The 54,214-nt window shown below is 73.0% G+C and carries 57 protein-coding genes and 2 pseudogenes (2 of these 59 only partly in view); 17 read left to right on the top strand and 42 right to left on the bottom strand.

Annotation, left to right across the window (positions count from 1 at the left end):
* Both rph and ACL02R_RS11225 read right to left on the bottom strand, forming a co-directional pair.
* Positions 1 to 384 carry the 5' portion of a ribonuclease PH gene (gene rph, locus ACL02R_RS11230; protein WP_412796712.1) on the bottom strand. It extends 345 nt beyond the left edge of the window, so 384 of the gene's 729 nt are visible here — the first part of the coding sequence; the start codon lies at positions 382 to 384; its stop codon lies beyond the left edge, outside the window.
* A gap of 19 nt (positions 385 to 403) precedes the next feature.
* Positions 404 to 1,159 carry an MBL fold metallo-hydrolase gene (locus tag ACL02R_RS11225; RefSeq protein ID WP_412796711.1) on the bottom strand — a complete coding sequence of 252 codons (756 nt, stop codon included), beginning with the start codon at positions 1,157 to 1,159 and terminating at the stop codon, positions 404 to 406.
* Between the two features lie 116 nt (positions 1,160 to 1,275).
* Between ACL02R_RS11225 and ACL02R_RS11220 the strand changes: the two genes are divergently transcribed.
* Positions 1,276 to 1,437, top strand: a complete 162-nt coding sequence (locus ACL02R_RS11220; protein ID WP_412796710.1) for a hypothetical protein — start codon at positions 1,276 to 1,278, stop codon at positions 1,435 to 1,437.
* On the opposite strand, the gene rodA is transcribed toward ACL02R_RS11220, so the two are convergent.
* From rodA to clpS, 8 genes are all read right to left on the bottom strand, one after another.
* Positions 1,438 to 2,634, bottom strand: a complete 1,197-nt coding sequence (gene rodA, locus ACL02R_RS11215; RefSeq protein WP_412796709.1) for a rod shape-determining protein RodA — start codon at positions 2,632 to 2,634, stop codon at positions 1,438 to 1,440.
* Positions 2,635 to 2,673: 39 nt separating this feature from the next.
* Positions 2,674 to 3,624: a PLP-dependent cysteine synthase family protein gene (locus tag ACL02R_RS11210; protein WP_412796708.1), complete on the bottom strand. Its 951-nt coding sequence runs from the start codon at positions 3,622 to 3,624 to the stop codon at positions 2,674 to 2,676.
* Positions 3,624 to 3,902, bottom strand: coding sequence for a MoaD/ThiS family protein (locus ACL02R_RS11205; RefSeq protein WP_398847040.1), 279 nt, complete (start codon positions 3,900 to 3,902; stop codon positions 3,624 to 3,626). The genes ACL02R_RS11210 and ACL02R_RS11205 overlap by 1 nt, the downstream gene beginning before the upstream one ends.
* An 82-nt stretch (positions 3,903 to 3,984) precedes the next feature.
* Complete coding sequence (locus ACL02R_RS11200; protein ID WP_412796707.1) at positions 3,985 to 4,098, bottom strand: putative leader peptide; 114 nt, start codon at positions 4,096 to 4,098, stop codon at positions 3,985 to 3,987.
* A gap of 82 nt (positions 4,099 to 4,180) precedes the next feature.
* On the bottom strand, positions 4,181 to 4,597 hold the full coding sequence (locus ACL02R_RS11195) for a Mov34/MPN/PAD-1 family protein (RefSeq protein WP_398847042.1): 417 nt from the start codon (positions 4,595 to 4,597) through the stop codon (positions 4,181 to 4,183).
* A gap of 28 nt (positions 4,598 to 4,625) precedes the next feature.
* Positions 4,626 to 6,227, bottom strand: coding sequence for an alanine/glycine:cation symporter family protein (locus ACL02R_RS11190; RefSeq protein ID WP_412796706.1), 1,602 nt, complete (start codon positions 6,225 to 6,227; stop codon positions 4,626 to 4,628).
* Positions 6,228 to 6,272: 45 nt separating this feature from the next.
* Positions 6,273 to 6,878 carry a DUF2017 domain-containing protein gene (locus tag ACL02R_RS11185; protein WP_412796705.1) on the bottom strand — a complete coding sequence of 202 codons (606 nt, stop codon included), beginning with the start codon at positions 6,876 to 6,878 and terminating at the stop codon, positions 6,273 to 6,275.
* Positions 6,878 to 7,192 (bottom strand): ATP-dependent Clp protease adapter ClpS, encoded by a 315-nt coding sequence (gene clpS, locus ACL02R_RS11180; protein ID WP_412796704.1) that lies wholly within the window; start codon positions 7,190 to 7,192, stop codon positions 6,878 to 6,880. The genes ACL02R_RS11185 and clpS overlap by 1 nt, the downstream gene beginning before the upstream one ends.
* A gap of 88 nt (positions 7,193 to 7,280) precedes the next feature.
* Between clpS and ACL02R_RS11175 the strand changes: the two genes are divergently transcribed.
* Together ACL02R_RS11175 and ACL02R_RS11170 are read left to right on the top strand one after the other, a co-directional pair.
* Positions 7,281 to 8,627, top strand: a complete 1,347-nt coding sequence (locus ACL02R_RS11175) for a nicotinate phosphoribosyltransferase (protein ID WP_412796703.1) — start codon at positions 7,281 to 7,283, stop codon at positions 8,625 to 8,627.
* Between the two features lie 68 nt (positions 8,628 to 8,695).
* Entirely contained in the window at positions 8,696 to 9,286 is a 591-nt protein-coding gene (locus ACL02R_RS11170) for an isochorismatase family protein (protein ID WP_412796702.1), read from the top strand.
* 390 nt (positions 9,287 to 9,676) lie between these two features.
* Here ACL02R_RS11170 and ACL02R_RS11165 read toward each other — a convergent pair whose 3' ends face one another.
* Entirely contained in the window at positions 9,677 to 10,087 is a 411-nt protein-coding gene (locus ACL02R_RS11165) for a hypothetical protein (RefSeq protein WP_412796701.1), read from the bottom strand.
* 357 nt (positions 10,088 to 10,444) lie between these two features.
* Here ACL02R_RS11165 and ACL02R_RS11160 point away from each other — a divergent pair, with 357 nt between their 5' ends.
* Positions 10,445 to 10,660 (top strand): hypothetical protein, encoded by a 216-nt coding sequence (locus ACL02R_RS11160; RefSeq protein ID WP_412796700.1) that lies wholly within the window; start codon positions 10,445 to 10,447, stop codon positions 10,658 to 10,660.
* Positions 10,661 to 10,672: 12 nt separating this feature from the next.
* On the opposite strand, the gene ACL02R_RS11155 is transcribed toward ACL02R_RS11160, so the two are convergent.
* The 3 genes from ACL02R_RS11155 to ACL02R_RS11145 all read right to left on the bottom strand — a co-directional run bounded on the left by ACL02R_RS11155 (position 10,673) and on the right by ACL02R_RS11145 (position 14,154).
* The gene (locus ACL02R_RS11155; protein ID WP_412796699.1) at positions 10,673 to 11,296 is read right to left on the bottom strand and encodes an RDD family protein; all 624 of its coding nucleotides are present in this window, start codon (positions 11,294 to 11,296) and stop codon (positions 10,673 to 10,675) included.
* A gap of 79 nt (positions 11,297 to 11,375) precedes the next feature.
* Complete coding sequence (locus ACL02R_RS11150) at positions 11,376 to 12,887, bottom strand: RDD family protein (protein WP_412796698.1); 1,512 nt, start codon at positions 12,885 to 12,887, stop codon at positions 11,376 to 11,378.
* 172 nt (positions 12,888 to 13,059) lie between these two features.
* Positions 13,060 to 14,154: a DUF4037 domain-containing protein gene (locus ACL02R_RS11145; protein WP_412796697.1), complete on the bottom strand. Its 1,095-nt coding sequence runs from the start codon at positions 14,152 to 14,154 to the stop codon at positions 13,060 to 13,062.
* Between the two features lie 201 nt (positions 14,155 to 14,355).
* On the opposite strand from ACL02R_RS11145, the gene ACL02R_RS11140 reads away from it, so the two are divergent.
* The 3 genes from ACL02R_RS11140 (at position 14,356) to ACL02R_RS11130 (ending at position 16,886) form a co-directional block, all read left to right on the top strand.
* Positions 14,356 to 14,799, top strand: a complete 444-nt coding sequence (locus tag ACL02R_RS11140) for an SsgA family sporulation/cell division regulator (RefSeq protein WP_412796696.1) — start codon at positions 14,356 to 14,358, stop codon at positions 14,797 to 14,799.
* 211 nt (positions 14,800 to 15,010) lie between these two features.
* Positions 15,011 to 15,394 carry a hypothetical protein gene (locus ACL02R_RS11135; protein ID WP_412796695.1) on the top strand — a complete coding sequence of 128 codons (384 nt, stop codon included), beginning with the start codon at positions 15,011 to 15,013 and terminating at the stop codon, positions 15,392 to 15,394.
* A complete protein-coding gene (locus tag ACL02R_RS11130) occupies positions 15,363 to 16,886 on the top strand; it encodes a hypothetical protein (protein WP_412796694.1) in 1,524 nt (507 codons plus the stop codon). Before ACL02R_RS11135 ends, ACL02R_RS11130 begins: the two co-directional genes overlap by 32 nt.
* 5 nt (positions 16,887 to 16,891) lie before the next feature.
* Here ACL02R_RS11130 and ACL02R_RS11125 read toward each other — a convergent pair whose 3' ends face one another.
* The 9 genes and pseudogenes from ACL02R_RS11125 to ACL02R_RS11085 form a co-directional block, all read right to left on the bottom strand.
* Complete coding sequence (locus ACL02R_RS11125) at positions 16,892 to 17,728, bottom strand: S16 family serine protease (RefSeq protein ID WP_412796693.1); 837 nt, start codon at positions 17,726 to 17,728, stop codon at positions 16,892 to 16,894.
* Positions 17,729 to 17,738: 10 nt separating this feature from the next.
* Positions 17,739 to 18,383, bottom strand: a complete 645-nt coding sequence (locus ACL02R_RS11120; RefSeq protein ID WP_412796692.1) for an IclR family transcriptional regulator — start codon at positions 18,381 to 18,383, stop codon at positions 17,739 to 17,741.
* 515 nt (positions 18,384 to 18,898) lie between these two features.
* Positions 18,899 to 20,701: a DEAD/DEAH box helicase gene (locus tag ACL02R_RS11115; RefSeq protein WP_412796691.1), complete on the bottom strand. Its 1,803-nt coding sequence runs from the start codon at positions 20,699 to 20,701 to the stop codon at positions 18,899 to 18,901.
* Between the two features lie 651 nt (positions 20,702 to 21,352).
* Positions 21,353 to 22,909 (bottom strand): MFS transporter, encoded by a 1,557-nt coding sequence (locus ACL02R_RS11110; RefSeq protein WP_412796690.1) that lies wholly within the window; start codon positions 22,907 to 22,909, stop codon positions 21,353 to 21,355.
* A 152-nt stretch (positions 22,910 to 23,061) separates the two neighbouring features.
* A complete protein-coding gene (locus ACL02R_RS11105) occupies positions 23,062 to 25,395 on the bottom strand; it encodes a xanthine dehydrogenase family protein molybdopterin-binding subunit (RefSeq protein ID WP_412796689.1) in 2,334 nt (777 codons plus the stop codon).
* 81 nt (positions 25,396 to 25,476) lie between these two features.
* Positions 25,477 to 26,238 (bottom strand): annotated as a pseudogene (locus ACL02R_RS11100) ((2Fe-2S)-binding protein); the annotation flags it as partial.
* A 290-nt stretch (positions 26,239 to 26,528) separates the two neighbouring features.
* Positions 26,529 to 27,434 (bottom strand): FAD binding domain-containing protein, encoded by a 906-nt coding sequence (locus ACL02R_RS11095; RefSeq protein ID WP_362961875.1) that lies wholly within the window; start codon positions 27,432 to 27,434, stop codon positions 26,529 to 26,531.
* A gap of 396 nt (positions 27,435 to 27,830) precedes the next feature.
* Entirely contained in the window at positions 27,831 to 28,133 is a 303-nt protein-coding gene (locus tag ACL02R_RS11090; RefSeq protein WP_412796688.1) for a DUF3039 domain-containing protein, read from the bottom strand.
* Between the two features lie 11 nt (positions 28,134 to 28,144).
* The gene (locus tag ACL02R_RS11085; RefSeq protein ID WP_362961879.1) at positions 28,145 to 28,702 is read right to left on the bottom strand and encodes a YqgE/AlgH family protein; all 558 of its coding nucleotides are present in this window, start codon (positions 28,700 to 28,702) and stop codon (positions 28,145 to 28,147) included.
* Between the two features lie 171 nt (positions 28,703 to 28,873).
* Here ACL02R_RS11085 and murA point away from each other — a divergent pair, with 171 nt between their 5' ends.
* Complete coding sequence (gene murA, locus ACL02R_RS11080) at positions 28,874 to 30,193, top strand: UDP-N-acetylglucosamine 1-carboxyvinyltransferase (protein ID WP_412796687.1); 1,320 nt, start codon at positions 28,874 to 28,876, stop codon at positions 30,191 to 30,193.
* Positions 30,194 to 30,283: 90 nt separating this feature from the next.
* Here murA and ACL02R_RS11075 read toward each other — a convergent pair whose 3' ends face one another.
* From ACL02R_RS11075 to ACL02R_RS11065, 3 genes are all read right to left on the bottom strand, one after another.
* Positions 30,284 to 30,565 carry an HU family DNA-binding protein gene (locus tag ACL02R_RS11075; RefSeq protein WP_052848357.1) on the bottom strand — a complete coding sequence of 94 codons (282 nt, stop codon included), beginning with the start codon at positions 30,563 to 30,565 and terminating at the stop codon, positions 30,284 to 30,286.
* A gap of 337 nt (positions 30,566 to 30,902) precedes the next feature.
* A complete protein-coding gene (locus ACL02R_RS11070; RefSeq protein WP_412796686.1) occupies positions 30,903 to 32,354 on the bottom strand; it encodes an NAD-dependent malic enzyme in 1,452 nt (483 codons plus the stop codon).
* Between the two features lie 450 nt (positions 32,355 to 32,804).
* Positions 32,805 to 33,362 carry an ATP-binding protein gene (locus ACL02R_RS11065; protein ID WP_412796685.1) on the bottom strand — a complete coding sequence of 186 codons (558 nt, stop codon included), beginning with the start codon at positions 33,360 to 33,362 and terminating at the stop codon, positions 32,805 to 32,807.
* A 209-nt stretch (positions 33,363 to 33,571) separates the two neighbouring features.
* Between ACL02R_RS11065 and ACL02R_RS11060 the strand changes: the two genes are divergently transcribed.
* From ACL02R_RS11060 to ACL02R_RS11045, 4 genes are all read left to right on the top strand, one after another.
* The gene (locus ACL02R_RS11060) at positions 33,572 to 34,423 is read left to right on the top strand and encodes a helix-turn-helix domain-containing protein (protein ID WP_412796684.1); all 852 of its coding nucleotides are present in this window, start codon (positions 33,572 to 33,574) and stop codon (positions 34,421 to 34,423) included.
* A gap of 11 nt (positions 34,424 to 34,434) precedes the next feature.
* A complete protein-coding gene (locus ACL02R_RS11055) occupies positions 34,435 to 34,626 on the top strand; it encodes a hypothetical protein (RefSeq protein WP_412796683.1) in 192 nt (63 codons plus the stop codon).
* 167 nt (positions 34,627 to 34,793) lie between these two features.
* Positions 34,794 to 35,645, top strand: coding sequence for a helix-turn-helix domain-containing protein (locus ACL02R_RS11050; protein ID WP_412796682.1), 852 nt, complete (start codon positions 34,794 to 34,796; stop codon positions 35,643 to 35,645).
* A gap of 11 nt (positions 35,646 to 35,656) precedes the next feature.
* Entirely contained in the window at positions 35,657 to 35,848 is a 192-nt protein-coding gene (locus ACL02R_RS11045) for a hypothetical protein (protein WP_412796681.1), read from the top strand.
* 127 nt (positions 35,849 to 35,975) lie between these two features.
* Here the strand turns inward: ACL02R_RS11045 and ACL02R_RS11040 are convergent, their stop codons facing one another.
* The 9 genes from ACL02R_RS11040 to ACL02R_RS11000 all read right to left on the bottom strand — a co-directional run bounded on the left by ACL02R_RS11040 (position 35,976) and on the right by ACL02R_RS11000 (position 42,449).
* A complete protein-coding gene (locus ACL02R_RS11040) occupies positions 35,976 to 36,815 on the bottom strand; it encodes a helix-turn-helix domain-containing protein (protein ID WP_412796680.1) in 840 nt (279 codons plus the stop codon).
* Complete coding sequence (locus tag ACL02R_RS11035; RefSeq protein WP_412796679.1) at positions 36,812 to 37,351, bottom strand: DUF6879 family protein; 540 nt, start codon at positions 37,349 to 37,351, stop codon at positions 36,812 to 36,814. Before ACL02R_RS11035 ends, ACL02R_RS11040 begins: the two co-directional genes overlap by 4 nt.
* On the bottom strand, positions 37,314 to 37,526 hold the full coding sequence (locus ACL02R_RS11030) for a hypothetical protein (protein WP_412796678.1): 213 nt from the start codon (positions 37,524 to 37,526) through the stop codon (positions 37,314 to 37,316). Before ACL02R_RS11030 ends, ACL02R_RS11035 begins: the two co-directional genes overlap by 38 nt.
* 173 nt (positions 37,527 to 37,699) lie before the next feature.
* A complete protein-coding gene (gene tgmC, locus ACL02R_RS11025; RefSeq protein WP_412796677.1) occupies positions 37,700 to 38,839 on the bottom strand; it encodes an ATP-grasp peptide maturase system methyltransferase in 1,140 nt (379 codons plus the stop codon).
* Entirely contained in the window at positions 38,836 to 39,798 is a 963-nt protein-coding gene (gene tgmB / locus ACL02R_RS11020) for an ATP-grasp ribosomal peptide maturase (protein WP_412796676.1), read from the bottom strand. The genes tgmC and tgmB overlap by 4 nt, the downstream gene beginning before the upstream one ends.
* The gene (gene tgmA, locus ACL02R_RS11015) at positions 39,798 to 40,070 is read right to left on the bottom strand and encodes a putative ATP-grasp-modified RiPP (protein WP_412796675.1); all 273 of its coding nucleotides are present in this window, start codon (positions 40,068 to 40,070) and stop codon (positions 39,798 to 39,800) included. The genes tgmB and tgmA overlap by 1 nt, the downstream gene beginning before the upstream one ends.
* 130 nt (positions 40,071 to 40,200) lie before the next feature.
* Positions 40,201 to 41,043: a helix-turn-helix domain-containing protein gene (locus ACL02R_RS11010; protein ID WP_412796674.1), complete on the bottom strand. Its 843-nt coding sequence runs from the start codon at positions 41,041 to 41,043 to the stop codon at positions 40,201 to 40,203.
* Complete coding sequence (locus ACL02R_RS11005; RefSeq protein WP_412796673.1) at positions 41,027 to 41,167, bottom strand: hypothetical protein; 141 nt, start codon at positions 41,165 to 41,167, stop codon at positions 41,027 to 41,029. The genes ACL02R_RS11010 and ACL02R_RS11005 overlap by 17 nt, the downstream gene beginning before the upstream one ends.
* Before the next feature lie 307 nt (positions 41,168 to 41,474).
* Positions 41,475 to 42,449: a helix-turn-helix transcriptional regulator gene (locus tag ACL02R_RS11000; RefSeq protein WP_412796672.1), complete on the bottom strand. Its 975-nt coding sequence runs from the start codon at positions 42,447 to 42,449 to the stop codon at positions 41,475 to 41,477.
* Between the two features lie 101 nt (positions 42,450 to 42,550).
* Between ACL02R_RS11000 and ACL02R_RS10995 the strand changes: the two genes are divergently transcribed.
* From ACL02R_RS10995 to ACL02R_RS10985, 3 genes and pseudogenes are all read left to right on the top strand, one after another.
* Positions 42,551 to 42,952, top strand: coding sequence for a RidA family protein (locus tag ACL02R_RS10995; RefSeq protein ID WP_412796671.1), 402 nt, complete (start codon positions 42,551 to 42,553; stop codon positions 42,950 to 42,952).
* A 131-nt stretch (positions 42,953 to 43,083) separates the two neighbouring features.
* Positions 43,084 to 43,353 (top strand): cupin domain-containing protein, encoded by a 270-nt coding sequence (locus ACL02R_RS10990; RefSeq protein ID WP_412796670.1) that lies wholly within the window; start codon positions 43,084 to 43,086, stop codon positions 43,351 to 43,353.
* A 118-nt stretch (positions 43,354 to 43,471) separates the two neighbouring features.
* Positions 43,472 to 43,606 (top strand): annotated as a pseudogene (locus tag ACL02R_RS10985) (NUDIX hydrolase); the annotation flags it as partial.
* A 26-nt stretch (positions 43,607 to 43,632) separates the two neighbouring features.
* On the opposite strand, the gene ACL02R_RS10980 reads toward ACL02R_RS10985, so the two are convergent.
* The 6 genes from ACL02R_RS10980 to ACL02R_RS10955 form a co-directional block, all read right to left on the bottom strand.
* Positions 43,633 to 45,981 (bottom strand): HelD family protein, encoded by a 2,349-nt coding sequence (locus tag ACL02R_RS10980; RefSeq protein ID WP_412796808.1) that lies wholly within the window; start codon positions 45,979 to 45,981, stop codon positions 43,633 to 43,635.
* Positions 45,978 to 47,150: a uroporphyrinogen-III synthase gene (locus ACL02R_RS10975; protein ID WP_412796669.1), complete on the bottom strand. Its 1,173-nt coding sequence runs from the start codon at positions 47,148 to 47,150 to the stop codon at positions 45,978 to 45,980. Before ACL02R_RS10975 ends, ACL02R_RS10980 begins: the two co-directional genes overlap by 4 nt.
* A 108-nt stretch (positions 47,151 to 47,258) precedes the next feature.
* On the bottom strand, positions 47,259 to 48,626 hold the full coding sequence (locus ACL02R_RS10970) for a nitrate/nitrite transporter (protein WP_412796668.1): 1,368 nt from the start codon (positions 48,624 to 48,626) through the stop codon (positions 47,259 to 47,261).
* 163 nt (positions 48,627 to 48,789) lie between these two features.
* A complete protein-coding gene (locus ACL02R_RS10965) occupies positions 48,790 to 49,692 on the bottom strand; it encodes a DUF1015 family protein (protein WP_412796807.1) in 903 nt (300 codons plus the stop codon).
* A 109-nt stretch (positions 49,693 to 49,801) separates the two neighbouring features.
* Positions 49,802 to 51,100 carry an ATP-grasp domain-containing protein gene (locus tag ACL02R_RS10960; RefSeq protein ID WP_412796667.1) on the bottom strand — a complete coding sequence of 433 codons (1,299 nt, stop codon included), beginning with the start codon at positions 51,098 to 51,100 and terminating at the stop codon, positions 49,802 to 49,804.
* A 75-nt stretch (positions 51,101 to 51,175) separates the two neighbouring features.
* On the bottom strand, positions 51,176 to 51,310 hold the full coding sequence (locus ACL02R_RS10955; protein WP_412796666.1) for a hypothetical protein: 135 nt from the start codon (positions 51,308 to 51,310) through the stop codon (positions 51,176 to 51,178).
* A gap of 214 nt (positions 51,311 to 51,524) precedes the next feature.
* Here ACL02R_RS10955 and ACL02R_RS10950 point away from each other — a divergent pair, with 214 nt between their 5' ends.
* Positions 51,525 to 52,451, top strand: coding sequence for a helix-turn-helix transcriptional regulator (locus ACL02R_RS10950; RefSeq protein ID WP_412796665.1), 927 nt, complete (start codon positions 51,525 to 51,527; stop codon positions 52,449 to 52,451).
* A 10-nt stretch (positions 52,452 to 52,461) separates the two neighbouring features.
* Positions 52,462 to 53,445 (top strand): LuxR C-terminal-related transcriptional regulator, encoded by a 984-nt coding sequence (locus ACL02R_RS10945; RefSeq protein WP_412796664.1) that lies wholly within the window; start codon positions 52,462 to 52,464, stop codon positions 53,443 to 53,445.
* Between the two features lie 38 nt (positions 53,446 to 53,483).
* Here ACL02R_RS10945 and ACL02R_RS10940 read toward each other — a convergent pair whose 3' ends face one another.
* Positions 53,484 to 54,214, bottom strand: partial view of a penicillin-binding transpeptidase domain-containing protein gene (locus tag ACL02R_RS10940; RefSeq protein WP_412796663.1) — the 3' portion only. The gene runs 1,207 nt beyond the window's last position; 731 of the gene's 1,938 nt are visible here — the last part of the coding sequence; the start codon falls outside the window, past its right edge — the gene reads right to left on this strand; the stop codon is at positions 53,484 to 53,486.

Genomic DNA, 54,214 nt, shown 5'->3' with positions numbered 1-54,214 from the left:
CGTGCGGGTGCCGCCATCGGCCTGGAGGACGTCGCAGTCGAGCACGACGGTGTTCTCGCCGAGGGCCTTGAAGTCCACGACGGCGCGCAGCGACCGGCCGATCAGGCGGGAGATCTCGTGCGTCCTGCCGCCGATCTTCCCGCGCACGGACTCGCGGTCGCCGCGGGTGTTGGTGGCGCGCGGCAGCATCGCGTACTCGCCGGTGACCCACCCCTCGCCGCTGCCCCGCCGCCAGCGCGGCACGCCCTCGGTGACGCTGGCGGTGCACAGCACCCGCGTGTCCCCGAAGGAGACGAGGACGGAGCCCTCGGCGTGCTTGCTCCAGCCGCGCTCGATGCTGACGGGGCGGAGCTGGTCGGCCGAGCGGCCGTCGATTCGAGACATGCGAGGAGCCTAGTCGGCCTCAGATCTCGTAGACGGCCCCGGGCCTCGCCAGTTCGACGGGTCCTTCGAACGCGGCCTTGGCGTCCGAGAGGTTGACCTGCGCGTCGGTCCACGGCGGGATGTGCGTGAGGACGAGCCGCTCGGCGCCCGCGCGCTGGGCGCACTCCCCCGCCTCGCGGCCGTTGATGTGGACCTCGGGCAGGTCCTCCTTGCCGTCGGTGAAGGACGCCTCGCAGAGGAACAGCCCGGCGCCGCGCGCCAGTTCGGTGAGGCCGTCGCAGCGGCCCGTGTCGCCCGAGTAGCACAGGACGCGGCCGTCGTGCTCGATGCGGAAGCCGTACGTCTCGACCGGGTGCGTGACGCGGTGCGCCGTGACGGTGAACGGGCCGACGGCGAAGGGGCTGTCCGGCACGAGGGTGCGGAACGCGAAGACGTCGCTCATCGCGCTGTCCGTGGGGATGTCGTCGTACGCCGTGGTGAGCCGCTGCTCGGTGCCGGCCGGACCGTACACGGGGACCTGCGGGCACCGGCCGCCCTCGTGGCGGTAGTAGCGCGCGACGAAGTAGGCGCACATGTCGATGCAGTGGTCCGTGTGCAGGTGGCTGAGCGCGACGGTGTCGATGTCGTACAGCCCGCAGTACTTCTGGAGCTCCCCGAGGGCACCGTTGCCCAGGTCGAGGAGCAGCCGGAATCCCTCGGCCTCGACGAGATAGCTGGAGCAGGCCGAGTCCGCGGACGGGAATGACCCCGAACAGCCGACGACGGTGAGCTTCATGGAAGGGGGAACCTCCGTAGTGGGGTTCAAACGACTCTAAGTCGCTTCGGACCGTGCCGTGCCTCGCGCGTGCCGCGGTGTGGGCGGAATCACCAGCGCGGGGTACCGTCGCGCGTGTGGACGGAATGTGGTGGCTGGCACTCGCGGCGGTGGCGGTTCTCGGGCTGGTGGCGGCGCTGGTGGACGGCGCCGGGCGCATCGGCGGGCGGCCCGGCCGGAAGCGCCGCCGGGGGGAAGGACCGGGGGACCGGGGCGGCCGGGGCGACTCCCCGGAGTGATCACATCCTGCTACGGGAGCGGGCGCGGATTGCCAGCAGCAGGCCCACCGCGATCCAGATCGCGAACATCGACGATCCCCCGTACGACAGGAACGGAAGCGGCAGCCCGGTGACCGGCATGATGCCGAGCGCCATCCCCATGTTCTGGAACGCCTGGAACGCGATCCACGCGACGACCGAGGCGGCGACGATCGTGCCGTACATGTCCGGTGCCCCCATGGCGATGCGGCAGCCGCGCCACAGGATCACGCCGATCAGCACGATCACGGACGCCGCGCCGACGAAGCCCAGTTCCTCGCCGACGACCGTGAAGATGAAGTCGGTGTGCTGCTCGGGCACGAACTGACCCGTCGTCTGGCTCCCGTGGAACAGGCCCTGCCCGGTGAGCCCGCCGGAACCGATCGCGATACGGGCCTGGTTGGTGTTGTAGCCGACGCCCGCCGGGTCGAGCGACGGGTTGGCGAACGCGGCGAAGCGGTTGATCTGGTACGCGTCCAGCAGCCCCGCCTGCCACACCACCAGCGCGCCGCCCACGCCGAGCCCGATCAGCCCGAGAATCCAGCCGCGCCCCGTGCCCGACGCGAGGAGCGCGCCGAGCGTGATCGCGGCGAGCACCATCGTCTGCCCGACGTCCGGCATCAGCATGATGATCGCGGCGGGCAGCGCGACCAGGCCGAGCGCCTGGAGCACGGCGCGCGTGTCGGGGCGCGGGCGCTGGTCGCTCTCCAGGGACGCGGCGAGCAGCGTCGCGACGGCCAGGATGACGCCGACCTTCACCAGCTCGGACGGCTGGAAGGCGAAGCCGCCCGGCAGCTGGATCCAGCTGCGGGAGCCGTTGATGGACGAGCCGAGCGGGCTGAGGACGGCCAGCGACATCAGCAGGGACAGGACGTAGAGGACCGGCACGGCGTTGCGCAGCCGCACGTGGCCGAGCCACACCATCACGGCGGCGAGCCCGCCGCCGATGGCGAGGTTCAGGATGTGGCGCAGCAGGAAGTACTGCGGGTCGCCGTTGTTGAGGTCGGTCCTGCCCCGGGTGGCCGAGTAGACGAGCAGGGCGCCGAGGACGGCGAGGACGCCGGCCGCCCCGAGCAGCCACCAGTCGAGGCGCCGGACGACGGAGTCCCGCGCTCTGATCCTGGTCCAGACGGACTGCTCGGCGGCCGGCTGCGCGAGGGAGTAGCTGCGTACGGTCACCCATGTGACGATACGTGGCCGACCGTGCGCCGTCCGTGATTACGCCCAGAGCTGCCCGTGCAGCAGGGCGACGGCCTCCTCGGTGGACGCGGCGGTGTAGACGCCCGTGGAGAGGTACTTCCAGCCGCCGTCAGCGACGACGAAGACGACGTCCGCCTCCTCGCCCGCCGCGAGCGCCTTGCGGGCGGTGCCCAGCGCGGCGTGCAGGGCGGCGCCGGTGGAGATGCCCGCGAAGATGCCCTCCTGGGCGAGGAGTTCACGCGTGCGGGCGACGGCGTCCTCGGAACTGACGGAGTAGCGGGAGGTGAGGACGGAAGCGTCGTACAGCTCGGGCACGAAGCCCTCGTCCAGGTTCCGCAGCCCGTAGACCAGGTCGTCGTAGCGCGGCTCGGCGGCGATGATCTGCACGCCGGGCCGCTGTTCGCGCAGGTAGCGCCCGGCGCCCATCAGGGTGCCCGTGGTGCCGAGTCCGGCGACGAAGTGGGTGACGGAGGGCAGGTCGGCGAGGATCTCCGGGCCTGTGGTGGCGTAGTGGGCGCCCGCGTTGTCGGGGTTGCCGTACTGGTAGAGCATCACCCAGTCGGGGTGCTCGGCGGACAGCTCCTTGGCGACGCGGACGGCCGTGTTGGAGCCCCCGGCGGCCGGGGAGGAGATGATCTCGGCGCCCCACATGGCCAGCAGCTCGCGGCGCTCGGACGACGTGTTCTCCGGCATCACGCACACGATCCGGTAGCCCTTGAGCCGGGCGGCCATGGCGAGGGAGATGCCGGTGTTCCCCGACGTCGGCTCCAGGATGGTGCAGCCGGGGGTGAGGCGCCCGTCCTTCTCGGCCTGCTCGATCATGAACAGCGCGGGCCGGTCCTTGATCGAACCTGTCGGATTGCGGTCCTCCAGCTTCGCCCAGACCCGGACCGACCCGGCCGGGGAGAGCCGCGGCAGCCGGACCAGCGGGGTGTTGCCGACGGCTGCCAGCGGGGAGTCGAAGCGCATCAGCGCATGCCTCCGGCGACGGCGGGGAGGATCGTCACGCTGTCCCCGTCCTTGAGCGCGGTGGAGATGCCGTCGAGGAAGCGGACGTCCTCGTCGTTCAGGTAGACGTTGATGAAGCGGCGCAGCTCGCCGCCGTCGACCAGCCGCTCCCGGATGCCGGGGTGGCTGGCGTCCAGGTCCGCGAACAGCTCGGCGAGGGTGTCACCGCTGCCGTCGACGGCCTTCCGGCCGTCGGTGTAGCTGCGCAGGATGGTCGGGATGCGGACCTCGATGGCCATGGGGGCTCCAGGAGAGAACTCGGCTCGGGTGGCTCGGACGGGCGGCGCGTGCCGTTCGTGGATCAGTCGCGGTCGGCGGTGATCAGCGGAGCGGCGGACACAGGGCGCCGGCGAGACGGCACAGATCGACGTGCAGACGTGCCACGAGCAGCACGCCGCCGGCCCGGATCTCGTCGCTCACGCCATGGGGAACCATGGCGGCATCGTATCGATTCCCCAGCCTTGCCAGCGATCGGTTCATCATATGGACGTATTCGTCCCGGAGGGTGGACCGCGGGTCAGACGACCCGCACCTCCTCCTCCGTCACCTCGCCGTCCAGGATGCGGAACGACCGGAAGGACACCGGCCCTTCGCCGTCGCCGCACTCGGCGGTGGACACCAGGACGTAGTGCGCGCCCGGCTCGTTCGCGTAGCCGATGTCGGTGCGCGACGGGTACGCCTCGGTGGCGGTGTGGGAGTGGTAGATCACGACGGGCTCCTCGTCCCGGTCGTCCATCTCCCGGTAGAGCTTCAGCAGGTCGCCGGAGTCGAACTCGTAGAACGTCGGGGAGCGCGCCGCGTTCAGCATCGGGATGAAGCGTTCGGGGCGGTCACTGCCCGCCGGGCCCGCGACGACGCCGCACGCCTCGTCGGGGTGGTCGGCGCGGGCGTGCGCGACGATCCGGTCCACCAGGTCCTGGGTGATGGTGAGCATGTGGCCAGCGTAGAACGCGCCCCGCGGCTCACTGCGTGAGGGTGACGGACCCCGCGGGCGGGCCCGGGTCGTCCTCCGGCGGGCCGCCCCCGTCGGCCCCGTCGGCCCCGTCGCTGTCGTCCGGCAGCCCCGCGTCGCGGCGCCGCAGGTGCACATCCACCTTCCGCAGCTCCTCGCGGACGACGGGCGCGAGCAGGTAGAGGCCCGTGATGTTGAAGACGGCGGCGAGGAAGAGGAAGACGTCCGCGAGGTCCACCAGCGTGCCCAGCGACAGCAGCGCCCCGGCGACGACCATCGCGCAGAACAGCGTGTTGTACGCCCCCTGCGCGATCCGCCCGCGGCCGAAGAGGTACGACCACGCCTTGAGGCCGTAGTAGCCCCACGTGATGATCGTGGCGAAGGCGAACAGGAAGACGGCGACCGTCAGCACCGCGGGGAACCACGGCAGCGCCGTCGCGAAGGCGTCGGAGGTGAGCGAGATGCCCGCCGTGGTGTCCCCGCCCTCGCCGCCCGCCGCGGCGGCCTCGCGGGCGGCGGCGTAGCTCGGCGCGCCCGCCACGACGATGGTGAGCGCCGTCATGGTGCACAGGACCACGGTGTCGGCGAACGGTTCGAGCAGCGCCACCAGCCCCTCGGTCGCGGGCCGCCGCGTCTTCACCGCGGAGTGGACGATGGGCGCGGAGCCGACGCCCGCCTCGTTCGAGAACGCGGCGCGCTGGAAGCCGGTGATCAGCGCCCCCGCCACCCCGCCCGCGACCCCCTCGGGCCGGAACGCCTCCCGCCAGATGGTGGCCACGGCGTCCGGGATGTGCGGCGCGTTGGCCAGCAGGACGACGAGGCAGGCGACCACGTACAGGACCGTCATCGCGGGGACGAGGCGGCTGGTGACCCTGCCGATCGCCCGCATCCCGCCGACGAGGACCAGCGCGGTGAGCACGGCGACGACCAGCCCGAACAGCAGCGCCCCGGCCGAGCCGGTGAAGAACGGGGTGTGCTCCCCGGTGGCGGTGGCGAGCTGTTCGAGGGACTGGTTGACCTGGAAGAGGTTGCCGCCGAAGAAGGCGAAGAAGAGGATCATCGCGGCGGCCGGCAGCGCCAGGAAACGGCCGAGGCGCGGCCTGCCCCGCTCGGCGAGCCCCTTGGTGAGGTACTGCATGGGGCCGCCGGAGACGCGGCCCTCGGCGTCGATGTCGCGGTACTTCACGCCGAGGGTGCACTCGACGAACTTCGTCGCCATCCCGAGGAAGCCGCACAGGATCATCCACAGGGTGGCGCCGGGGCCGCCGACCGAGACGGCGATGGCGACACCGGCGATGTTCCCGAGCCCGGCGGTGCCGGACAGGGCGGACGTCAGCGCCTGGAAGTGCGTGACCTCGCCCGGTGCGTCCGGCTGCTCGTACCGCCCGGCCGCGAGCTTGACGGCGGCGCCGAAGCGGCGGACCTGGACGAAGCCGAAGGCGGCGGTGAACAGCAGTCCGGCCAGGACGAGCCAGCCGACGATGAGCGGGAAAGGACTGCCCGCGATCTCGATCTCGCAGAAGACGACGGCGTTCAGGACATCGCGCACAGGTTCGAATACGTCATTGACGGCCGTGTCGATGCGGTCGGTCCATGATCCGTCGCTCGCCATGACAGGAGATTACCGACCGGCCACGCGAATTGCGTGATTATCAGATCAAAGCATCAACGTTTCGAGAAGGGATTCCATCAGGTCGGCGAGCCACGCATAGGCGATGACCAGCGGACGATTCGGATCGTCCGGGGAAATGTCGAACAGGCGCTCGCTGTCCGCTTCACTCGAAAGGCCGAGCCGGCTGCCGAGGGCGAGCCGCAGGTCGTTCAGCGCGCCGAGCCAGCGGCGCGCGTCGTCCCGCGACAGCGTGAGCACCGTGCCGCCGCCGGGCCCGGACGCGTCACCCGCCGCCGCGTCGAGACCGCGCACCATCAGCAGCAGGTTCTCCCGCTTCGCCGTGCGCAGCTCGCTCTCGGTGAACCGCCGGAACTCCGCCGAAAGCCGCCTGGCCTCCTCGTCCTGCTCCTGCCCCGGCTCGCCGTACGCGTCCGGGAACAGCCGGGCGAGCGCCGGGTCCGACGGCGGCTCGCTCGGCCCCTCGGCGAACAGCGCGGCGAGGGGGTCGTCCGCGTCACCGTCCGCCGGGCCGTCGCCGGGACCGATCAGTTCGAGCAGCTGCACGGCCAGGCTCCGGAGGATGGAGATCTGCCGCTCGTCCAGCGCGACGGCCGCGCCGCCCTCGCCGCTCGTCTCGAAAAGTGCCGCCATCACCGTTCCTGCTGAAGCGTCGCCCAGAGGCCATATCCGTGCATGGCCTGCACGTCCCGTTCCATTTCCTCGCGGCTGCCCTGCGAGACCGTCGCGCGCCCTTTGTGGTGGACGTCGAGCATGAGCTTGGTCGCCTTGTCCTTCGGATAGCCGAAATAGGACTGGAAGACGTAGGTCACATAGCTCATCAGGTTCACCGGGTCGTTGTGCACGACCGTGACCCATGGCACCTCGGGCAGCGGGGCCTCCACCGGTGCCTCGCCGGTCTCCGTGCGCTCGACTTCCATGGGCATCGCAGCACTCACGCCTCCCATGCTGCCACCGCCGCCCCCCGGGAGGTCAAACGAACGCCCCGCCACCCAATATCGTCAAACTGACGAGATGGGGTGTAGGGTGACCGCCATGGATGCTGAGAACGACGCGGCGGGCCCGCCGGTGGCCGTGCCGTCGACCGCCCTGTTCACCGACCAGTACGAGCTGACCATGCTCCAGGCCGCCCTGCGGTCCGGCACGGCGCACCGCCGGTCGGTGTTCGAGGTCTTCACCCGCCGCCTGCCCGACGGCCGCCGCTACGGCGTCGTCGCGGGCACGGGGCGGATGCTCGACGCCGTCGAGAACTTCCGCTTCGACCCCGCGATCCTCGGCTTCCTGCGCGAGCGGGGCATCGTGGACGACCCGACCGTCGCCTGGCTCACCGACTACCGCTTCGGCGGCGACATCGACGGCTACCCCGAGGGCGAGGTGTACTTCCCCGGCTCGCCGCTGCTGCGCGTCGAGGGGACGTTCGCCGAGTGCGTGCTGCTGGAGACGGTGATCCTGTCGATCCTCAACTACGACTCGGCGGTGGCCGCCGCCGCGTCCCGCATGGCGGTCGCCGCCGACGGCAGGCCGCTCATGGAGATGGGCGCCCGCCGCATGCACGAGCTCGCGGCCGTCGCCGCGTCGCGCGCGGCGTACGTCGGCGGCTTCTCCACGACCTCGGACCTGGCGGCCGGCTTCCGCTACGGCATCCCGACCGTCGGCACCAGCGCGCACGCCTTCACGCTGCTGCACGACAGCGAGCGCCAGGCGTTCACCGCGCAGGTCGAGTCGCTCGGCCGCGGGACGACGCTGCTGGTGGACACGTACGACGTCCGCGAGGCCGTGCGGACCGCCGTCGAGGTGGCGGGCCCCGGGCTCGGCGCGGTGCGGATCGACTCGGGAGACCTGCTGATGGTCGCCCACCAGGTCAGGCGGCAGCTCGACGAACTGGGCGCGCACGACACGCGCATCGTCGTCACCAGCGACCTGGACGAGTACGCCATCGCCTCCCTCGCGGCGGCGCCGGTGGACGCGTACGGCGTCGGCACGCAGCTGGTGACCGGCAGCGGCCACCCGACGTGCTCGATGGTCTACAAGCTCGTCGCGCGGGCCGGGGACGACCCCGGGGCGCCGCTCGTGCCGGTGGCCAAGAGGTCGAGCGGCGGGAAGCTGTCCGTCGGCGGCAGGAAGTGGGCGGCCAGGCCGGTGGACGAGGAGGGCGTCGCCACCGCCGAGGTGATCGGGACGGGCGAGGTGCCCGCCGAGTACGCCGACCGGCAGCTGCTCGTGCCGCTGGTGCGCGGCGGCCGCGCCGTCGCCCGCGAGCGCCTCGACGCGGCGCGCGACCGCCACGTACGGGCCCGCGCGGGCCTGCCGCTGTCGGCCACGCAGCTCTCGCGCGGCGAACCCGCCCTCCCCACCCGCTACCTGACCCCGCCCACCGCCTGACGCGGCGGGCCGGGCACCGTAGGCTCGGACCCGGCCGCGCGAACTCACTCGAAGGGGTGTCCCATCACATGCACCGCGCCCTGATCGTCGTCGATGTCCAGAACGACTTCTGCGAGGGCGGCAGTCTCGCGGTCACGGGCGGCGCCGACGTCGCCGCCGCGATCACCGACCTCATCGGCGCGGCCACGCCCGCGTACGACCACGTCGTCGCCACCCGTGACCACCACATCGCGCCGGGCGACCACTTCTCGGACACGCCGGACTTCGTCCACTCCTGGCCGCGCCACTGCGTCGCCGGGACGGAGGGCGTCGGCTTCCACCCGAACTTCGCGCCCGCCGTCACCGCCGGGTCCGTGGACGCCTGCTTCGACAAGGGCGCGTACTCGGCGGCGTACAGCGGCTTCGAGGGGACGGACGAGTCCGGCGCGGGCCTCGCGGAGTGGCTGCGGGCGCGGGAGGTGACGGCGGTGGACGTCGTCGGCATCGCGACGGACCACTGCGTCCGCGCCACGGCCCTGGACGCGGCACGGGAGGGCTTCACGACGCGCGTCCTGCTGAGCCTGACGGCCGGGGTGGCGCGGGAGACGACGGACAAGGCACTGGACGCGCTGGCGGCGGCGGGCGTGGAACTGACGGGCAAGCCCGTCGTCACCACCTGACCACCCCCCGCCGTACGCGGCGGGACCCGGCTGGACCCGGCGCCAAGGACGGCGGACGACGGCCGTCCCGGCCCGCGGACTGCCCGTGGGACGGCAGCGGGCAGTCGAGGCAGCGCCCGGGGAAACGCACAGGGCACCCGTCACGGCCCCGCCCACGACCGCCGCCGGAAACGCCCCCGGGCAGCGGGCCACGGTCGCCACGCGGCCCAGGACGCCGGACGGCCGTCCTCCGGCGACACCGGGCCCCGAGGGACGCGTCCGCGCCCGCAGCGGACCGTTCCCGGGGCGGCGGGCCGCATCCACATGGCCACACCGGCAGCGGGAACGCCCGGAGAGGTGACGGTGCCGCCGCACGCGGCTCCGGCGCGTTCCCCGGGCGGGGCCGGGCCGTCAGTGGCGGGCCGCGCCCTGGCGTGCGCCGTTCGTCACGCCCTGCGGTGCGGCGGGTGCGGGGAGTGCGTGGCCGTGGCGGTGCGGGTACGAGCGGCGTCTGCGGCGCGCCGGGCCCACCAGCCGCGGCATCGGGCACCAGCTCGCCGCCACGTCGCAGGACGACGGGCGCCAGACCGCGCCGTCCGGGTGGTGCAGGACGGCCGAGATCTCGTCGGGGGTGGGCGGCGCCCCGTTGCCCCGGAGCGCGAGGACGCGCAGGCCGAGGTTCCGCAGGCGCGTGAGCGCCCGGGGGCGGTTCGCGGCATGGACCAGCACGCGGACGGTGCGCCCCTGGTCCCCCGGGTGCGGGAGCACGAGCGCGACGACGACACTGCCGTCCGGCAGCTGGACGAAACCTCCATCGGACATGGAACACATCTTTACGCGCCCGGCCGCCGTCCGTCGAGGGGTAGTCAGCAAAATAGCCTCTGACCTGCGAATTCACCAAATCGAACACATGCGGCAATGAAGCTGTCACGCTTCGCTGTTAAAGATCTCCCCCAGCCGCTTGTAGGGAGGCCACTGTCCCGGCCGTCCCCGGGCGGGCGCCCGTTCGGCTCTTGACGGCACGTCACCTCACCCGGACGGCCGTGCGCCCCCCGTGCTCCCACCCGGTCCGCGCCCGGCGCTTACCCCGCCCGCGGCGAGGGCATCGACGGGCCGAGAAGCGTTCGAGCGGCGGCCGTTCACCGTCGCGCCAGGCACCGCCACGAGGACGGAACCGACATGCCGCACCCGACCCCCGCGCAGCTCGTCTCCGGTTCGGCGACCGTCGTCGGCAGCGCGCTGGTGCTGCTCCTCGTCGTCCCCTCGGGCTCCGCGGCGGCCCTGACGCTCGTCGCCGCCCTGTCCCTGGCGCTCGGCACGCTGGCCGCGCTCGCGACGGCGCCGGAACGCCGCACCGCGCGGGCCGCCCGTGCCCGTACCGGCGTCCGCGTCTGAGGCACGGGCCGGTCAGACGGCCGTGACCACCACCGTGCGGGCCGACTTGTCGTGCAGGCACTGGCGGTACGGCTGGTCCCACGTGCACCACAGGACGTTGACGAGCCAGAACAGGAAGCCGATGCACGGCAGCAGCTGCGGCAGGGAGTAGACACCGGCGCGGTTCCAGGCCGCGTTGCCGCGCGGCACCGCGCCGTCGTCCAGCATCGCGACGCGGATGCGCACGGCCATCTTGCCGAGCGTCTGGCCGCGGGCGCTGAGCATCAGGCCCTCGTAGATGAAGTAGACGAGCAGCATGATGGCCTGCTGCGTCCACGAACCGCCGGTGCCCGCGTTCTCGTTCCAGTCGTAGTCACCGCGCAGCGGCCACAGGAGCAGGGACACCGGGACGCCCACGATGATCGCGTCGATGATGCGCGCGATCAGCCGCCGGAAGCGGGAGGGCAGCGGCGGCATCCCGGCGAGCGGGTCGGTGGCGCCCGCCGCGTTCCCGTACGGGTTCGCGCCGTACGGGTCGCCGGGCGGCGGTGCCTTGGGGATGCCGGGGTCTGGGCCGGCGGGCCCGCCGGACGCGCCGGGCGGCCGGTCGCGGTCGGGATCGCCGTCGTTGCCAGGCTGCGGCTGATCGGTGGTCATGTGGCCCAGTGCACCCCGGCCCGCCGCCCCGCGCATCCGGCGCCGGGCGATCGGGTCACGGCACTGGGCCGCCCGGGGGTCAGCCCGCGGCCGGTTCCGGGGCCCCGCCCTTGCCCGCTTTGCCCCCCTTGCCGGGCTTCCCGGCCACGAACGTCCCGGCCGCCTTGTCGTGCCACGCCTGCCGCCACGGCCTGTCCCGCGCGCCCATCAGCAGACTGACGACGCCGACCACGAACAGGGCCGACGCGTTGAACACCAGCCACCGCAGCAGCGCCCTGCCGAACGACGGCTTCTCCTGCTGCCGGAGGTCCACGACGCGGGCGCCGAACAGGCCCTTGCCCGGCGTCGTGCCCCAGATGGCCGTCGGCAGCGCCTCCAGCAGCAGGCCCACGCCCAGGAACACGCCGAGGACGAGCGCGATGTAGCCGCCCGTCGTGCCGTCCACCAGCCAGATCTGCCGGGTGACACCGGCGCGTTCCGCCGCGTCGATCTGCTCCTGGATGTGGTCGCGCGCGCTGCCGAGCAGCGGCCACGCGACCGCCGCCGCCGCGATCAGCGGCAGCAGCGTGTCCACGATCCGCGCCATCAGGCGCCGCCCCAGCGTGGCCGGGTACTTCCTGTCCGGCTCCGCCAGGCGGCCGGCCATCGTCAGCGGCGCGCCCTCGTGCGACTGGAGGAACGGGGACTGCGCCGGGGTCGCGCCCGGCACCTGCTGGTGGGGGTAGCCGTAGCCGCCGGGCTGGGCGCCCTGCTGGACGGGCGGCGGGTAGCCGTAACCGCCCGGCGCGGCCTGCTGCTGGTGCGGGTAGCCGTAGCCGCCGGGCGGGGTCGGCCGCTGCTGCGCGGCGCCCTGCTGGGGGTAGCCGTAGCCGGGCGGCGGGCCCTGCTGGGCGGGCACGCCCTGCGGCGGGCTGACGCGGCCCTGCTGCTCCGGCGCGTTCGGCACGCCCTGCGGCGGGCTCACCCGGGCGGGCGGCACGGTGCCGCCCTGGGGCGGGGTGTTGAGGGCCTGCCTGGCGAGCTCGTGGACCTGCCGCTCCCAGGAGTTGTCCGTGTCGGTCCTGCGCAGCGCGGCCGTCTTCGGGTCCGTCACCTCGGGGTCCCGCTGCTCCGGGGTGCCCGGTACGCCGTCGGCCGGGGTGCGGCCGAAGGAGCCGCGCGGGTCGGAGCCGCGGGCCGCGGCGGCGGACGGCGAGGCGCTGACGTCCTCGTCCGAGCCCCAGGGGGCGCGCCGGTCGCCGCCGTCGTGCGTGCCGCCGCCCGACGCGGGCGCGACGTCGCCGCGCCGCCGCAGTTCGGGCAGGGCTTCGCCGGACGCCTGCCCGGGGATGCGCCGTTCCCCGCCGGACGCCAGGTTGTCCTCGTCGAAGAAGAACGGCTGCGTCTCGTGCTTGGGCGGTTCCTGAGCCGGTCCCGGCGTGGGCGCGGCCGATCCGGTCGGCGGGGTGGGGACGGGCTCGCCCTCCCGCGGCTCGGGCCGGCTGCTGCCCGGCACCCACGCGGTGCCGTTCCAGTACCGGATGTAGCCGGGAATGGACGGGTCCGGATACCAGTTGGGCCCCGGGCCGTCTCCTGCGGGTGGGGAGCTCATACGCGGTCCGAATCTCCTCGTCCGTACGGTCCGTACAGTCTGTCGCGCTACCGGTTCAGCATGGTAGTCGCCAGGGGACCCGTGCGTTTCCCCCCGGGCCTGGACAGGACGATAACGAAAGCGCGGGGCGGGCGGTCGTGGCCCGGCGCGGGCAACGGCCGTGCGGGCGGCCTCACATCGCGCGCACCGCCGCCCTGGCCGGGGCGTGCAGGCCGAGGAAGTCGGTGTTGTCGGCCCACTGATCGACCGCGCCGGTGAGCGGCAGCGCGCGCAGCGCGGGGTCGGTGACGGTCGCGCGCAACGCCTCGGCGAAGCGCTGGGCGCCGATGACGAGGTACGGGCGGCCGTGGAACGGGCGGCGGCTCGGGTCGAGGGGCGGCGCGAGCCCCGACTCGTTCTGTACGGCGGCGACCCGCTCGTACGCCTCGCACAGGTGCCGTTCACGCAGGGCGGCTCCGGTGGCGGCGAGCGCGCCGCGCAGGTGCGGGGTCAGCGTCGCGGCGACGGGGAGGCGGGCGAACGCGCTGCCGAGCCACTTGCTGTAGGGCGCGTACCGGCGGGCCAGCAGGAGGCACAGGCGCATGAGGTCGCGGACGAGGCGGCCTGTGACGACGGCGGCGCCGAGGTCGTCGCCCGCCTCGGCGCAGCGCCCCGGGAAGGCCTCCTCCTGCGATATGCGCTGCCACTGGCAGGCGAGGAGATGGCGCCACACCTGGTCGGGGTACCAGGCCAACCGGTCGCGTGCGGCGGTGAGTCCGCCCGTGGCGTCGTGGAAGACGGCGCCCGACGTGACCTCGGCGAGGCGCTGCTGGGGCATGGCGAGCCAGTCGGCGGTGGCGGGCGCGCCGTGCAGGCCGAGGCGGTCGGCGAGCCAGGAGTCCACGTCGGTGACGTCCACGCGGTGCGCGACCGGGCCGTCCGTGCGGGCCATGATGCCGACGGGGTCGAGCGGGTCGGGGCTGTTCTCGAAGTGCGTGGGCCAGCCGTGTACGTCCTTCGGCAGCCGGACGGCGAGCAGTTCGCGTATGGCGGGGCCTTGCGCGGCGGCGTCGTCGGGGGTGAGGAAGAGGGTGAGGCGGGGCCCCCAGTCGTGGTCGGCCGAGCGTGCCGAGTCGAAGCCGAGGACCTCGGAACCGCTCCCGACGCGGGCCGCGGCGTACCGCAGCCCCGGCAGTCCGGCGGCCAGGAGGGGCCGCACCGCCTCCTCGAACAGATGCTGGGAGAGCCGCAGTCCTGGCAGGAACGGAGCGTGGTGCGTGGGAGGCATGCTCCCCACTGTCCGCGCGCGGGACGGGACGGTCCAGCGGATTACGGCGCGGGTCGTCCCGCGCGGCGCGGCGGCGCGCGGAGGATGCCGGAATCAATTCCGGGAAACCGCGTAATGAACTCCGGGTGGGCCCCTCTGTCTCTTGTGTGCGGGCCGCCGGGCGGGCCGCGACGACAGCACAGGAGAGAGAGGGCTCATCTCATGCACACCATCATCGAGCGGGAGCTCGACATCGAGCTGGTGCTCTCGGCGGAACGCAGTGTCCCCGTACCGGCGCGGCTGGTGTACCGGTCGAACGACCCGTTCGCCGTGCATGTCACCTTCCACATCGGCTCGGACGCGCCGGTGCAGTGGACGTTCGCGCGCGACCTGCTGGTCGAGGGGGTGTTCCGGCCCTGCGGGGAGGGCGATGTGCGGGTGTGGCCGAGCGGGCCCGACAGCAGGCGGGTCATCTTCTTCGCGCTCAGGTCGCCGGACGGCGACGCGCTGCTGAAGGCGCCGGCGGCGGTCGTCTCCGCCTGGCTGGAACGGACGCTGCGCGTCGTGCCGCCCGGCGAGGAGGCCGACCAGATCGACGCGGAGGAGTGCCTGTTCGCGCTGCTCACCGCCCGCCCGGCGGACGACGGGGGCGAGAGCCGCCCGTGAACTCCCCCTCGGGCGGCGGCGCACCACCCCGCGCCACCCCCGTTCCCGGGGCCTCTCCTGCCCGTCGCCGGGCGTGAAGCCGCCCGTCCGGGGAATCATCAAGGACACCACCCCCCACGAACCGCCCCCGCGACCTGCACTCGCGGGGGCGGTTCCCGTGCGCGGGCCCGACGCCGTTCCCCCGGGCGGCGGCGGTCGTTACGCTCGTGCCATGACGGGGACACACATCGGGGCGGCGGACGGCGCGGCGACGCGTGCCGTCTTCGAACTCAGCGCCGAGGGAGCTCATTTCGGTGCGCTGGAGGAGGCGCTGACGGCGATCGACGTGCCGGGGGTGTCGTTCCACGAGAGCGACCCGGCCAGTCCCGCGCTGCTGACGTCGGGCTGGCAGACGCTCGTCGTCTCCGCCGTCTCGGCGGGGGCGCTGAAGGCGGTGCGCGATGTGCTGATCGCGCACATCTCCGGGAAGCGGGTGCGGATCAGCGTCACGCGGTCCGGCACCAAGAGGTCGGTGACCTACGAGGGTCACCTCGGCGATCGTCGCGAGGTCGAGCAGCTTGTCCGTGAGATCACGGCTGAAGAGCCATCTGACTGAGGTCTCCCCCACCGCCTTCCACAGCGGCCTCGGCCGGGTCGATCCGGTCGCGGTCCGGCTCGAACTCGCCCGCGGCTTCGGCGAGGAGGGCAGCCACGAGGACCGTGTCGCCCTGCTCGCCGCCCTGTTGCACGAGCGGCACCACTGGCTCCAGCACGTCGGCACGAACGCGGGCCTGTTCGGCACGCTGCTGCTGGAGTTCCAGACGGGCATGGTGGAGCACGTCCCGCTGGAGGAACTGCGGGCCGGGGACCTGCCGTTGCTCGCGCACGAGGAGCGGTACGCGGACGCGCTCGGCCGGTGGGAGCGCCTGGAGGCCACCCGGCGGCTCTTCTTCGGCTGCCGCCGGGGCGACCTGGAGGTCCTCGCCAGGGACGGGCGCGCCCCGCTGTGGCGCGAGATCGTGCCGTTGATCGGCGAGGCCATGGGCACACTGCTCGCCGACTCGCCGCGCCTCCGCAAGTACCGCGCGTTCCTCGACTCCCCGGACAGCCACCTCCCGATCACACCGGAGGTGCTGGAGGTGAACGGGTGGTCCGTGGGGGCGCGGCACCTGATGGAGGGCGCCGCGCGGCAGAGCGAGACGCACCGGCTCCTCCGGGCGGCGCTCCTCGACCACCGCGACGCGCGGGCGGCGGCGGAGGAGTTCGCGTTCGACCTGTCGCGGCACCGCACGGGCGTCTACGGGGTGGCGCGCACGGTGTTCGACCAGTTCGTGCGCACGCCGACCGCTGCCGCCGACATCGGCTTCGCCTACGCGTGCGACCTGGCGCTGAACGCCTGCGCGCCGCCGCTGTACCCGTTCGTCCCCCTCAACCCGGGCGTGCTCTTCGCCCACGTCGCCCAGCGGCTCGGCGGCTTCCGCTTCGACCGCATGCTCGACTTCACCGACCCGCTGGCGGCGCGGGAGCTGATCGCCGAACTGACGGAGCACCTGCGCGGCGGCGACCCCGACCTGTCGCAGGCGCTGGACATCAGGCGCGTCCTGGTCGAGTCCGTCCTCGGCCACCTCAGGCCCGACGAGGTGGCCGGGCGGATCTTCACCGACCGGGGCCCCGGCCGCCTGCCCGAGCCGACGGGACCGTCGTCCCGGCTGCGGTACCTCCTCGCCCTGACGGCCGAGGCCGAGCGCATCCGCGCCGACGCGCCCGAGTTCTTCGTCTTCCCCAGCGCCTCGTTCACGGCCGACCGCGCGGCGTTCCGCGAGACGTTCGCCCGGATCGGGCCGCCGCTGGTGTCGTACGGGCCCGGCGGCATGACGGCCACCCGGCGGGATCCGGGGTGGGGGGAGTTCTTCCTCGCCGCGGGCCTCCACTACGAGGTGCTGCGCGGCGTCGTGATGCTGGACGCCGAGGCCCTGGGCGCCGGGCTGGCGCCGTACGTGACGGCCGGGGGCGGGCTCGTGCGCACCGTGCTGACCGGCGCGCTGCGCGGCGCTCCGGTCGCCGAGGTGATCTGGCGGCACGCCGAGGCCGCCGCCGAGGGGCGCTGAACGGCTCAGCAGCCGGGCACGTTCTCCCCCGCCGCCAGCGCGCGCAGGCTCTCCACCGCGCCGCTCAGCGAGCTGACCGGGACGAGCCGCAGCCCGTCCGGCGTGTCCGCCGTCGCGTCGCCGCACTCGTCGGCGGGGACGAGGAAGACGGTCGCCCCGTCGCGGCGCGCCGCCTGCGTCTTGAGCGCGACGCCGCCGACCGGGCCGACCTGGCCCCCGGCGTCGATGGTCCCGGTGCCCGCGACGGTGGCGCCGCCGGTCAGGTCGCCGCCGCTGCCGTCGCCGTCGAGCATGTCCACGATGCCGAGGGAGAAGAGGAGCCCGGCGCTCGGGCCGCCGACGTCGGCGAGGTTCAGCTCGACGGTGACGTCGTCCTCGTCCATGCCGAGGAAGGCGAGCGCGGCGGTCACGGCGTGGTCCTGCGACCGGCGCATCTCGTCGGCGTTGTGCTCGCGGATCTCCTCGGTGGAGTCGCCCTCCGGGTAGACGGAGTCGCGCGGCAGGACGGCCTGGTCGCCCGCGAAGTAGCCGCGCACCACGTCGGCGAGGCGCACGGTGGCGTCCGGGGCGGTGGCCTGGATGGTCGTCAGGAGCAGTTCGCCCTCGGTCTCGCGTACCGGCGCGCCGGTGATCGTGATGACCGCCTCGCCGTCCCGTTCGCCCAGCACGTCCGCCGTGTCACCCGGGTGGGTGACGGAGAACGGCAGCGGCGCCAGCGCCGCGACGGCCGGCAGCGCCGCGAAGAGGACGCCGCACACGGCGAGCAGCAGGGTACGGCGTGGCCCCGCGAGCCGGGCCGGCGGCGGGGCGGGCGCGGATGCGGCGGTCTTGGCGGCGGGCATGCCAGCGAATCTAACGCAGGACGGCCCCCACCTCCCGCGCGGCCCTGACGACCCGTGGCCCGACACCGGGCGGCACGGTCTCGTGCAGCATCACGACGCCCACGCTGCCCTCGACGCCGCAGTCGGCCGGCAGCGGGGCGGCCGCCGCGGCGGCGCGGGCGGGGGACAGCGCGCGGGTGAGGACGTAGCCGTCCTCGTCGTCGATGTCCTTGCAGCGGCCGGTCAGGATCGCCTGCCCGGCGGCGCCCCGGTCGAGCGGCTCGCGGAAACCGGTGCGGTACGCGACGTGGTAGCCCGACCGCGTCGGTTCGACGACGGCGACGGTCAGCGCGTCCGTGCCGTCGGGCACGGTCAGGTGCGCGGTGGCGCCCACGTCGTCGGCGAGCGACCGCAGCACGGGCAGCGCCGCCTCGCGCACCAGCGGGTGCACCTGGCGGCCGAGGCCGAGCACGCCGACGCCCACCCGGGCGCGGCCGGTCGCGTCGCGGCGGGCGAGGGCGTGCTGTTCGAGCGTCGCGAGCAGGCGGTAGACGACGGTGCGGTTGACGCCGAGCCGGCGCGCCAGCTCGGTGACCGTCAGCCCCTGGTCGGTGTCGGCGAGGAGTTTGAGGACACGCAGTCCCCGGTCGAGTGTCTGAGAGGTCTCCGCGGTCAACGGGCGCCCCCCTTCGGTGAGGTGCGCGCCGCCGGTCCCGTGGGCGGCGGGCACGGGTTTCCTGACAGGGCCGTGCGGAGGCGGGGGCCTCTCCGGGGCCACATTGCCGCCGGGCGGACGGGCGTTCGGAAACTACCGCCGCGTCCCGGCCGCCGGAAGAGGGCGTCCACGATGCGAGCGGGCGGAGCGGGCGATCACGGCGTGACACCCGCGGGAACGGCGGGCGGAGGCAGGATCACCTCGTGCATCGGAGGGCGTCCTTGCGGGGCGCCGGGCCTCGGTGGGTGGGCGGGTGCCGATCCGGTCCAGGGCGGCTTGGGCCCCGGGCGTCCCGTCGCGGACGCGGACGCGGTGCGGGAGGCCCCCGGGCACCCGACCGGGCTCCGGACCGACCTGCTCGCGCTGAACGCGCTTCCCGTGGCCGGGCGTTGCGGGCCCGGCACCTGGGCCGGGACGCGGCCGACCACGAACGGGTCACCGCCCGCGCCGGCCCCGGCCGTCCCGGCCCGGAGGGCTCACCGCATGCGGGTGGCCCATTCGCGGACCTTGGCGACCCGTTGCCTGAGCTGACCGGCCGTGGCCTCCGCGCTCGGCGGGCCGCCGCAGGTGCGGCGCAGCTCGGTGTGGATGACGCCGTGCGGCTTGCCCGACTGGTGGGCGTAGGCGCCGACGAGCGAGTTCAGCTCGCGGCGCAGCTCCATCAGCTCCTTGTGCGAGACGACCGGCCGCCGCTCGGCGGGCAGCTCGATGAGGTCGGCCTCCTCGTCCGGCTTGCGGCGGCTGTGGGCGATCTGCCGTGCCTGCCGCCGCTGGAGGAGCAGCTGCACCTGGTCGGGTTCGAGGAGCCCGGGGATGCCGAGGTAGTCCTGCTCCTCCTCGCTGCCGGGGTGCGCCTGCATGCCGAACTCGGCGCCGTCGTACATCACCCGGTCGAAGACGGCCTCCGACTCCAGCGCCTCGAAGGGCAGTTGGTCCTGCTCGCCGTCCGGCTCGTCCTTCTCGCGCTCGGCGTCACGGAGGAGGGCCTCCTCCTCGGCGTACGGGTCCTCGTCCGCCGCCTTCTTCGGCTTGTCGAGCACGTGGTCGCGCTCGACCTCCAGTTCGTGCGCGAAGCCCAGCAGGGAGGGGATGGTCGGCAGGAACACCGAGGCCGTCTCGCCCCGGCGCCGCGAGCGGACGAAGCGGCCCACCGCCTGGGCGAAGAACAGGGGCGTCGAGATCGTCGTCGCGTACACGCCGACCGCCAGCCGCGGCACGTCCACGCCCTCGGACACCATCCGCACGGCCACCATCCAGCGGTCCTCGGACGCGCGGAACTCCTCGATGCGGCCGGAGGCGCCCGCGTCGTCGGACAGGACGAGGGTGGCGCCGTGCCCGGTGATCTCGCGTAGCAGCTTGGCGTACGCGCGGGCGGACTCCTGGTCGCTCGCGATGACGAGGCCGCCCGCGTCGTGGATGGAGCGGCGCACCTCGGTGAGGCGGCGGTCGGCGGCGCTGAGGACGGCGGGCATCCAGTCGCCCTTGGGGTCGAGCGCGGTGCGCCACGCCTGGGAGGTGGCGTCCTTGGTCATCGGCTCGCCGAGCCTGGCCGCGATCTCGTCGCCCGCCTTGGTGCGCCAGCGCATGCTGCCGCTGTAGGAGAGGAAGATGACCGGCCGCACGACGCCGTCGCCGAGCGCGCTGCCGTATCCGTACGTGTAGTCGGCGACGGAGCGGCGGATGCCGTCGTTGCCCTCGGCGTAGGCGACGAACGGGATCGGGTTCGTGTCCGAGCGGAACGGGGTGCCGGTCAGCGCCAGCCGCCGCGTCGCGGGCTCGAACGCCTCCAGGCACGCCTCACCCCAGGACCGCGAGTCACCGGCGTGGTGGATCTCGTCGAGGATCACGAGGGACTTGCGCTGCTCGCTGCGGTTGCGGTGCAGCATGGGCCGCACGCCGACGCCCGCGTACGTGACCGCCACGCCGTGGTACTCGCGGCCCACGGGCCCGGCGCTGTACGCCGGGTCCAGGCGGATGCCTATCCGCGCCGCCGCCTCGGCCCACTGGGTCTTCAGGTGCTCGGTGGGCGCGACGACGGTCACCTGCTGCACGACGTGGTGGTGCAGCAGCCAGGACGCGAGGGTCAGGGCGAACGTCGTCTTGCCCGCGCCGGGTGTGGCGACGGCGAGGAAGTCCCGTGGCTGCGCCCGCAGGTACTCCTGCATGGCGGCTTCCTGCCAGGCCCGGAGCTTCCCCGCCGTGCCCCAGGGGGCGCGGCCCGGGAAGGCGGGCGAGAGGTGGTGGGACGACGGGACGGCGGACGATGCTGTGCTGGTCACGGTCTCCACGGTGCGGGGGTCGGCGGCGGCTGGCGATCGCGTCAGCCTAACCGAGCGACGCACGCCGCCCGGCAACCGGTCGACACCTGCCCACGACCGTCTCCCCCACTCCTCACGACCGGCACGGCGAGCGCGCACACCACCGTGAACAACACCACAGCCGACACACGGCGGTGCCGCCCGCGCGTGCGCCGTGCAGGGCGGGAACAGTCCGGCGGTGGCGCACGACGGCGCGCACGAGAACACGGTGGGGTCCACGGGTTTCCGCCACGCGGTGACGCCTCCGGCCCACGGTGCCGGATGGCCGCAGCACGCGTGCCTGTGCGCGCCCCCGGCCGCCCTGCCGAGGGCAGCCCCCGCCCAGGGCGTTCCAGGGACACGCGCCTCCCCGCGCACGGCCCGACGACCCACGCCGTCACGGCAGTCGGCCCGGCGGGTGGAGCGGCGACGGCGGGCCGGGCCGAGGCCGTACGTCGAGCGTCCGTCCCGAGCCGGGGCGTACCCGCCGCTCCGGCCACGCGGGCGGCGGCCGGGGAGTTCTCCGGCGCGTGCCCCGGCACGCCCCGCCGGGCGACGGCCAGGCGGCACGCCGCTCCGGCACCCGCGTGCGCGTGCGGGCCTGGGCGGCCGGGCCCCGGCCCGGCCCGCCGTTCAGGCGGCCGCCGCCGTCGCCGTTCCCCTGGACGAGGGGGTCAGGCGGCCCGCCACGGCCACGCTCACCAGGGCGGTCACCGCCGTCACCGCGTAGACCACCACGAACGCCGCGGGGCCCACCGCGCCTTCGAGCGCGCCGTCGTGCGCCACCGCCGAACTGTCCCCGCCCAAGGCGGCGAACGCGCTGCCGACCAGGGTGAGCATCACCACGTTCCCCAGGCTGTCGCAGACCTGGAGCGAGGCGACGTTGCCGCCCGCCTCCTCGGGGGCGGACAGCCGCAGCACCAGGACACCGAGCGTCGAGACGACCAGGCCCATGCCGAAGGCCGCGAGCCCCAGCGTCACCACGGGCAGCCACACCGGGACGGCGTCGAACAGCACCAGCGGTGTCGTCGCCGTGCCCAGCGTCAGCAGGACCGTGCCGCCGCGCACCAGCCGTTCCCTGCGCCCCTCGGCCCACGGCCGGGACTGCGCCCACGAGCCGAACGCCCACAGCGCGCCGGAAGCCGCCAGCGCGAGGCCCGCCTCGGTGTACGACAGCCCGCGCCGGGTGACCAGCATCAGCGGCAGGAACGTCTGCGTCGCCATGTACGCGGCCGACAGGAGCCCCCGCAGCGCGATGACGGACGGCAGCCCCCGGCGGCCGAGGAACGTGCCCGAGGGCAGCAGCCTGGTCGCGCCAGGCACCATCAGCGCCAGCCCGGCCAGCACGGGTATCAGCGCCATCAGGTTCAACTCCCGCCCGCCGTACTGGAGCAGGCCCGCGCCGGACGCGACCACCAGCGCCAGCCGCAGCCGCCGCCCGTCGAAGCGGTCCGCGCCGCCCGGCGGCGGCCCGGCGGCCTGCCGCCGCAGCGCCGGGAGCAGCACCGCGAGCGGCAGCACGACCAGGACGGTGATCCCGAGGAACACCCAGCGCCAGCTGAACCGCTCGGTCACCGTCCCGGCGATCAGCGGCCCGATCAGCGAGGGCACCACCCAGGCCCCGGAGAACGCCGCGAACGCCGCGCCCCGCAGCCGTTCGGGATACGCCCGGCCCACGGCCACGTACAGCGCGACGATGACCAGCCCGCCACCCGCGCCCTGCGCCGCCCGGCCGAGGATGAACACCCACATGCTCTCCGCCGCCCCGGAGAGCAGCAGCCCGGCGCCGAAGGTCACGATGCCGGCGAGCACCGGTCCCACCGGCCCGCGCCGGTCGCACCACTGGCCGGACAGCGACATGCCCAGCAGGCTCGTCGTGAAGAACGCGGAGAACGCGAAGGCGTACAGCGACACCCCGTCCAGCGCCTCCGCCGCGGCGGGCATGGCCGTGCCCACCGCCATGCCCTCGAAGGCGATCAGCAGGATCATGCTGACGCAGCCCAGGGTGAGCGTCCGGTACCCCGCGCTCAGCACACCGCCACCGGTGTCCACCGGCCCGTCCGGCTCCCCCGCCGCCACGGCGGGGACCTCAGCCGGCGGCGGCCCCTCCCCCACCGGGACACCGATGACCGTCAGGCCCTCGTGTCCCGCCTCGTGTCCGGCCTCGTCGCCGGTCGTCCTGTCGCGCATGCCCCCAAGGTAAGGACCGGAGCCCACTCCTGCCTATGGACCAAAGAACGAAACCGCACTCACCTTCGGCCGACATCCCGAAACGGGCACCGCTCACTTCCGGCCGACACCCGTTCGGCCGCCGCCCCGCCCAGCCCCGTTCCCACCCCGGCTCAGGCGCCGCCCACCGCGCTCTGCGGCCGGATCGGCAGCCGGTTGACCGGCCGCCCCGTGGCCGCCCGCACCGCCGCCGCGACCGCCGCGGGCGACACCACGACCGGCACCGCGCTCGCCGCCTTCGCCCCGAACGGCGCCACCACGTCACGCTCCTCCAGCAGCGACACGATCCGCACATCCGGCGCGTCCAGCGCGGTCGGCAGCGGATACCCCGACAGGTCGGGACGGCGCACCATCCCCCGTACGACACGCAGGTGTTCGGTCAGCGCCGCGCCCACCCCCTGCACGACACCCGCCTCGATCCGCGCCCGCACCTGCCGCGGGTTCAGCACCCGCCCGACGTCCTGCGCGATCGCCATCTCCACGACCCGCACCGCGCCCAGCTCCACGTCCACGTCCACCACCGCGCGCACCGCCGCGAAGGCCAGCCCGACGAACGCGTCCCCCTGCCCCGCCTCGTTCAACGGCTCGGTGGGATGCGGGCGGCACTGCGCGGTCGCCCACAGCTCCTTGCCCTCCAGCGCCTCCGCGACCGTCGTGCTCAGCACCCCGTCGTACGACGTGATCTTCCCGTCCGCGATGCTCAGCAGCTCCGCGGACATCCCGAACGTCGCCGCCAACGGCTGGAGCAGCTGCGTGCGCACCATCTTCGCCGCACGCTCCACCGCCCCGCCCGACACCCACGTGTGCCGCCCGCGCCCGCCCGCGCCCGCGGGCGGCAGGTCGGTGTCCACCGGCGCCACATGCACCTCGTCGATGCCCAGCACGTCCTGCACGATCTGCCGCGCCAGCGTCGCGAACCCCTGCCCCGAGTCGACCGCCGCGCACAGCACGGTCGCCACGGTGCCCTCGACCTTGACCGTGGCCGTGGCCACCTCGTCGGTCCCCTCGGCACCGAGCATGTGCACCATGCCGAGGGCATATCCGACGCCACGCCGAACGGCCGCCGGGGCCCCCGCGCCGTCGGGGCCGCCCGGCAGCAGCCAGTCCTCGACCGGCCCGTCCTTCGGCAGCGCGGGCATCGGCGCCTCCCGCACGGCGGCCAGCAGCTCCGCGACGGGCGCGGGGCACGTGACGGCCTGTCCGGTCGGCAGCGTGTCCCCGGTGGACATGACGTTCCTGGCGCGCAACTCGGCCGGGTCGAGCCCGAGATGGACCGCGAGCTTGTCCATCTGCCCCTCGTACGCGGCGCAGACCTGGAGCGCGCCCTCGCCCCGCAGGTAGCCGGACGGCGGGTTGTTGGTGCGCACGGCCCAGCCGTCGACCACGGCGTTGGGCACCACGTACGGCCCGGCCGCGAACGACACGGCGGCGGCCAGCACCTCGGCGGAGTCGTCGGCGTACGCGCCCGCGTCCATCAGCAGCTGCGCCTCGACCTTGACGAGCTTCCCGTCCCGGTCGGCGTGGTGCCAGTACCGCAGCAGCGTCGGGTGCCGGTGCGCGTGCCCGAGGAACGACTCCTCGCGCGTCGCGGCCAGCTTGACGGGCGACCCGGTGCGGATGGCCAGCAGCGCGAGCGGCAGCTGGAACCCGAGGTCCTCCCGGTCCCCCAGCGCGCCCGGCACCCCGGTGACGCAGATCTTGACCTGCTCCGCCGTCAGCCCGAGGCAGGCGGCCAGCCGGTCGCGGTCGGTGTGCGGGTCGGTCGACCCGATGTACACCTCGACGCCCCCGTCCGGGCGCGGCACGGCGAGCCCCGACTCGGCACCCACGGGCGCCGGGTCCTGCCGCCCCACGCGGTACAGCCCCTCGACGACGATCTCGCCGGTGGCCGACGGGTCGCCGTGCCGCAGCGGGATGTGCCGCACGAGGTTGCCGTCCGGGTGGATGGGCGGCGCCTCGAACGCCTTCTCCGGGTCGGTGACCGCGTCCAGCACCTCGTACTCGACGACGATCGCGGCGGCGGCCAGCCTGGCCGTCTCCGGGTGGTCGGCGGCGACGGCGGCGACCGGCTCGCCGTGGTAGCGCACCACCTCGGAGGCCAGCGGCGGCCGGTCCGTGACGGCGCGCCCCAGGCCGCCCGTACCGGTGACGTCCTCGTGCGTGACGACGGCGCGCACGCCGGGCATCGCGGCGGCCTGGGCGGTGTCGATGCGCTTGATACGGGCGTGGGGGTGGGGCGAGCGGAGCACGGCGGCCCACAGCAGGCCCTCGGCCCACAGATCGGCGGTGTAGGGGTAGGTGCCCAGTGCCTTGGCCTCCGCGTCGGCCGGGGCGAGGGAGGTGCCGAGGCCGTGCGCGGGCGCGTCCGCGGGCCTGCCGACCGGCTGGCCGGCCACGGCGGGGGTGACGGTGATGGCGGCGGCGGTGTCGGCGGCCCGGTCAGTCATGGCGTTGCCCTTTCATCCCCATGTGGGAGGCATCCCCTCGTGGAGGCGAATCCCCTCGCGGGAGTGCATCCCCTCGTCCCCTCACGGCTGTCCGGCGGAGCGCTGGTGCGGCAGTGGCGGCTGGCGTTCGGCGGCGGCCTCGTGCGCGGCGGCGCGCTCCTCGACCACGGTGCGCACCGCGTCGAGGTAGCCCCGGTAGCCGGTGCAGCGGCACAGGTTGCCGCACAGGGCCTGCCGCGTCTCCAGCTCAGTCGGCGCGTGGTTGCCCTCCAGCAGGTCATGGACGGTCATGGCCATGCCGGGGAGGCAGAAGCCGCACTGCACGGCGGTGGCGGCCAGGGCGCGCTGCACGTCGGACGGTACGCCGCCCTCGCTCAGGCCCTCGACGGTGCGGATCTCCGCCCCGGCGGCGGTGGCGGCCGGGACGAGGCACGCGGCGACCAGGCGGCCGTCCACCTGCACCGAGCAGGCACCGCACTCGCCCTGCGCGCAGCCGTCCTTGGCCCCGGCGAGCCCGAGCCGCTCCCGCAGGACGTACAGCAGCGACTCGCCGATCCAGGCGCCCGCGACGGGCCGGTCCACGCCGTTCACCCGCAGGACGTAACTGACTTCGGGGTGGTCGCTCTGGCTCGCCTCGGGCGCGGGCGGCACGGCGACCGGGTCGGCGTCGGCGTGCCGCGGCGGGTCGAGGACGGGCGCGGGCGGGTACGGCTCGCCGGCCCGGTCGGGCGTCCAGGGCGCGGGCGGCACGTCGTGGCCCGGCAGTTCGGCCGCCGGGCGGCGGTTCTGCGCGAGCGCGGCGCCCTGGCCCATGGCGGCGGCGGCCTGCCCCGGGCGCAGGCCGTGGCCCGGCGCGGCGGGCGCGCCGTCCTGCTGCCCGCCCCCGGCGAACGGCATGGTCCACTGCCCGGTGGCGCCCGGGTCCATCGTCGGGGGCGTCGTGGCGGGCGGCGCGGTGGGCTCGTCGATGACCGGCGGTTCGTAGCCGTGCCCCGGCGCGGCGAGCGGCTCGGTGCCGGTCCCCTCTCGGTAGCCGCCGGGCAGCTCTATGAACGCGGTGGCGTCGGCGTCGTACTCCCCGCCCCAGCCGCCCTGCGGGCCGTGCGCGGTGGGGTCGGGCTGCTGGTCGTTGCTCATCCGAGAGCCCTTCCGAGTCCACGGCGGGCCAGTGTGGCCACCGTACGCCTCAAGTGCAGCAGCGCGGGCGAAAGTTGCGGAGTTTCGCCGCCGTCGGCCGGCGGCTCGGGGTCGGGGATGCACGCCATGCCGACGTACGTGCCGAACGCGTCGAGCGCCTCGGGCGTCAGGCCGCGTTCGCCGTCCCAGTCCACGAGGGACGCGACCCACCGCTCGGCGTCCAGCGGCCGCAGCGGCATGGGCGCGACGGCGCCGACCGCGCAGCGCACCTCGCGGCGCACCGGGTCGAGCACGACGGCGACGGACGCGGTGGCGCGCGCGGGGCCCGTGCGGGCGGTGGCGCGCAGGTACGCCTGGGGGGCGTGCAGCAGCGGTACGCGGACGTGGGCGACGAGTTCGCCGCGCCGCAGCCGGTCGCGGCCCGCGAGGAGGTTGCCGACGGGGATCTGGCGGCCGTCGCCGTCCGGGCCCGCGACGAGCAGCGTGGCGTCGAGGGCGGCGAGGACGGGGAGGGTGTCGCCCGCCGGGGCGGCGGTGATGATGTTCCCGCCGAGGGTGCCCGCGTTCCGCACCTGCGGGGGTCCCGCGGCGCGGCAGGCGGCGGCCAGGGCCGGGATCAGGGCGGCGAAGTCGGGGCGGCTCATCCGGGCGTGCGTGAGGCAGGCGCCGAGGAGGGCGTGCCCGTCCTGGTAGGCCCAGCCGCGGAGTTCGGCGAGTCTGCCGAGGCCGACGAGGGCGGCGGGGCGCAGCAGCCCGGCGTTCACACTCGCCATCAGGTCGGTGCCCCCGGCGACCGGCACGGCGGCCGGGACCTCGGCGAGTGCCGCGACGGCGTCGTCAAGGGTGGACGGGAGCGCGACGAGCCGCGCCGAGTCGGGTGCGTGCGGTGCGTGCGTGCTCAATCCTGCTGCCCCTTTCCGGTGTCCCGGCTGCCCAGCCGTACGGTACGTCCTCGGGGCCCGGACGTGGCAACTCTGGCACAGATCCGAGCACGGTCCACGCGGGGGTCGGGCCGTCCACCACTCACCCGATCGGGGCATGCGTGAGCAACTGTGACGGGTGGGAGGGAAGCGGAGGCGGAGGCGCCGGGGGAACGGCAGAAGGGCGCCGGGAAGCCCCCGAAGCGGAACGGGACGCCCGGCCGCCGTGCGTCGGCGGCCTGGCGTCCCGGGGGCACGCGCGCCCGTCCCTCCGAGCGGTCCGGCGGACGCGGGACCGCGAGGACGGGCGGCGCGGCGGAGCGCGGTGCGGAGACCGCGCGCGGGGTACGGCGTGCGGAGGAGCGGAGGGGCGGCGGGCTACTTGCCGCCGCCGCCCTTGCCGCCCTTCCCGTCCTTGCCACCGCCGCCGAACGAGCCCATCGACTCGTAGATCTCCTTGCACATGGGGCAGACCGGGTACTTCTTCGGGTCGCGTCCCGGCACCCAGACCTTGCCGCAGAGCGCGACGACGGGGCTGCCGTCGAGCGCGCTCGCCATGATCTTGTCCTTCTGGACATAGTGGGCGTAGCGCTCGTGGTCGCCGTCGCCGTGCGTCGTCTGCGGGGTGGGCTCGACGAGGGTGCCGGCGCCCGCTCCGCGTTCGGGCTCAAGAGTGCTCATGGACCCCAAGCCTAATTCAGCGACGGGTCCTCCGGGTATGTGGCGAGCAGGGCCAGGGAGCCACGCTGCCGGCGCAGGACGGCCCGCCACAGCCCCTCGGGGCGCGGCACGGACACGTCGCCCGGCTCCGAGTCCACGACGTACCAGGCGCCCTCGTCCAGCTCGCGCTCCAGCTGCGCCGGGCCCCAGCCCGCGTACCCGGCGAAGATCCGCAGGCTGCCCAGCTCGGCCGCGAGCACCTCGGGCGGCGCGTCGAGGTCCACCAGGCCGATCGACCCGTGCACCCGCCGCCAGCCGAGGGGGCCCTTCCCCGGTACGACGGCCAGCGCGAGCGCCGCGTCCAGCGCGACGGGTCCGCCCTGGAAGACGACGCCGGGCTCGACGGCCAGTTCCGCCCAGGCCTCCAGCACCTCGGACACGCCGACGGGCGTCGGCCGGTTGAGCACCACGCCGAGTGCCCCCTCGCGGTCGTGGTCGAGCAGGAGCACGACGGAGCGGTCGAAGTTGGGGTCGGACAGGGCCGGAGTGGCCACCAGCAACCGCCCGGTGAGGGAGGACTCCTCGGTCATGCGCCCATGATTCCGCATCCCGGGGGTAGACGGGAGGGCCGACCTCACGGCCCCGCACGGCGGCCCGGCGGCCGGTCATACCATGGCGCGCTCAGGACCACTACCATTTCGAAACGGATCACCGTTCCGAGCAATCGGGGCCCCCGCACCCACCCAGAGATCGTGAGTTCGATGACCGACGACGTACTTCTTGTCCACGGCGGCACCCCGATCGAGGGGGAGATCAGGGTCCGCGGGGCGAAGAACCTGGTGCCCAAGGCGATGGTGGCGGCGCTGCTCGGCAGCGGCCCGAGCCGCCTGCGGAACGTCCCCGACATCCGGGACGTGCGGGTCGTGCGCGGCCTGCTCCAGTTGCACGGCGTGACCGTCCGCAGCGGCGACGAGGCCGGGGAGCTGATCCTCGACCCCTCGCACGTCGAGAGCGCGAACGTGGCGGACATCGACGCGCACGCGGGGTCCTCCCGTATCCCGATCCTCTTCTGCGGCCCGCTGCTGCACCGGCTGGGGCACGCGTTCATCCCCGGCCTCGGCGGCTGCGACATCGGCGGCCGTCCGGTGGACTTCCACTTCGACGTGCTGCGCAAGTTCGGCGCGACGATCGACAAGCGCGAGGACGGGCAGTACCTGGAGGCGCCGCAGCGGCTGCGCGGCTGCAAGATCCGCCTCCCGTACCCGTCGGTGGGTTCGACGGAGCAGGTGCTGCTGACGGCGGTGCTCGCCGAGGGCGTCACCGAGCTGTCGAACGCGGCGGTGGAGCCGGAGATCGAGGACCTGATCTGCGTGCTCCAGAAGATGGGCGCGATCATCTCGCTGGACACGGACCGCACCATCCGCATCACCGGCGTGGACCGCCTCGGCGGCTACACGCACCGGGCCCTGCCCGACCGCCTCGAAGCCGCCTCCTGGGCGAGCGCGGCCCTGGCGACCAAGGGCAGCGTCTACGTCAGGGGCGCGCAGCAGCGCGAGATGATGACGTTCCTGAACACGTACCGGAAGGTCGGCGGCGCGTTCGAGATCGACGACGCGGGCATCCGCTTCTGGCACCCGGGCGGGCCGCTGAACGCGATCGCGCTGGAGACGGACGTGCACCCCGGCTTCCAGACCGACTGGCAGCAGCCGCTGGTGGTGGCCCTCACGCAGGCGTCCGGTCTGTCGATCGTGCACGAGACGGTGTACGAGTCGCGGCTCGGCTTCACGAGTGCGCTGAACCAGATGGGCGCCCACATCCAGGTGTACCGCGAGTGCCTGGGCGGGACGCCGTGCCGCTTCGGGCAGCGGAACTTCCTGCACTCGGCCGTCGTCTCGGGCCCCACGACGCTCCAGGGCGCCGACCTGGTCATCCCGGACCTGCGGGGCGGCTTCTCGTACCTGATCGCCGCCCTGGCCGCGCAGGGGACGTCCCATGTGCACGGCATCGGGCTGATCAACCGGGGCTACGAGAACTTCGTCAACAAGCTGGAGGACCTGGGCGCCAAGGTCGAACGCGCTTGAGGTGACCTGCCGCACCCGGGGACATGACGAAGGGGTGACCCCCTGGTGAGGGGGTCACCCCTGGCGATTGTTCACCGCGACGTCACGTCGTCACTGGCCCTTGGCGGCTTCCTTCAGCTTGGAGCCGGCCGAGACCTTCACGCTGTACCCGGCGGGGATGTTGATCGGCTCGCCGGTCTGCGGGTTACGGGCGGTGCGGGCGGCGCGGTGCGTCCGCTCGAAGGTCAGGAAGCCGGGAATGGTGACCTTCTGGTCGCCCTTGGCGACGACCTCCCCGACGGTCTCGGCCAGGGCCGCCAGCACGGCGTCGGCGTCCTTCCGAGTCACCTCGGCGCGCTCCGACAGAGCGGCCACCAGCTCACTGCGGTTCATATTACGTACTCCCGTGTTCAACTTGCCGATGTTGCGATGCTGCCAGGACCCACTGACAGTCCCTGGACCCGGGTCTGCCGCGCTGGTTCCCTCGCGCCCGGACGCATCCTGCCCCCACGAGTGGCGCGAAGGCCAATCCGCGCCGAGGGGGGTCACACGAAGAGCGTCCACGCCACGCCGCGGTGACGGTCCCCGAGGCCGTTGCCTCCCGGCCACCCTACGGGGCCGCCGGACGGGCCGGGCAACCGACTCGCCGCCGGATGGCCGCACGCGACACGCGCGGCCCGCGCACGCGTCACCGTACGCGGGCGCGCGTGCGCGGGGGGTCGGAAACCGGTCAGGCCCCGGCGGTCTCGGCCGGGCCCGGCAGCGGCGCCGGGGCGGTGTCCGCCTGCTGGGCGGCCTCCCTGACGGCCCCGGCGACGGCGCCGGAGACGCGTTCGTTGAAGACGCTGGGCACGATGTAGTTCGCGTTCAGCTCGTCCTCGCCGACGACGTCCGCGAGGGCCCGCGCGGCGGCCAGCATCATGTCGATGCTGACGGTCCTGGACTGGGCGTCCAGGAGGCCGCGGAAGACTCCGGGGAACACCAGGACGTTGTTGATCTGGTTCGGGAAGTCGGAGCGTCCGGTGGCGACGACGGCGGCCGTCTGGCGTGCGATGGCCGGGTCGATCTCCGGGTCCGGATTCGCGAGCGCGAACACCACGGCGTCGTCCGCCATGGCCGCGACGTCCGAGGCGTCCAGCACGTCGGGGGCCGAGACGCCGATGAAGACGTCCGCGCCCGCGATCGCGTCGCGAAGGGTGCCGGTGACGCCCTCCGGGTTGGTGTTGTCGGCGATCCAGCGCAGCGGCGAGTCGCTGTCCGCGTCCACCAGGTCGGCGCGGTCCGCGTGCACGACGCCGTGGATGTCGGCGACGACGGCGTGCCGCACACCCGCCTCGATCAGCAGCTTGAGGATGGCGGTCCCGGCCGCGCCGGCGCCCGACATGACGACGCGGACGTCCTCCAGGCGCTTGCCGACGACGCGCAGCGCGTTGTGCAGGGCGGCGAGGACGACGATGGCGGTGCCGTGCTGGTCGTCGTGGAAGACGGGGATGTCGAGGGCCTCGCGCAGCCGGGCCTCGATCTCGAAGCAGCGCGGCGCGGAGATGTCCTCCAGGTTGATGCCCGCGAAGCCGGGGGCGATGGCCTTGACGATCTCCACGATCGCGTCGGTGTCCTGGGTGTCCAGGCACAGCGGCCAGGCGTCGATCCCGGCGAACCGCTTGAACAGGGCCGCCTTGCCCTCCATCACCGGCAGCGCGGCGTGCGGGCCGATGTTGCCCAGGCCCAGGACGGCGGAGCCGTCGGTGACGACGGCGACGCTGTTGCGCTTGATGGTGAGGCGGCGGGCGTCCTCGGGGTGCGCGGCGATCTGCGTGCAGACGCGGGCGACGCCCGGTGTGTAGATCATGGAGAGATCGTCGCGATTGCGAATCGGATGTTTGGAGGACATCTCGATCTTGCCGCCGAGGTGCATCAGGAAGGTGCGGTCGGACACCTTGCCGAGGGCGACGCCCTCGATGGTCCGCAGCTTCTGGACGATCTCGTCCGCGTGCGCGGTCGAGGTCGCGGCGATGGTCACGTCGATCCGGAGCTTCTCGTGCCCGGAGGCGGTGACGTCGAGACCGGTGACCGATCCGCCGGAGGATTCGACCACGGTGGTGAGCTGACTGACCGCCGTGCCGCTGGCCGGCACCTCAAGACGGACGGTCATCGAGTACGAGACGCTGGGCGCCGTTGCCATGGCCGATAACTTCCTTCGCTTTCCAGAAAACGCCCCCGAAAACCTTGTCACCATACGAGAGATACGGCCGGACGGGAAAGCCAGGGCACCACGACCGGGACAGCCCGGGACGAACAGGTGGGAAACCGACAGGAAACACGGCGCGCGGCACCGTCCGGCCGGCGAGGACCGGAGACCTGTACGAAGGGGTACGCAGACGCGGGGGAAGCACCGCGGAGGAGAAGAGTAAGGACGCCGGCCCGCCAGCTCGCCTCGCGGCAAGGGGTCGCTCGTAGCGACTATGGTTGGGCCCGGGGGCATGGAATCGGGCCGGCGCCTCTTCCAGGCTACCGCACTCAGCCCGAAGGTCAACCGGCCACAAACCGCAGGTCAGGCCGTTGACAGCGGGTTCACGGCCGTCACCGCGTGTCCTCGCCGGGACGGCCGAACGACCGCTCCCCGCCGCCTCGTTCAGGCGGCTTCCCGGGCGTAGGGGATCGTTCCCCAGGTGCACGTCCCGGCGGCGTACGGCGCGGCGGCCCCGTAGCCCCAGCCGCCCTTGTGGTGCTCGACCAGCTTGCGGACGTCCACGAGCGACGTCGCGCGCCGCCAGTCGCAGACGGCGGCGAGGTGGCGGTGGGCGTGGGCGGCGTGCGCGTCGTGCACGGTGACTTCGAACGCGCTTCCGGTGCAGCGCAGCGCCAGGTGGATCACCTGCCCCGCCGCCGTGAAGCGGCAGGCGTGCGCGGCCAGCTCGTAGACGAGATCGAGCGCCGGTTCGACCATCTCCGCGCCGACGCCGTGGATGTCGCACATGATCTCCGCCGACTCCTGCGCGACGCTGGGCGTGGCGGCGGCCGAGGGCAGGGTGAGCCCGTACCGGAGGCTGAGCGGCGACGGCTCACGGAGATCGGGCCGCGGCGGCGGACACTGCGTGACGGTCGGGGCCGGGCTGAGGCTGAACGGATCAAAGACCCGCGGCACGGTCCCCTGCGTGACCGGTACGGGCGTGGGGGCGTTCTCGTACATGGACAACTCCGCTCACTGGCGCGGTGGATGGGCTACGAACAGCGGCCACGCTCGCGCAAGGCTTCACTCTCGCTGTACGTGAACGCGGCATCACCTAAGGTAGAGCAAGAGGTGCCACACTTACCACCCTGACAGTGAAACTCTTACCCCGTGGATAAGTGTTCGCCTCGAAGGCAGACTTGATCGCGCACCATCGAGAAAGGGGCCGGATGCCACCCCGCACCACACCCACGCAACGGCAGCGCCGACTTGGCGCCGAGATCAAGAAGATGCGGACCGACGCCGGGCTCACGGCGGAGTACGTCGCCGGGCTGCTCGGAGTCGATCGCGGCAAGGTCTCGAACATCGAATCGGGCATCCGGAACATCAGCGCCGAGCGCCTGCGCACGCTGGCGACACACTGCGAGTGCATGGACGATCGCTATCTCGCCGCGCTGCTGGAGTTCACCGAACCGCCACAGCCACAGTGGTGGGACGAGTACCGAGGCCGACTGTCACCCGGCCTGCTGGACGTTGCGGAAATGGAGTGGCACGCCAGCCGGATTCAGACCATCCAGACGATCCACGTGCCTGGCCTCCTCCAGACCGAGGACTACGCCCGCAGCATCTTCTCGACAGGCTTGCCCGCCCTGTCACGGCTCGAAGTCGAACTCCGCGTGGCGCATCGGATGGACCGGCAACGCGTGCTGACACGGGACCGCCGGGTCAAGTACCTGGGTTACGTTCACGAAGCCGCGCTCCGGATGCTCTTCGGCGGACGCGAGGCAACCAGGGACCAGCTCAAGGCACTGGTCGAGGCAAGCGAACGGGACAACGTGCTTGTGCGCGTGGTGCCGGTGGCAGTCGGCAGCTTTCCCGGAGCCGGACATGCGCTGCTCTACGCGGAGGGCCCCGTGCCGCAACTGGACACAGCACAGCTCGACTCCGCTCACGGCCCGGAGTTCATGCACGCTGAGCGCCAATTGGCCAAGTATCGAGCTCACTTGGATTGGATGGACAAGGAGAGCCTTCCTCCAGACGTTTCGAGAGACTTCATCCGGAGCATCGTGCACGATCTATGAGGAGCTCAACCGTGACAGTCATCAATTGGGAAGACCCCTTCTGCGCTGAGGGAAACAACTGCTTCCGCCTCGGCACCGACGCCGAGGGCAACGGCTACATCGCCGTCGCCGGGCAGGAGGAACATGCGCTCACCGACACCCGCGAAGCGCTCCGCAACCTCATCCTCGACATCAAGGCAGGCAAGGCTGACCACCTGCTGTAACGCCCAGGGGAAGAAGCGGCGTCACTCCTTCCTCCTGGCATGGTGCCGCACTTCGCCCCCGTCAGGGGTGAAGCGCGGCACCACTCAAAGTTGTCGGCCGCCGCCGAGAGGGGCGCTGCGCCCAGCTTCGGCACACTGCCGCACCTCGTCACCTGAAAGAAGCCGCCATGCCGCCACGGAGTGCCCCCAGCGAACAACAGAAACGGCTCGGCGCCGAGCTGCGCAGGATACGGAAGGCTGCGGGCCGGACCACCGAGTTCGCCGCTCACCTGCTCGGTGTGGACCGGACGAAGATCGCGAACGTCGAGACGGGTGTGCGGGCCATCACTCCCGAACGGGTCCGCTTCCTGGCGACCCACTACGGCTGCCGGGACGAGCGGTACGTCGAGGCACTCGCGGCCATGGCCGGACCGCCCGCGCAGGGCTGGTGGGAGATGTATCGCGCCCGTGTCCCGGCCGGGCTGCTCGACATCGCCGAGATGGAGTGGCACGCCGTCTCGGTACGGTGCGGCACGTTCCTCCACATGCCGGGACTGCTCCAGACCGACAGTTACATGAGAGCGGTGAACGCGGCGTTCCTGCCGCCCCTGCCGGATCAGGAGATCGAACTGCGCATCGCGCTCCGGCTCCAACGGCAGCAGATCCTCCACCGTGCCGAGCCGATCGCCTACACAGCCTTCGTCCACGAAGCGGCCCTGCGCATCGAATACGGCCCGGCGAAAGTCATGCGCACACAGTTGCGCCACTTGTGCGAGATGAGCGAACTGCCGAACGTAGACGTACGGGTGGTGCCGTTCTCCTCGGGCGCCCTGCCCGGCGCCGGGCAGGCGATGGTCTACGCCGAGGGAGTCGTCGCCGAGTTGGACACCGTGCAGCTCGACACAGCGCACGGCCCGGACTTCCTCCACCTCCCGACGCAGCTCGACCTGTACGGCTCGCAACTGAACTGGATGGAAAAGGTTTCCTACAGCACCAGTGAGTCAAAGGACTTCTTGCTGTCACTGAGCACGACCCGATAGGGGGCGACCTCATGGCCGACATCAACTGGGAAGAACCGTTCTGCGGAGAAGGAAACAACTGCTTCCGCCTCGGCACGGACGCCGAGGGCAACGGGTACATCGCCGTCGCCGGGGAGGAAGACCAGCCGCTCACCGACTCGCGGGAAGCGCTCCGTAACCTGATCCTCGACATCAAGGCGGGCAAGGCCGACCATCTCCTGTAACGCCGGCGGAGGCGGCACAGCGCCTCCGCCCCGTGAAACGTCTCCGGAGCGAGCGTTGCTCGCCATCCTTCGCCTTGCACGGCAATATGCGAACAAGGTTCCATATGCTGCTTACTTTCATTGACACCTAAAGATCACGCAAGAGAGACTGCACGCGCACATCCAGATACTCACGGACATCGTCCCCGTAGAGCGCGAAAGTGGCGTACATGTCGAATACTTCTCGGTGCTGGGCCACGTCGCGACTGTCCTGAAAAACGATCCTTCCCGTAAAAGTTTCGGCAGTCACCAGGCGATCGTCGTAAATAGTGAAAGTGTTCAACGGTCCGCGCGGGATGGTGACCCCGTCCGGAACTACGCCGATCCCGATGTTGGGCAGCCGGGAAAGCGATGCTAGCCGATCAATTTGTACTGCCATCGCCGAAGGGGGAACGACAGCCCATCTGATGGCCTGCCCAGTGAGCAGAAAAGTGAATCGCTTCGATCTGTCGTAGAGGACTGCTTGACGCTCCAACTTGCGAGCAACAGTCTTGGACTTGCCTCCCGGCGAGTGGGTGAGACTGGCCCTCACATACTCGGGCGTGGCCAGAAGGCCGGTCAGCATGGAGGGCAGGAAGTAGCGCATTTCCGTTGACTCTGATTCCAGCGCCGCCAGCTCCGCCTGACGCTTCTCAAGGCCCCTGCGCCAAGAGAAACGCTTGTCCTGCCACTCGGTGTTGGCCATCCTGGCCAGGGCCATGACCTCGCTGACAAGCTCCGGAGGAGCCCCCACAGCTCGCACGATGCGTTCGACGTCCATGAGCGAAGCTGTCGTTTTACCCGTTTCGATTTTGCTGATTTTCGATTGGCTCATGGCACAACGCTTAGCGAGCCGGTCACCAGTGAGACCGGCTCGCTTGCGCAAGTCGCGCAGAGCTTCAGCTAGGTCAGCCTTCGACCGGCCCAACTGTTCAGGATCAAGCGTCACCCACGCTCTTTCATATACTCGGCGAACGGGATTGCCGCAGCGAGAGCCGCACGCTTCCAGGAGCGAAACTCTTCCACGTCGCCCTTGTGCATCTCGCGGCCGATCTGCGTCCCGTCCGGCCGAAAGTTCAGGTGGACGACGGTGGACTCGTCGAACATCCACCAGTCCTGCCCGGCGACGGGAAGGCCGAAGTCGTCGTGCGTGACATCCAGGATTCGGATATCCTCACCCGCCGCCATGTTTCCCGGGACACCCCACGCAAATTGGTACCGCTGGTAGTCCGTCAGTGGCTGTCGCACGATGCGTACGCGCCCGATTTTCTTGCCTGCTTCGCGGTATGCCCGCACACGCGTGTGCCACTTCGCGTTGTGGTCAGCGGGTTTGTCTTCACCCCGCAGAAAGCGGGCGACGTTCTCCGTCTCGCGCGGCATGGTGTACGTCGGTTGGGCCTCAAAGCGCCATGCATCATGCTGGAAGGCATCGAACACCTCCCGCCACTCACCATCCGAGAGCACGCACAGCCTCCCGGAGAACATGCTCGGGAATCTCTACGAGTCCTTCGCCGTCCGGCACCGTGAAGCCTCCGTAAGCGTCGCCCTGGACCACGAACGTGCCGTGTTCCGTGGCGTACACGTTGGGGCAGTCGTCATCGTCACAGTTCGGTCCGCCGACCGTACCCGTGAGACGGGTAAGGCGCTCTCCGCCCGCCACCGTTTGCCCTCTCCCGGCCGGGCGCTTCCCGACCCTCGGGGACGACGCTAAGCGTGTGGAGGAGAGGTGTCTATGACGGAACGCCGACTATTCGTGTCTTGGAATAAACAGCCCGCAAGGCCGACCACCTTCTGTAACTTCCGTTGTCGTAGGCGGTGTTGCGCCTCCCCCGGTCAGATCGGCAGGTTCCAGCCGGGGCCGGCCTCGCTGCCGAGCCAGACCCGCTGACCTGCTGCCGAGACCGTGAGGCCGAACGCCTCCTGGTGGGGTTCACCGGCGGCCTGCCAGCGTTGCACGGCCCGTTCGACCCGGTCCCACAGGCGGACGGGCCCGCGCTGGACCACGGTCCACCCGCCGCCGGGGGCACGTGCCGTGCGGGCCTGTGAGCCGGTGGACACGTCCCAGAGGACCTGTTCGGCCCCCGCGCCCAAGCGTTCGGCCGAGGAGGCGGCGAGTTGTGCGACCCAACCGCCGGTCCAGTCGTCCAGCTTCGCGGGGTCGATCCGGCTCGGACGCTCGTCCCCGGGCAGCAGGGCCAGGGCCGGGCGGGGCGGGCGGTCGTGCGGCCGGGCGATCATGAAACTGGTGGTGCCGGGCAGGAACCGGCCCGTGGCCTCGCCGGGGCCGGTCACATCCAGCAGTGCCAGGGCGTGAGCGTAGCTCCACCCGGAGAGCGTGACGAGGATCTTCCCGCCCGGCCGTACCTGGTGCAGCCACGGAAGCGGGACGTACCGGACCGAGCATGTCGCGATCAGCCGGTCGTACGGACCGCCGTCCGGGTCGCCGCGCAGTCCGTCACCGATGATCAGCCTGGGCGCCGAACCGGCTTCCTTGAGCGCCGCGGCCGCAGCTCCGCCCACCACCGGGTCGTACTCGATACTCGTCAGGCTGCTGTCGCCGAAACGGTGCGCACCGAGCGCGGTCGAGTACCCGGTTCCTGTGCCGATCTCCAGTACCCGGTGACCGGCCTCGGCACGGAGTTGCTGCCACATGCTCAGGACCAGGGACGGCAGGGTGGACGAGGACGACGGAGAGCCGGTCACCTCGCCCGTCACGTCATCGGGCCTCAGCCGACCGTCGAGTTGCGTGATCAGTGTTCCGTCGGAGTAGACCGCCTCCAGCCATCCGGGCTCGCCTTCCCGGACAGGCCGGTAGCGGGTCGGGACGGTGCCGGGCAGTGCCAGGAAGAACGACCGCGCGAACAGCTCCCGGGGCACCGCCCTCGCTGCACCGATCCACTCGGGCTCCGTGAGGCCGCCGTTCTCGATGATTCTGTCCACGAGTGCGGCGCGGAGCCGAGTCGCTGTGGTCATGTGTCGGGGCCTTTCTCCAACTGGTCGGCAAGGGCATGGGCAATGTCCGCAGTGGTCTCCGCCGGCTGCCACGCCCATTGGCCGTTGGGATTGCATTCCAGGAAGTACCAGTCGCCTGCGGCGGTGACGGCGAAGTCGAACGCGCCGAAGAGCAGGTCAAGTTCGCTGAGATAGCGCAGTGCCGCATGCGCGATCGGCTCGGGAACATCGATCGGTGTGCACGTCATCGCGTCCTGGCGGCGGCGCCAGTCGAGATCGGGGCTGTCGATCCTCACTCCGAACAGCCGGTCGCCCACGGCGGTCACCCGGGCATCGAATACCTTGTCCACCTTGATCTGGAACATGTGCGGGCACACGGATACGGCTCCGGTGATCCCGGCCCCGCGCACCTCCCGGACCCAGACGCTCTGCGGTCGGCCGTCCACGCGATAGGGAGTGTTCCTCACGGGCTTGTAGACCACTCCACCCGGCTGCCGGGCGACGAACGTTCGCGCCTCGCCCGGGTCGTTGGTGATCACCGTGGCGGGCACCCGTAACCCACAGCGTTGCGCGGCCGAAAGCTGCGCGGGCTTGAACTCGGCGCCACGGTTGCGCCAGGGGTGATTCACGTAGTGCGCGCCGGGCAGGGAGGCGAGCACACCGCCCGCACCCCACAGCGTCTGCTCGGCGGCGAAGCGGCGGTCCTGGCCGCCCAGTCCGCGCGGTCCCTCGTACGGCGACGGTCTGCGCACCCAGACGGACCGGACGCGGCTGGTATCGAGTTCCCGGTGTGGCGTGCGCAGAGTCCCCCATTGGCCGCCCGCTCCGTACGTGGCAGTGAGCGAGGCATCCGTGTGCAGGTCGGCGCCGGGATCGAGACGGACCACGGGGACCTCGCGTTCGGCGAGAAGCCGCAGCACGAGATCCGCCGTCACGTCGTACGGGTTGGTCAGCACCAGCACCGGCCTGCTGTCGCTCATCAGCCGGCGCTCTGGTCCTGGTCGTACGATTCCGTGCTGTCCGCGTCGGTCGCGCCGCCCGGCCCGGACCCGTCACCCGGGCTGGTCGAGGTGGGCGTCAGTCCGCTCGTGCTGGTGCCGTGGGCACCCAGCTCGACCGTGCGGCCCTGCTCGTCCACGATGACGGCGATCTGCGTCCTGGGGTCGATCACAGGTGTGCACTGCTGCACCGCAGTGGTGGCCGCGTACGGCCCCATCCGTCGGGTGCCCCACGGTGCGGGCGTCTGGGTCATCTGTGCGGTACCTCCTTGAAGTGCGCGGCTCCCCCGGCACCGGTACTCCCTGGCGCTGGTGAGACTTCGTCCGCTCGTGAGTGACGATCCCCCATCCGCCGGGGAAATGACCTTCTATGCCTGTCCTCGACTAAAATTCACCGCGGCAGGCTGCCGCCCAATCCGCCAGTCGCGCGCGTGCTTCGCCGCCGAACAGAGCCGACTCCTCGTATCTGGCGAACCTTTCGATGAGGTGCCGCACGTCGCGGTTGTCCCGAAAAACTATGGCGCCGAGATCAAGTTCAGCCGTGGCGACAGCCTCGTCGTAGACGGTGAAGGTATTCAACGCGCCGGGCCCTAGACAGGTGCCCAGGGGAAGGACCCCGATACGGATGTTCGGCTGCCGACTCAGCGAAACGAGATGGTCGATCTGTACGGCGAGCTCTCCTCGGGGTACCAAGGGATAGCGAACGGCCATCTCGGTCAACAAGAAGGTGAAGTGTTTCGAGCGGTCGAAGAGAACCCTCTGCCGCTCCAGCTTCAAGGCTGCGGCCTTCGCCTGTTGATCCGCGGGGGCGTCGCCGAGGCTCGCCCGTACGTAAGCGGGTGTCGCGAGCAATCCCGTGATCATGGACAGCAGAAAGTAGCGGAACACACTCGATGACGCTTCAAGTCCAGCCAATTGCAGCTGCTTCTTGTCCAGTCCTTTGCGGCGCAGTGCCCTGCCATCCTGCCACTCGGTCTGAGCGATCCGTGCAAGGGCCATCGCCTCTGCCGCGATCGCCGGTGTGGCGTCGAGCGCACGGAGGATCTGTTCCACGTCGAGCAGGGAAGGGCGGGACTTGTTGCCTTCGATCCTGCTGATCTTCGACTGGGACATGTGGCAACGCGCGGCAAGCCGGGCCCCTGAGAGCCCGGCCTGTCGGCGTAGCCGCTTGAGCATGGCCGCCAGTTCACGGCCTGACTGGTCGAGTTGGTCAGGCTCGATGGCCACTGTCGACGTACTCCCTGAACGGCACCGATTCAGTGACCGCGATGCGCTGATACGTGAGGAACGGTGCAGGATCACTGTCGTACAGTTCGCGGCTCTGCTGCGTTCCGTCCTCGGCGTAATGCATGAGCACGACCGTCGATCTGGTTCTGTTGAACCCGACTGCTCCGAACAGTACGGGGGGACATGCAGGAACGTCCATGTACGAACGCGACTATGCGCGATATTGCATGAGCCGGGGACCTGACTCGCCAGTTGCAAGTTCTCCCGATCAGCACCCGTAGAGGGCCGGGGGGCCGAACAGAGCATCCCACGGTCCCTGGCCATGTCTCCCGGCTCGACCGGCGCGCTCCGCCGCCCTCGCTGTTCGACGACTCCAGTGCGACGCTTTCTGTCGAAGTCGGCTTCGAGAAAGCGTCGCAGTGGAGTTGTCCTCACGGAGACGTCCCGTAGCGGTCGGCGAGGGTGGTGGCGCGGGTGTGGAGGGATGCGCGTAGCCATTGGGGGGCCAGGGCTTCTGCGTGGGTGGCGAGCTGCCATACCGCCCATTCGGCGTGGCGTGCGTCCTGGAAGGTTGCTTCGAGACGCAGCCGGCCGTCCGGCTCCGTCGCCTCGGCGCGGACGGTCAGTGCGGTGTCCGTCAGGTCCTTCAGCCGCGCCGGGTCCACGCGGAGCAGTACGGTGACCTGGTCGCCGCCGGTGCGGAAGCGCGTGCTGCGCTCCCGCCAGAGCCGGTCCAGGTCGACGCGGGCGGGGCGCCGGGCGGGCTCGGCGAGTTCCTCGGCGGCCAGGACGCGGGCCAGCTGGTACGTGCGGTCCTCGCGGGACCGTGTGGCCAGCAGGTAGCCCTGCTCGCGGACGGTCACCAGGCCGATCGGGTCCACGGTGCGCCAGCGCGGGGGCTGGTCGAGGGCCGCGTAGTGGATGCGCAGCCTGTGCCCGGCGAGGACCGCGCTCCTGACCTCGCCCACGATCGCGTCCGGCACGTCCTCGGCGGCCGTGCGGCGCGCGAGGAGGTCGGTCCCCGGATCGATCAGGAACCGCTCGGCGACCCCGGCCGCCGTGTCCCGGTGGCTCTCCGGGAGCGCGTCGACCACCTTGAGCATCGCCGAGGCGAGCGCCGAGCCGAGGCCGAACACCTGCGCGCCGCGCCGCGACCCGGCGACGAGGAGGGCGAGCGCCTCGTCGTGGTTGAGCCCGGTCAGCTCGGTCCTGAAGCCGGGCAGCAGCGCGAAGCCGCCGTGCCGGCCGCGTTCGGCGTAGACGGGGATACCGGCGGCGGAGAGCGCGTCGATGTCGCGCAGCACCGTGCGGGTGGACACCTCCAGCTCGCGGGCCAGCGTGGCGGCGGACAGCCGCCCGTGCTGCCGCAGCAGAAGCACCAGCGTTACCAACCGGTCGGCGCGCATGGGGAGAACCTACCGGCGATACACGACAGAGGGTGTCACGTATGCGCTGGGAGGCTGACCTGCGACGACGGAGGTTCCGTCGCCCAGGAAAGGTGCTTCCCATGACACACGCCCTCGTCAACCCGGAGGGTCTGCACGACCCGGTCCCGTTCGGCTACAGCCACACCGCCGTCGTCCCGGCGGGGAGGGAACTGGTGCTCGTCGCGGGCCAGTACGGGTCGGGTCCGGACGGCGCGGTGGTCTCGGCCGGCTTCGCGGAGCAGGTCGAGCGGACGTTCCACAACATCGGCGTCGCCCTCGCCGCACACGGGCTCGGCCTGAGCCATGTCGTGCAACTGCGGACGTACGTGGTGGACCACGACGTCAGCAAGCTCGGGCCGATCGCCGGGGCCGTGGCGCAGGCGTGGGGCGCCCGGCCGCCGGCGCAGACGCTGATCGGCGTGGCGAGCCTGGCCGCGCCCGACGTGCTGTTCGAGGTGGAGGCCGTGGCCGTCCGCCCCTGACCCGCCCGCGTCCGGGCCGGGCCCGTCGCCCGGTCCGGACGGAGCCGTCGGCGGAAGGTTCTGCCAACCGGTCTCCCAACGGCCGCCCCCGCTCGGACAGCTTCCCAGCATCCGCTGCCGGGAGGTACGCGATGGGTGCGAACGATGTCGCGAGGACGGCGGCCGCGTTGCCGACCGCCTGGAGTTCCCGTTCCCTCGGGCGGGTGGGAACGGCCTGTGTGAAGGTCCTGCGCATGGACGGCACGCCGGTCCAGGAGGAGGCGCACGGGGCCGACGAGGTGCTGCTCGTGCTCGACGGGCGGCTTGAACTGCTGGTGGAGGGCACCGAAGTCACCGTCGCGGCGGACGAGATGTACCGGATACCGGCGGGCGCACGCCACGCCGTCCGCTCCGGCGGATGAGGCGTTGCCGCGAATCCGCCGTCCCGCGTCCGGATCACGGTGACGGCGGGTGGTGCGGTATCCGAGCGACTGTGGACCGGCAGGCCATGGGCAGGACCGAGTACCACCACGACCCCGCCGCCCCGTGAGCGGCGAGCCCACGGCCAACGACGAGGCCGACGGCGTGCGGTACGTCCGGCCCGCCGGCCTCGACCGGTACGACATCCACCCGAGCATGCGCCGGCAGATCGGCGACTACCTGGTGGGTGTGTATTCCCCTCTGGCGTGGGGGGTGAACGGTCAGGCCGGGGTCAGCAGTTCGGGGATGCCCGTCGCCGGGTCCGGGGTGTCGGCCGGGGTCGAGAGGACCGTCAGGCGTTGTGTCGCACGTGTCAGTGCCACGTAGAGGACGCGCAGGCCCGCCGGGGATTCGGCCGCGATGCCCGAGGGGGCGACGACAAGTGTCGCGTCGTACTCCAGGCCCTTCGCCTCCAGGCTGCCGAGGACCAGCAGGCGGTCACCCGCGTCCAGTCCGGCCACCCAGCCGCGGGCCTCGGCGCGGCGGTCCATCGCGACGACGACGCCGACCGTGCCGGGCACGTCGGCCAGCAGCCGTTCCGCCTCCGCGCGCACGGCGGCGCCGAGGTCGGCGCCGGCGACGGCGAAGCGCGGCTCGACGCCGGTGGAGCGTACGGCCACCGGCGGTTCGGTGCCCGGCATCGCACGGGCCAGCACGCCGTCCGCGACGCGGGCGATCTCCGCCGGGTTGCGGTAGTTGACGGTGAGGCGGAACCGGCGCCTGGGGCGCGTGCCCAGCGCCAGGTCGCGTTCGGCCGCCGCCTCCTCCGGCGCGGGCCAGGAACTCTGCGCCGGGTCGCCCACCACCGTCCACGTCGCGCGCCGTCCGCGCCGTCCGACCATGCGCCACTGCATCGGCGTGAGGTCCTGCGCCTCGTCCACCATCACGTGGGCGTACTCGGTGCGCTCCTCCCGCTCACGGTCGGCCCGGTCGCGGCGCGCGGTCAGCCGGTCGGCGTAGGTGGACAGTTCGGCGACGCCGGTCAGTTCTTCGAGTGCCTCGGCCTCGCTCGGCGCGGCGGGGCGCGCGGGGGCGCCCAGCAGGGTGCGCAGCTCGTCCAGGAGCGCCACGTCGTGCACCGACAGGCCCGCGCCCTCCGGCGTGATCCGGCGCAGCGACCGCGCGACCCTGCGGACCTCGCGCGGTCGCAGCAGGCGGCGGCCCCAGCGGGCGAGGCGCTGCTCGTCGGCCATGGCCCGCAGCACGCCGAGCGGCGTCAGCTCGGGCCACCACGCGTCGAGGAAGTCCGTGAAGTCGTCCCCGTCGCCGATGTCGTCGGTGAACGCGTCGCGCGCCTCGGCGGCCAGTTCGCCGTCCGGGTACCGCTCGGCCGCGCCCGACGCGCGCCACAGCGCGTCGAGCAGCAGGCGGCGGGCACGGGGCCGCAGCAGGTTGACGGGCGTGGTGGCGCCGAGGACCTGCTGCCGTACGTGTGCCAGCTCCTCGGGCCCAAGCTCCACCCGGCGGCCGAACGCGACCACGCGCAGCCGCTCCGGCGTCCCCGCCGCGTCGAGCGCCCCCCGGGCGGCGCGCGCCAGGACCTTCACCATCACCGCCGCGCCCTTGACCCGCGAGACGGCCTGCTCGTCGTACGCGTCCGCCTCGAAGCCGTCCACCAGCGCGCCCAGCGCGCGGATCGCGACCTGCCCCTCCTCGCCCAGCGCGGGCAGCACGCCCTCGGTGTACGAGACGAGCAGCGGCGTGGGACTGACGACGAGGATGCCGCCCGCGTACCGCCTGCGGTCCTGGTAGAGGAGGTACGCGGCGCGGTGCAGCGCGACGGCGGTCTTGCCCGTGCCGGGGCCGCCCGTGACCTCGGTGACGGACACGGCGGGCGCGCGGATCACCTCGTCCTGCTCGGCCTGGATGGACGCGACGATGTCGTGCATGCGGGCGCCCCGCGCCCGTCCCAGCGCCGCCATCAGCGCGCCGTCCCCGACGACCGCCAGTTCCTCCCCGTCCAGCAGCGCGCGCAGCCGGGGGCGCAGCAGGTCGTCCTCGACGCCCAGGACCCGGCGGCCACGGCTGCGGATGACGCGGCGGCGCACGACCCGTCCGGGTGACACGGGCGTGGCCCGGTAGAACGGGGCGGCGGCGGGCGCGCGCCAGTCGATGACCAGCGGCGTGTAGTCACCGGCCAGCACGCCGATGCGGCCGATGTGCAGCGTCTCGGCGATCTCGGCGACCGCCTGGCCGTCGGGGAGGACGCGGACCGCGTCCTCGGCCGGCTCGACGGAGGTGGACGCGCCGTCCGTGCCGCGCTCGCCGTCCTTGCCCGCCAGCAGGTCGACGCGGCCGAAGAGGAAGTCCTCGAACTCGCTGTTCAGCCGCGCCAGGTGGCGGCCCGCCTGGAAGACCTGCGCGTCGCGCTCGGCGAGCGCGCCCGGCGTGCCGACGTGGACGCGGCGGGCGGCGTCGTCCATCAGGTACTCGGCCTCGGCGATCTTCTCGGCAAGCCGCTGGTAGACGGCGTCGAGGTGCCGCTGCTCGTCACCGATCTCGCGTTCGCGCACGTCCGTCCCCTTCGCCTGTCGCCGCGCAGCGCTCCACGGTAGACCACGGGCGGTCAGTGGCCGTACTTCCCGGCGTCGGGCGTGGGGTCGAGGGCGAGGCGGTAGCCGCGTTTGACGACGGTCTGGATCAGCGTGGGCGCGCCGAGCGCGGTGCGCAGGCGGGCCATGGCGGTCTCGACGGCGTGCTCGTCGCGGCCCGCGCCGGGCAGCGCGCGCAGCAGGTCGGCGCGGGAGACGACCCAGCCGGGGCGGCGCGCCAGGGCGCGCAGCAGGGCGATCCCGGCGGGGGGAACGGGGCGCAGCGCGCCGTCGAGCACGACGGCGTGGCCACGGATCTGGACGGTGTGTCCGGCGACGGGCAGCGAACGGGCACGGGCGGGCAGTTCGCGGCAGAGCAGCTGGACGAGGGGGCCGAGGCGGAAGCGTTCCGGCTGGCAGGTGGGGATGTCGTGGGCCTGGAGCGGCAGGGCCGTGACGGGGCCCACGCAGGCGGGCAGCACGTCCCGGCGCAGGGCGTCCACGAGACCGTCGCGCACGCCCCGTTGCTCGGCGCGGCGCAGGACGGACGCGGCGGCGGGGGCGCTGGTGAAGGTGAGGGCGTCGAGCGTACGGGCGAGGGTCGCGTCGATCAGCCTGTCGAGCGGCGCGATGTCCGCCGGGGGCATCCAGCGGTACACGGGCACGGCGACGACCTCCGCGCCCGCCGCGCGCAGCGACTCGATGAAGCCGGGCAGCGGCTCGCCGTGCAGCTGGAGGGCGATGCGGCGGCCGCGTACGCCCTCGTCGAGGAGGCGTTGCAGCACCTCCGCCATGGACTCGGAGGCGGGCGACCACTTCTCGGTGAGCCCGGCCGCGCGGATGGCGCCGCGCACCTTGGGCCCGCGCGCCAGCAGCTCGGCCCCGGCGAGGGTGCCGAGCAGGGCGTCCCCGACGCCCCAGCCGTCGGCGGCCTCCACCCAGCCGCGGAAGCCGATGGCGGTGGTGGCCACGACGGTGTCGGGCGCGTGGGCGACCAGGTCGCGGGTGGCGGCGAGGAGGTGGTCGTCGTCGGGGAGCGGCACGATGCGCAGGGCGGGCCCGTGCTGGACCCCGGCGCCGCGCCGGTGGAGCAGGGTCGCCAGCTCCTCGGCGCGGCGCGCGGCGGTGACGCCGACGGTGAAGCCGTCCAGGGGCCTCGGGCCGGGGTCGGTGCCGGTGCCGGTGTCGGCGGTGGGCTGCTGGTGCATCGAGGGGGCGCTCCGGCGTGGGTGTTCCGGGTACGGGACGGCCGAGCCTGTCAACCGGGCATGACGCGGCGGGATCAGCGGCGTTTCCCGGGAGTTACGCGCGGCGCCTCACACGCGGGCGTACGCGGCCTGGCGCGGGGCGGCGGGAACGGGCGTGCGGGGCCGGAGGTATACGGCCCAGGTGACGAGGGAGCAGACGGCGTAGAAGCCGAGGAACGCGGCGAAGGCGCCCGTACCGCTGCCCGTGCTGAGGAACGACTGACGGAACGCGAGGTTGACGCCGAGCCCGCCCAGCGCGCCGACCGCGCCGATCAGGCCGATGGCCGCCCCCGACAGCCGCCGCCCGCGCGCGGCGGCCTCCTCCCCCGCGTACCCCTCGGCGAGCGCACGGGCATGGTAGATGCCCGGGATCATCTTGTATGTCGAACCGTTGCCCAGGCCGCTGAGGACGAACAGCGCGATGAAGCCGGTGAGGAAGACCGGCAGCGACCCGCTGCGCGACGCCGCGACGACGACGAGCGTCGCCGCCGCCATCCCGCCGAACGTCCACAGCGTGATGCGCGCCCCGCCGTGCCGGTCGGCCCAGTGCCCGCCGAGCGGCCGGACGAGCGAGCCGAGCAGCGGCCCGATGAACGTCACCGCCGCGGCCTGGAGCGGCGTGCGGTCGAACTGGTTCTGGAGCACGAGGCCGAACGCGAAGCCGTAGCCGATGAACGAGCCGAACGTGCCGGTGTAGAGGAACGCCATGATCCACGTGTGCCGGTCGCGCACCGACTCGGCGGCGGCCCCGGTGTCGGCGGCGACCGGCGCCAGGTTGTCCATGAACCGCCACGCGAGGACGGCGGCGAGCACGATCAGCGGCGCGTACGCGGCCAGCAGCACCCGGGGGCTGCCGTCCCCCGCCGTGGCGATCACGAGGAGCCCGGCGAGCTGGACGACGGGCACGCCGATGTTGCCGCCGCCCGCGTTCAGGCCGAGGGCCCAGCCCTTGCGGCGCAGGGGGAAGAAGGCGTTGATGTTGGTCATGGACGAGGCGAAGTTCCCGCCGCCGACACCGGTGAGGACGGCGACGAGGAGGAACGTGCCGTAGCTCGTGCCCGGTTCCATCACCGCCCAGGCCGCGGCCGTCGGGGCCAGGAGCAACGCGGCCGAGAACACCGTCCAGTTGCGCCCGCCGAAGCGCGCGACGGCGAACGTGTACGGCACGCGGACGCACGCGCCGACCAGCGTCGCGACCGAGACGAGGAAGAACTTCCCGGCCGCGTCCACCCCGTACCCGGGCCCCATGAACAGCACCAGCACGGACCACAGCGACCAGATGGAGAAGCCGATGTGCTCCGACAGGACGGACAGTGCCAGGTTGCGGCGCGCGACGCGCTCCCCCGTGGTGCGCCAGAAGCGCGCGTCCTCGGGGTCCCACTCCTCGATCCACCGGCCGCCGCGGCGGCGGGCGGGGGCGTGCAGGTCGGCGGGCATGGGGGGCCTCCCACGGGTCGTCGGCTCCGTCGCCACGACCGTAGGGACGGCGCGTTTCGGTGCCGTGGTGCGAGGTGACGGCCGCGCAACCCTGTGCTCACGCGGCGCGCGGCCCGGCGGTGAGCGCCGGGGGGTGAGCGCCCGGCGGTGAGCGCCGGGGCGGTCAGCGCGTCCAGCCGGTGGCGATCGGCAGGGGGCCGAGGCTCGTGCTCTTCGGCGGCATCCCGGCGCCGCTCGCCGCGCCCGCCCAGATCTGATCCCACGTCGGCGGCGGGAGGACGAGGCCGACCTCGTCGGGGCCCGGGGGCCCGGCGGTGTAGCGCAGCCGCGGCTCGATCCCCTGGTCCTCGCACAGCGCGGGGAGGACGACGTGGTCGCTGATGGCGGCGGGCAGTTCGACCCACTCGGGCGGCAGGGAGCGCAGCCGCCCGGCGAGGGCCGCGGGCGAGATCTCCGACAGCTCCCAGACGCGGTCGCCACCGGTGAGGAGAAACGTTCCCGCCCGGGGCGCGCGCCGGGGGCGCGCGGGCCGCTCCGCGACCAGGGCGACGCGCTCCGCGGCCCGTACGGCGCGCAGCGCGTCGAGCCCCGGCACGATCCGGTGCGTCGCCGCCAGGGTCAACGGGAACCGCCGGTGGTCCACCACCAGCGCGGGCAGCCTGTCCGACACGGCCCCGGGCTGCGTACGGCGCAGGCGCCGCGCGGCCTCCAGCCGGTGGTGCCCGTCCGCGAGCAGCACCGGCGGCAGCGCGGGCGGCTCGTCGGTCCACGACGCGTCGCACACCCACAGCCGCTGGACGCCGCCCTCCGGGGTCTCCAGCTCCTGCACCGGCGCGCCCTTCACCGTCCGCTCGACGCAGTCCTCGAACGAGCCGAGGTCGGGCGCCGCGAGCAGCAGCGGCTCGTCGATGCCGCCGCGCTCCCGCAGCAGCCTGGTGTGGAGGGCGGTCCCGGGCTCGCCGGCCCGCTGGTGCCGCAGGATGTGGCCGGTCTCGACGCCGTGGAGACTGAGGGACCCGAGGATGCCGCGCTGTTCGACGGCGCCGGCCGCGTCCCGGCGCTCCAGGACGTGGTAGCCAGCGGCGGCGAGCGGTCCCGCCGGTGCGCCGGGGAGGGGGAGGAGCAGATCTGTCCGTGGGGCCGGGGTCCTGGGGAGGACCAGCGCGGGGAACAGGTCAGGCGGCAGAGTGCTCCTCCTCCTTCACCGGACGCACCGGGCCGGCCGGCCCCCTCCTGCCGGGGTCGGCCGCCGCGAGGGCGCCGGTGCCGCACAGGGGCTCCGGCACCACGATCGGGCACAGGGTGTCGAGCGCCTTGCGGAGCAGCGCGTCCCGCTCGTGCGGCCCCTCCGCGACGACGGTGACACGGCCATGTCCGGCGACCCGGCTGGTGGTCTCCGGAACATGGCTGCCGACGGGGACGCTGATCTCCACGCCGGTCACACCGGGCAGCGCCCGCGCCTCCTCGACGCCGTCCACCGCGGTGAGCAGTCCGGGCGGCAGCCGCAGGTACCGCACGCCCGCCCAGCGTCCGGCGGCGGCGGGACCGCCCGCGGGCCTCGGCAGCCCGAGCGCCGACGCGACGGCGAGGGCGTGGACGTCCGTCCCCGTCGCGGCCAGCAGTTCGGCGACCCTCTCGTCCCCGGGGTGGGCGTGCGACTCGATGAGCCGCGGCCCGCCCGGGGTGACGACGACCTCCGTGTGCGAGGGGCCGCTGCGCTGCCCGGCCGCGGCAAGGGTGCCCTGGACGAGGCCGTGGATCCGCGCCAGGAGCTCAGGGCCGAGCGCGGCCGGGAGGTCGTGGCCGCCCGCGTCGGCGCCGGTGCCCGGCGGGTGCTTCCTGGTGACCGCCAGGACGGTGTGCACCCCGGCCTCCGAGTGCGCCTGCACGCCGTACTCGGGTCCGTCGAGGAACTCCTCGACGATCAGGGCCGGTTCGGGAGTCAGTTCGGCGGCCAGGAACGCCGCGTCCGCCACGTCACGCAGCAGATGGACGTCCTGGCCGCCGGAACCGGTGCGTGGCTTGGCCACGCACGGGAAGCCGACGCGTTCCGCGGTGGAGACCACATGGGCGGCACGGTCGCACCGCTCGAACCGGACGGGGGCACCGGTGAGCTGGTCGGCCCTGGCCCGCAGCGCGGCCTTGTCCGTCAGATACGCGACGGCGGCATGGGAGTTGCCCGGCAGCCTCAGGGCCTCGTTGGCCCGTGCGGCGGCGAGGGCGCTGGTCTCCGTGAAGCCGAAGACCGAGGCCGTGACGGGGAGGTGGGCGAGATGGCCGATGGCCATCATCAGCCGCGGATGGTCGCGCCACTCGACGGTGAGCGCCGAGTCGGCCACCGCGACGGCCTCCCTGACGGCCGGTGACGACAGGTCGGGCGCGAGGACGAGGGTACGGGCGCCGGCCCGGCGCGCGGCCTCGACGACCGTGCGGCGCGGACTCAGCAGGACCGCCAGGGGTGCCTGGGGCGTCATCGAGCCGCCTCCTCCGTCCTTCGTCCGTCCTGTGTCCGTCGTCGGTCCGTCCTGCGTACGGCGGGAACGGGGGCGTCAGTCCCAGACGCTGCCGGCCGGGGTGACCGTCTCGCCCGTGGCGGACCCGGCCGCCTCGTCCGCCGAGGCGAGCCCGGAGGACGCAGCCACGACCAGGAAGGCGGCGGCGAGGCTGAGAGCAAACTTCTTCACGGTATCCCTCTTCCGTGTCCACATCGGCGAACATGAGTGGCATGCTGGCGCAATCACTCTCACGAGCTTTCACAGCGAAGTCGATAGGGTCGCTGTGGCATCATCTCGCCTGTCAAGTTGACGCCAAGGGGCCGGCCGACGTCGTTCGAGGAAGAAGAGCGTGAGCGAAAGCGGCAAAATAGACGCAGCGGCGGCCCGAGTCTACCGACTTCGCGTGATCCATCCCACGGACCCGGTCGAACGAATCGCGGTCCGCGCGGGACTTTCCGCGGAACGGGTCGCCACCGCCGAATCCCAGCTCGCCGAGCTGGGGTTGCTGCGCCCCTCCCCCAGCGGCGGCCGGGTCGCCATCAGCCCGGAGAGCGCCGCCGACGCCCTGCTCGCGCCCATGGAGCAGGACATCCTCGAACGCCGCATCGCCATGGCGGCCACGCGCGCCCGCCTGCACGCCCTGTCGGGGGACTACCTGGAGGCACGCAGCCTCCGGTCGGCCAAGAGCAGTATCGAGATCGTCGAGGGCATCGACAACATCCGCGCCGTCATCGACGACTTGGGCCGCACCTGCGCCAAGTCCCTCGACGCGCTGGTGCCCGGCGGCGCGCAGAGCGACGCGTCGCTGCGCGCGGCGGTCGCGGTGGACCTCGAACTCCTCTCGCGCGGCATCCGCGTGCGCTCACTGTTCCAGCACGCCGCGAGGACGCACCGCGCGACGGCCGTCTACGCCGCGACGCTCGCGGAGGCGGGCGGCCAGATCCGTTCCACCAGCGTGCTGCCGACCCGCATGCTGATCTACGACGAGTGCGCCGTGCTGCCGCTCGACCCGCTGGACACCGCCGCGGGCGGCGCCCTGGTGCGCGACCCGGCCGTCCTGAAGTTCCTCAAGCAGCTCTTCGAGCACTACTGGGACCGCGCCCTGGACTTCGCCGAGGACGAGCAGAAGGCGGGCCCCGAGCCGACCGGTGTCGAGCGCGAGGTGCTGCTGCTGATGGCGGCGGGGAAGAAGGACGAGGCGATAGCCCACCAACTGGGCATGTCGCCGCGCTCGGTCAGCCGGATCGTGGCGCGCCTGATGGAACGCCTGGAGGCCGACAGCCGTTTCCAGGCCGGTGTCCGCGCCGCCCAGAGCGGCTGGCTGTCCTGAGAGGTCTGCGATGCACGGGGAACAGGATCTCGACGCCCTGACCGTCCGCGTCTACCAGCTGCGGGTCACCCATCCGACGGACGGCCTGGGGCAGTTGGCCGCCCGCGCCGGGCTCAGCCCCGAGGAGGCCGCCCGCGCGGAGGGCAGGCTGCTCGAACTCGGCCTGCTCCAGCGTTCCCCGGGCGGCGGCTGGGTGGCGATCAACCCCGAGAGCGCGGCCGAGAACCTGCTCGCCCCCGCCGAGCAGGAGATCCTCCAGCAGCGCATCGCGATGGCCGCCACCAGGGAGCAACTCCTCGCCCTGTCGGGGGACTACCTGGAGGCGCGCGGCATGCGGTCGGCGCGCAGCAGCATCGAGATCGTCGAGGGCATCGACAACATCCGCGCCGTCATCGACGACCTGGTGCGCAACTGCGTGCGCTGCCTCGACGTGCTGGTGCCGGGCGGCGGCCAGAGCGAGGCGGCGATCAAGGCGGCCCTGCCGCTGGACCTCGCGCTGCGGTCGCGGCGTGTGGAGGTCCGCGCACTGTTCCAGCACACCGCGCGGCGCCACCGTGCCACGTTCCTGTACATGCGGCGGCTGACGCTGGCGGGCACCCAGGTCCGCACGAGCAGCACGCTCCCGGCCCGCATGCAGATCTACGACGGCGAGTGCGCCGTGCTGCCGCTCGACCCGCCGCGCCCGCAGGCGGGGGTCGCGATCGTGCGGGACCCGGCGGTGCTGCGGTTCCTGTGCCAGCTGTTCGAGCTGTGCTGGGCGGACGGGACGGACTTCGGCGAGTCGGAGGAGGCGGGCGGCCCCGAACCGGCGGGCACCGAGCGCGAGGTGCTGCTGCTGATGGCGGGCGGGCGGACGAACGACGAGATCGCGCGGAGCCTCGGCCTCTCGCAGCGGTCGGTGAGCCGCACGGTGGCGCAGCTGATGGCGCGCCTGGACGCCTCCAACCGCTTCCAGGCGGGGGTCCTGGCCGCGCTGCGCGGCTGGCTGGCCTGACAGCGGCGGCCGGGCCCCTCACAAGGCGTCGAGGCCCCTCACAGCGCGTTCAAGAAGGCCGCCGCCACCGGCCCCGCGTCCGAGCCGCCCGAGCCGCCGTTCTCCAGCACCACGGCGAACGCGAGGTCGCCCTCGCCGAGGAAGCCGATCATCCACGCGTTGGTGGACGTCTCGCCGTCCCCGTCCGCGTCGAACTCCGCCGTCCCCGTCTTCGCCCCCGGCGCCCCCGCCACGCCGGCGAGCGCCGAGGCGCTGCCCTCGGTCACGGTGTCCCGCATCAGGGCCCGCAGCGTCTCGGCCGTCCCCTCGGACAGCCGCGACGGCGCCTCGTACCGCTCCTCCGCCGCGTCGGGCACGAGCACCGGCTGCCGGAACGTGCCGTCCGCCACCGTCGCCGCGACCGCCGCCATGCCGAGCGGGCTCGCCTGCACCTGCCCCTGGCCGATCAGCGCGGCCGCGAGCGCGTTGTCGCTGTCCGGCACGGGCACGCCGCCGTCGAAGCTGGCGGCGCCGACGTTCCACTCCCCGCCGAACCCGAACGCCTCGGCCGCGGCGACGAGGGCCTCGGGCGCGATCCGGTCGCGGTTGCCGATGAACGCGGTGTTGCACGAGGCGGTGAACGCGTCGTGCAGCGTCGTGCCGGGGCCCAGCTCGAAGCGGCCCTGGTTCTCGAACGGCTGGCCGTCCACGGTCACCGTCTGCGGGCAGCCGAGCACCTCGTCCGGCCCCGCGCCGCCTTCGAGCAGCGCCGCCGCCGTGATCACCTTGA

Origin of the sequence: Streptomyces sp. MS19, from assembly GCF_047200595.1 — a bacterium.
GTDB lineage: Bacteria > Actinomycetota > Actinomycetes > Streptomycetales > Streptomycetaceae > Streptomyces.
The sequence above is the reverse complement of the archived record's forward strand: the minus strand, read 5'-3'. Positions and strand labels throughout refer to the sequence as shown.

Bases quoted from the DNA above. Each gene is read 5' to 3' on its own strand.
- tgmA (WP_412796675.1), bottom strand. From the start codon at position 40,070: ATGACCCAGACGCCCGCACCGTGGGGCACCCGACGGATGGGGCCGTAC.
- ACL02R_RS10945 (WP_412796664.1), top strand. From the start codon at position 52,462: ATGCACGGGGAACAGGATCTCGACGCCCTGACCGTCCGCGTCTACCAG.
- ACL02R_RS11155 (WP_412796699.1), bottom strand. From the start codon at position 11,296: ATGACCACCGATCAGCCGCAGCCTGGCAACGACGGCGATCCCGACCGC.
- ACL02R_RS10990 (WP_412796670.1), top strand. From the start codon at position 43,084: ATGGGTGCGAACGATGTCGCGAGGACGGCGGCCGCGTTGCCGACCGCC.
- ACL02R_RS11175 (WP_412796703.1), top strand. From the start codon at position 7,281: ATGGATGCTGAGAACGACGCGGCGGGCCCGCCGGTGGCCGTGCCGTCG.
- ACL02R_RS11110 (WP_412796690.1), bottom strand. From the start codon at position 22,909: ATGCGCGACAGGACGACCGGCGACGAGGCCGGACACGAGGCGGGACAC.
- tgmB (WP_412796676.1), bottom strand. From the start codon at position 39,798: ATGAGCGACAGCAGGCCGGTGCTGGTGCTGACCAACCCGTACGACGTG.
- ACL02R_RS10995 (WP_412796671.1), top strand. From the start codon at position 42,551: ATGACACACGCCCTCGTCAACCCGGAGGGTCTGCACGACCCGGTCCCG.
- ACL02R_RS11185 (WP_412796705.1), bottom strand. From the start codon at position 6,878: ATGGCGGCACTTTTCGAGACGAGCGGCGAGGGCGGCGCGGCCGTCGCG.
- ACL02R_RS11190 (WP_412796706.1), bottom strand. From the start codon at position 6,227: ATGGCGAGCGACGGATCATGGACCGACCGCATCGACACGGCCGTCAAT.
- ACL02R_RS11065 (WP_412796685.1), bottom strand. From the start codon at position 33,362: ATGTACGAGAACGCCCCCACGCCCGTACCGGTCACGCAGGGGACCGTG.
- ACL02R_RS11070 (WP_412796686.1), bottom strand. From the start codon at position 32,354: ATGGCAACGGCGCCCAGCGTCTCGTACTCGATGACCGTCCGTCTTGAG.
- ACL02R_RS11060 (WP_412796684.1), top strand. From the start codon at position 33,572: ATGCCACCCCGCACCACACCCACGCAACGGCAGCGCCGACTTGGCGCC.
- ACL02R_RS11195 (WP_398847042.1), bottom strand. From the start codon at position 4,597: ATGCTCACCATCACCCAGGACCTGGTGGACCGGATCGTCGCGCACGCC.
- ACL02R_RS11170 (WP_412796702.1), top strand. From the start codon at position 8,696: ATGCACCGCGCCCTGATCGTCGTCGATGTCCAGAACGACTTCTGCGAG.
- ACL02R_RS10970 (WP_412796668.1), bottom strand. From the start codon at position 48,626: ATGCCCGCCGACCTGCACGCCCCCGCCCGCCGCCGCGGCGGCCGGTGG.
- ACL02R_RS11105 (WP_412796689.1), bottom strand. From the start codon at position 25,395: ATGACTGACCGGGCCGCCGACACCGCCGCCGCCATCACCGTCACCCCC.
- ACL02R_RS11145 (WP_412796697.1), bottom strand. From the start codon at position 14,154: ATGCCTCCCACGCACCACGCTCCGTTCCTGCCAGGACTGCGGCTCTCC.
- ACL02R_RS11045 (WP_412796681.1), top strand. From the start codon at position 35,657: ATGGCCGACATCAACTGGGAAGAACCGTTCTGCGGAGAAGGAAACAAC.
- ACL02R_RS11005 (WP_412796673.1), bottom strand. From the start codon at position 41,167: ATGCATTACGCCGAGGACGGAACGCAGCAGAGCCGCGAACTGTACGAC.
- ACL02R_RS10960 (WP_412796667.1), bottom strand. From the start codon at position 51,100: ATGACGCCCCAGGCACCCCTGGCGGTCCTGCTGAGTCCGCGCCGCACG.
- ACL02R_RS11125 (WP_412796693.1), bottom strand. From the start codon at position 17,728: ATGCCCGCCGCCAAGACCGCCGCATCCGCGCCCGCCCCGCCGCCGGCC.
- ACL02R_RS11140 (WP_412796696.1), top strand. From the start codon at position 14,356: ATGCACACCATCATCGAGCGGGAGCTCGACATCGAGCTGGTGCTCTCG.
- ACL02R_RS11035 (WP_412796679.1), bottom strand. From the start codon at position 37,351: ATGTTCTCCGGGAGGCTGTGCGTGCTCTCGGATGGTGAGTGGCGGGAG.
- ACL02R_RS11150 (WP_412796698.1), bottom strand. From the start codon at position 12,887: ATGAGCTCCCCACCCGCAGGAGACGGCCCGGGGCCCAACTGGTATCCG.
- ACL02R_RS11210 (WP_412796708.1), bottom strand. From the start codon at position 3,624: ATGCGCTTCGACTCCCCGCTGGCAGCCGTCGGCAACACCCCGCTGGTC.
- tgmC (WP_412796677.1), bottom strand. From the start codon at position 38,839: ATGACCACAGCGACTCGGCTCCGCGCCGCACTCGTGGACAGAATCATC.
- ACL02R_RS11000 (WP_412796672.1), bottom strand. From the start codon at position 42,449: ATGCGCGCCGACCGGTTGGTAACGCTGGTGCTTCTGCTGCGGCAGCAC.
- ACL02R_RS11225 (WP_412796711.1), bottom strand. From the start codon at position 1,159: ATGAAGCTCACCGTCGTCGGCTGTTCGGGGTCATTCCCGTCCGCGGAC.
- ACL02R_RS10975 (WP_412796669.1), bottom strand. From the start codon at position 47,150: ATGCACCAGCAGCCCACCGCCGACACCGGCACCGGCACCGACCCCGGC.
- ACL02R_RS11085 (WP_362961879.1), bottom strand. From the start codon at position 28,702: ATGACCGAGGAGTCCTCCCTCACCGGGCGGTTGCTGGTGGCCACTCCG.
- ACL02R_RS11160 (WP_412796700.1), top strand. From the start codon at position 10,445: ATGCCGCACCCGACCCCCGCGCAGCTCGTCTCCGGTTCGGCGACCGTC.
- ACL02R_RS11050 (WP_412796682.1), top strand. From the start codon at position 34,794: ATGCCGCCACGGAGTGCCCCCAGCGAACAACAGAAACGGCTCGGCGCC.
- ACL02R_RS11075 (WP_052848357.1), bottom strand. From the start codon at position 30,565: ATGAACCGCAGTGAGCTGGTGGCCGCTCTGTCGGAGCGCGCCGAGGTG.
- murA (WP_412796687.1), top strand. From the start codon at position 28,874: ATGACCGACGACGTACTTCTTGTCCACGGCGGCACCCCGATCGAGGGG.
- ACL02R_RS11200 (WP_412796707.1), bottom strand. From the start codon at position 4,098: ATGGTTCCCCATGGCGTGAGCGACGAGATCCGGGCCGGCGGCGTGCTG.
- ACL02R_RS11135 (WP_412796695.1), top strand. From the start codon at position 15,011: ATGACGGGGACACACATCGGGGCGGCGGACGGCGCGGCGACGCGTGCC.
- ACL02R_RS11090 (WP_412796688.1), bottom strand. From the start codon at position 28,133: ATGAGCACTCTTGAGCCCGAACGCGGAGCGGGCGCCGGCACCCTCGTC.
- ACL02R_RS11205 (WP_398847040.1), bottom strand. From the start codon at position 3,902: ATGGCCATCGAGGTCCGCATCCCGACCATCCTGCGCAGCTACACCGAC.
- ACL02R_RS11165 (WP_412796701.1), bottom strand. From the start codon at position 10,087: ATGTCCGATGGAGGTTTCGTCCAGCTGCCGGACGGCAGTGTCGTCGTC.
- clpS (WP_412796704.1), bottom strand. From the start codon at position 7,192: ATGGGAGGCGTGAGTGCTGCGATGCCCATGGAAGTCGAGCGCACGGAG.